At 73.4% G+C, this 54427-nt stretch carries 54 protein-coding genes and 2 pseudogenes (2 of these 56 cut by a window edge); 30 read left to right on the forward strand and 26 right to left on the reverse strand.

Features of this window, described 5'->3' with window-relative positions:
• The 5 genes in view from murJ to ACF1ED_RS06380 are tightly spaced (at most 44 nt apart) and all read left to right on the forward strand, a layout consistent with a single transcriptional unit that may run on beyond the window.
• Nucleotides 1-1641, forward strand: the 3' portion of a protein-coding gene (murJ, locus tag ACF1ED_RS06360; RefSeq protein ID WP_391757225.1) for a murein biosynthesis integral membrane protein MurJ. 168 nt of this gene lie to the left of the window's left edge; the window shows 1641 of its 1809 coding nt (coding positions 169-1809); its start codon lies beyond the left edge, outside the window; the stop codon is at nucleotides 1639-1641.
• Nucleotides 1538-2341 carry a polysaccharide deacetylase family protein gene (locus ACF1ED_RS06365; RefSeq protein ID WP_391757226.1) on the forward strand — a complete coding sequence of 268 codons (804 nt, stop codon included), beginning with the start codon at nucleotides 1538-1540 and terminating at the stop codon, nucleotides 2339-2341. The genes murJ and ACF1ED_RS06365 overlap by 104 nt, the downstream gene beginning before the upstream one ends.
• Nucleotides 2338-3483 carry a glycosyltransferase gene (locus tag ACF1ED_RS06370; RefSeq protein ID WP_391757227.1) on the forward strand — a complete coding sequence of 382 codons (1146 nt, stop codon included), beginning with the start codon at nucleotides 2338-2340 and terminating at the stop codon, nucleotides 3481-3483. The genes ACF1ED_RS06365 and ACF1ED_RS06370 overlap by 4 nt, the downstream gene beginning before the upstream one ends.
• A gap of 44 nt (nucleotides 3484-3527) precedes the next feature.
• Nucleotides 3528-4205: a lipopolysaccharide biosynthesis protein gene (locus ACF1ED_RS06375; protein WP_391757228.1), complete on the forward strand. Its 678-nt coding sequence runs from the start codon at nucleotides 3528-3530 to the stop codon at nucleotides 4203-4205.
• Complete coding sequence (locus ACF1ED_RS06380; protein WP_391757229.1) at nucleotides 4202-5350, forward strand: GNAT family N-acetyltransferase; 1149 nt, start codon at nucleotides 4202-4204, stop codon at nucleotides 5348-5350. The genes ACF1ED_RS06375 and ACF1ED_RS06380 overlap by 4 nt, the downstream gene beginning before the upstream one ends.
• 575 nt (nucleotides 5351-5925) lie before the next feature.
• On the opposite strand, the pseudogene ACF1ED_RS06385 reads toward ACF1ED_RS06380, so the two are convergent.
• A pseudogene (locus ACF1ED_RS06385) lies at nucleotides 5926-6895 on the reverse strand (glycoside hydrolase family 26 protein); the annotation flags it as partial.
• A gap of 198 nt (nucleotides 6896-7093) precedes the next feature.
• Between ACF1ED_RS06385 and ACF1ED_RS06390 the strand changes: the two are divergent.
• Both ACF1ED_RS06390 and ACF1ED_RS06395 read left to right on the forward strand, forming a co-directional pair.
• Nucleotides 7094-8401, forward strand: coding sequence for an ATP-grasp domain-containing protein (locus ACF1ED_RS06390; RefSeq protein WP_391757230.1), 1308 nt, complete (start codon nucleotides 7094-7096; stop codon nucleotides 8399-8401).
• 14 nt (nucleotides 8402-8415) lie between these two features.
• Nucleotides 8416-9705 (forward strand): FAD-dependent oxidoreductase, encoded by a 1290-nt coding sequence (locus ACF1ED_RS06395; protein ID WP_391757231.1) that lies wholly within the window; start codon nucleotides 8416-8418, stop codon nucleotides 9703-9705.
• Nucleotides 9706-9780: 75 nt separating this feature from the next.
• On the opposite strand, the gene ACF1ED_RS06400 is transcribed toward ACF1ED_RS06395, so the two are convergent.
• Both ACF1ED_RS06400 and ACF1ED_RS06405 read right to left on the reverse strand, forming a co-directional pair.
• Entirely contained in the window at nucleotides 9781-10014 is a 234-nt protein-coding gene (locus ACF1ED_RS06400) for a chaplin (RefSeq protein ID WP_391757232.1), read from the reverse strand.
• Between the two features lie 175 nt (nucleotides 10015-10189).
• A complete protein-coding gene (locus tag ACF1ED_RS06405; protein WP_391757233.1) occupies nucleotides 10190-10603 on the reverse strand; it encodes a rodlin in 414 nt (137 codons plus the stop codon).
• Between the two features lie 219 nt (nucleotides 10604-10822).
• Between ACF1ED_RS06405 and ACF1ED_RS06410 the strand changes: the two genes are divergently transcribed.
• Entirely contained in the window at nucleotides 10823-11233 is a 411-nt protein-coding gene (locus ACF1ED_RS06410) for a rodlin (RefSeq protein ID WP_391757234.1), read from the forward strand.
• A gap of 79 nt (nucleotides 11234-11312) precedes the next feature.
• On the opposite strand, the gene ACF1ED_RS06415 is transcribed toward ACF1ED_RS06410, so the two are convergent.
• Entirely contained in the window at nucleotides 11313-11540 is a 228-nt protein-coding gene (locus ACF1ED_RS06415) for a hypothetical protein (protein WP_391757235.1), read from the reverse strand.
• Between the two features lie 118 nt (nucleotides 11541-11658).
• On the opposite strand from ACF1ED_RS06415, the gene ACF1ED_RS06420 reads away from it, so the two are divergent.
• A complete protein-coding gene (locus ACF1ED_RS06420; protein ID WP_391757236.1) occupies nucleotides 11659-12693 on the forward strand; it encodes an LCP family protein in 1035 nt (344 codons plus the stop codon).
• A gap of 97 nt (nucleotides 12694-12790) precedes the next feature.
• Nucleotides 12791-13189 (forward strand): rodlin, encoded by a 399-nt coding sequence (locus tag ACF1ED_RS06425; RefSeq protein WP_391757237.1) that lies wholly within the window; start codon nucleotides 12791-12793, stop codon nucleotides 13187-13189.
• A 76-nt stretch (nucleotides 13190-13265) separates the two neighbouring features.
• On the opposite strand, the gene ACF1ED_RS06430 is transcribed toward ACF1ED_RS06425, so the two are convergent.
• Nucleotides 13266-15287 carry a thioredoxin domain-containing protein gene (locus tag ACF1ED_RS06430; protein WP_391757238.1) on the reverse strand — a complete coding sequence of 674 codons (2022 nt, stop codon included), beginning with the start codon at nucleotides 15285-15287 and terminating at the stop codon, nucleotides 13266-13268.
• A gap of 197 nt (nucleotides 15288-15484) precedes the next feature.
• On the opposite strand from ACF1ED_RS06430, the gene ACF1ED_RS06435 reads away from it, so the two are divergent.
• The gene (locus ACF1ED_RS06435; RefSeq protein WP_391757239.1) at nucleotides 15485-16051 is read left to right on the forward strand and encodes a Uma2 family endonuclease; all 567 of its coding nucleotides are present in this window, start codon (nucleotides 15485-15487) and stop codon (nucleotides 16049-16051) included.
• Between the two features lie 726 nt (nucleotides 16052-16777).
• Entirely contained in the window at nucleotides 16778-18229 is a 1452-nt protein-coding gene (locus tag ACF1ED_RS06440) for a CBS domain-containing protein (protein WP_391757240.1), read from the forward strand.
• 123 nt (nucleotides 18230-18352) lie between these two features.
• On the opposite strand, the pseudogene ACF1ED_RS06445 reads toward ACF1ED_RS06440, so the two are convergent.
• The 3 genes and pseudogenes from ACF1ED_RS06445 to mca form a co-directional block, all read right to left on the reverse strand.
• Nucleotides 18353-18508 (reverse strand): annotated as a pseudogene (locus ACF1ED_RS06445) (DUF255 domain-containing protein); the annotation flags it as partial.
• Nucleotides 18509-18562: 54 nt separating this feature from the next.
• Entirely contained in the window at nucleotides 18563-18805 is a 243-nt protein-coding gene (locus ACF1ED_RS06450) for a hypothetical protein (protein WP_391757241.1), read from the reverse strand.
• Entirely contained in the window at nucleotides 18798-19679 is an 882-nt protein-coding gene (gene mca, locus ACF1ED_RS06455; protein WP_391757242.1) for a mycothiol conjugate amidase Mca, read from the reverse strand. The genes ACF1ED_RS06450 and mca overlap by 8 nt, the downstream gene beginning before the upstream one ends.
• Nucleotides 19680-19777: 98 nt before the next feature.
• On the opposite strand from mca, the gene ACF1ED_RS06460 reads away from it, so the two are divergent.
• Together ACF1ED_RS06460 and greA are read left to right on the forward strand one after the other, a co-directional pair.
• The gene (locus ACF1ED_RS06460; protein WP_391757243.1) at nucleotides 19778-20179 is read left to right on the forward strand and encodes a DUF4307 domain-containing protein; all 402 of its coding nucleotides are present in this window, start codon (nucleotides 19778-19780) and stop codon (nucleotides 20177-20179) included.
• Between the two features lie 188 nt (nucleotides 20180-20367).
• Nucleotides 20368-20865 carry a transcription elongation factor GreA gene (gene greA / locus ACF1ED_RS06465; RefSeq protein ID WP_031013045.1) on the forward strand — a complete coding sequence of 166 codons (498 nt, stop codon included), beginning with the start codon at nucleotides 20368-20370 and terminating at the stop codon, nucleotides 20863-20865.
• Between the two features lie 67 nt (nucleotides 20866-20932).
• On the opposite strand, the gene ACF1ED_RS06470 is transcribed toward greA, so the two are convergent.
• From ACF1ED_RS06470 to ilvA, 3 genes are all read right to left on the reverse strand, one after another.
• Nucleotides 20933-21781, reverse strand: a complete 849-nt coding sequence (locus ACF1ED_RS06470; protein WP_391757244.1) for an ABC transporter permease — start codon at nucleotides 21779-21781, stop codon at nucleotides 20933-20935.
• Nucleotides 21778-22809 (reverse strand): ATP-binding cassette domain-containing protein, encoded by a 1032-nt coding sequence (locus ACF1ED_RS06475; protein ID WP_391757245.1) that lies wholly within the window; start codon nucleotides 22807-22809, stop codon nucleotides 21778-21780. Before ACF1ED_RS06475 ends, ACF1ED_RS06470 begins: the two co-directional genes overlap by 4 nt.
• Before the next feature lie 63 nt (nucleotides 22810-22872).
• The gene (gene ilvA / locus ACF1ED_RS06480; RefSeq protein ID WP_391757246.1) at nucleotides 22873-24102 is read right to left on the reverse strand and encodes a threonine ammonia-lyase; all 1230 of its coding nucleotides are present in this window, start codon (nucleotides 24100-24102) and stop codon (nucleotides 22873-22875) included.
• Nucleotides 24103-24247: 145 nt separating this feature from the next.
• On the opposite strand from ilvA, the gene ACF1ED_RS06485 reads away from it, so the two are divergent.
• Genes ACF1ED_RS06485 through ACF1ED_RS06500 form a run of 4 tightly spaced genes read left to right on the forward strand, consistent with a single transcriptional unit; the run spans nucleotide 24248 to nucleotide 25749 of the window.
• The gene (locus ACF1ED_RS06485; protein WP_391757247.1) at nucleotides 24248-24745 is read left to right on the forward strand and encodes a MarR family winged helix-turn-helix transcriptional regulator; all 498 of its coding nucleotides are present in this window, start codon (nucleotides 24248-24250) and stop codon (nucleotides 24743-24745) included.
• Nucleotides 24746-24792: 47 nt separating this feature from the next.
• Nucleotides 24793-25254: a sigma factor-like helix-turn-helix DNA-binding protein gene (locus tag ACF1ED_RS06490; RefSeq protein WP_391757248.1), complete on the forward strand. Its 462-nt coding sequence runs from the start codon at nucleotides 24793-24795 to the stop codon at nucleotides 25252-25254.
• Entirely contained in the window at nucleotides 25251-25499 is a 249-nt protein-coding gene (locus ACF1ED_RS06495; protein WP_391757249.1) for a hypothetical protein, read from the forward strand. The genes ACF1ED_RS06490 and ACF1ED_RS06495 overlap by 4 nt, the downstream gene beginning before the upstream one ends.
• A 58-nt stretch (nucleotides 25500-25557) precedes the next feature.
• Complete coding sequence (locus ACF1ED_RS06500) at nucleotides 25558-25749, forward strand: DUF1059 domain-containing protein (RefSeq protein WP_391757250.1); 192 nt, start codon at nucleotides 25558-25560, stop codon at nucleotides 25747-25749.
• Between the two features lie 52 nt (nucleotides 25750-25801).
• Here ACF1ED_RS06500 and ACF1ED_RS06505 read toward each other — a convergent pair whose 3' ends face one another.
• Nucleotides 25802-26956, reverse strand: a complete 1155-nt coding sequence (locus tag ACF1ED_RS06505) for a cystathionine gamma-synthase (RefSeq protein WP_391757251.1) — start codon at nucleotides 26954-26956, stop codon at nucleotides 25802-25804.
• Nucleotides 26957-27028: 72 nt separating this feature from the next.
• Between ACF1ED_RS06505 and ACF1ED_RS06510 the strand changes: the two genes are divergently transcribed.
• Complete coding sequence (locus tag ACF1ED_RS06510) at nucleotides 27029-28135, forward strand: hypothetical protein (protein ID WP_391757252.1); 1107 nt, start codon at nucleotides 27029-27031, stop codon at nucleotides 28133-28135.
• Between the two features lie 77 nt (nucleotides 28136-28212).
• Nucleotides 28213-28872 carry a peptide-methionine (S)-S-oxide reductase MsrA gene (gene msrA, locus ACF1ED_RS06515; RefSeq protein WP_391757253.1) on the forward strand — a complete coding sequence of 220 codons (660 nt, stop codon included), beginning with the start codon at nucleotides 28213-28215 and terminating at the stop codon, nucleotides 28870-28872.
• A gap of 76 nt (nucleotides 28873-28948) precedes the next feature.
• On the opposite strand, the gene ACF1ED_RS06520 is transcribed toward msrA, so the two are convergent.
• Both ACF1ED_RS06520 and ACF1ED_RS06525 read right to left on the reverse strand, forming a co-directional pair.
• Nucleotides 28949-30220, reverse strand: a complete 1272-nt coding sequence (locus ACF1ED_RS06520) for an Ig-like domain-containing protein (RefSeq protein ID WP_391757254.1) — start codon at nucleotides 30218-30220, stop codon at nucleotides 28949-28951.
• 213 nt (nucleotides 30221-30433) lie between these two features.
• On the reverse strand, nucleotides 30434-30796 hold the full coding sequence (locus ACF1ED_RS06525; protein WP_391757255.1) for a hypothetical protein: 363 nt from the start codon (nucleotides 30794-30796) through the stop codon (nucleotides 30434-30436).
• Between the two features lie 114 nt (nucleotides 30797-30910).
• On the opposite strand from ACF1ED_RS06525, the gene ACF1ED_RS06530 reads away from it, so the two are divergent.
• Nucleotides 30911-31189, forward strand: a complete 279-nt coding sequence (locus tag ACF1ED_RS06530; protein ID WP_391757256.1) for a hypothetical protein — start codon at nucleotides 30911-30913, stop codon at nucleotides 31187-31189.
• Between the two features lie 69 nt (nucleotides 31190-31258).
• Here the strand turns inward: ACF1ED_RS06530 and hutH are convergent, their stop codons facing one another.
• The 5 genes from hutH to ACF1ED_RS06555 form a co-directional block, all read right to left on the reverse strand.
• The gene (gene hutH, locus ACF1ED_RS06535) at nucleotides 31259-32800 is read right to left on the reverse strand and encodes a histidine ammonia-lyase (RefSeq protein ID WP_391757257.1); all 1542 of its coding nucleotides are present in this window, start codon (nucleotides 32798-32800) and stop codon (nucleotides 31259-31261) included.
• Nucleotides 32801-32889: 89 nt separating this feature from the next.
• On the reverse strand, nucleotides 32890-34023 hold the full coding sequence (locus ACF1ED_RS06540) for a diguanylate cyclase domain-containing protein (RefSeq protein ID WP_391757258.1): 1134 nt from the start codon (nucleotides 34021-34023) through the stop codon (nucleotides 32890-32892).
• Nucleotides 34024-34107: 84 nt separating this feature from the next.
• Nucleotides 34108-34896, reverse strand: a complete 789-nt coding sequence (locus tag ACF1ED_RS06545; RefSeq protein ID WP_391757259.1) for an enoyl-CoA hydratase/isomerase family protein — start codon at nucleotides 34894-34896, stop codon at nucleotides 34108-34110.
• A 52-nt stretch (nucleotides 34897-34948) separates the two neighbouring features.
• Complete coding sequence (locus ACF1ED_RS06550) at nucleotides 34949-36127, reverse strand: adenylate/guanylate cyclase domain-containing protein (RefSeq protein ID WP_391757260.1); 1179 nt, start codon at nucleotides 36125-36127, stop codon at nucleotides 34949-34951.
• Between the two features lie 117 nt (nucleotides 36128-36244).
• A complete protein-coding gene (locus ACF1ED_RS06555) occupies nucleotides 36245-37096 on the reverse strand; it encodes a biotin--[acetyl-CoA-carboxylase] ligase (RefSeq protein ID WP_391757261.1) in 852 nt (283 codons plus the stop codon).
• A 134-nt stretch (nucleotides 37097-37230) separates the two neighbouring features.
• Between ACF1ED_RS06555 and ACF1ED_RS06560 the strand changes: the two genes are divergently transcribed.
• Together ACF1ED_RS06560 and ACF1ED_RS06565 are read left to right on the forward strand one after the other, a co-directional pair.
• Nucleotides 37231-38844, forward strand: coding sequence for an acyl-CoA carboxylase subunit beta (locus ACF1ED_RS06560; RefSeq protein WP_391757262.1), 1614 nt, complete (start codon nucleotides 37231-37233; stop codon nucleotides 38842-38844).
• A gap of 20 nt (nucleotides 38845-38864) precedes the next feature.
• Nucleotides 38865-39077 (forward strand): acyl-CoA carboxylase epsilon subunit, encoded by a 213-nt coding sequence (locus ACF1ED_RS06565; RefSeq protein ID WP_391757263.1) that lies wholly within the window; start codon nucleotides 38865-38867, stop codon nucleotides 39075-39077.
• A gap of 63 nt (nucleotides 39078-39140) precedes the next feature.
• On the opposite strand, the gene ACF1ED_RS06570 is transcribed toward ACF1ED_RS06565, so the two are convergent.
• Nucleotides 39141-40532 (reverse strand): MFS transporter, encoded by a 1392-nt coding sequence (locus ACF1ED_RS06570; RefSeq protein ID WP_391757264.1) that lies wholly within the window; start codon nucleotides 40530-40532, stop codon nucleotides 39141-39143.
• 234 nt (nucleotides 40533-40766) lie between these two features.
• Here ACF1ED_RS06570 and ACF1ED_RS06575 point away from each other — a divergent pair, with 234 nt between their 5' ends.
• The 3 genes from ACF1ED_RS06575 (at nucleotide 40767) to ACF1ED_RS06585 (ending at nucleotide 42158) form a co-directional block, all read left to right on the forward strand.
• The gene (locus ACF1ED_RS06575; protein ID WP_391757527.1) at nucleotides 40767-41321 is read left to right on the forward strand and encodes a TetR/AcrR family transcriptional regulator; all 555 of its coding nucleotides are present in this window, start codon (nucleotides 40767-40769) and stop codon (nucleotides 41319-41321) included.
• Between the two features lie 71 nt (nucleotides 41322-41392).
• Entirely contained in the window at nucleotides 41393-41521 is a 129-nt protein-coding gene (gene mmpB / locus ACF1ED_RS06580) for a morphogenic membrane protein MmpB (RefSeq protein WP_391757265.1), read from the forward strand.
• Nucleotides 41522-41534: 13 nt separating this feature from the next.
• Complete coding sequence (locus ACF1ED_RS06585) at nucleotides 41535-42158, forward strand: Maf family protein (protein WP_391757266.1); 624 nt, start codon at nucleotides 41535-41537, stop codon at nucleotides 42156-42158.
• 16 nt (nucleotides 42159-42174) lie between these two features.
• Here ACF1ED_RS06585 and ACF1ED_RS06590 read toward each other — a convergent pair whose 3' ends face one another.
• Nucleotides 42175-42612, reverse strand: a complete 438-nt coding sequence (locus tag ACF1ED_RS06590; protein ID WP_391757267.1) for a hypothetical protein — start codon at nucleotides 42610-42612, stop codon at nucleotides 42175-42177.
• 375 nt (nucleotides 42613-42987) lie between these two features.
• Here ACF1ED_RS06590 and ACF1ED_RS06595 point away from each other — a divergent pair, with 375 nt between their 5' ends.
• Nucleotides 42988-44742 (forward strand): acetyl/propionyl/methylcrotonyl-CoA carboxylase subunit alpha, encoded by a 1755-nt coding sequence (locus ACF1ED_RS06595; protein WP_391757268.1) that lies wholly within the window; start codon nucleotides 42988-42990, stop codon nucleotides 44740-44742.
• A 188-nt stretch (nucleotides 44743-44930) separates the two neighbouring features.
• Here ACF1ED_RS06595 and ACF1ED_RS06600 read toward each other — a convergent pair whose 3' ends face one another.
• Together ACF1ED_RS06600 and ACF1ED_RS06605 are read right to left on the reverse strand one after the other, a co-directional pair.
• Nucleotides 44931-45860 carry a DeoR/GlpR family DNA-binding transcription regulator gene (locus ACF1ED_RS06600; RefSeq protein ID WP_242484027.1) on the reverse strand — a complete coding sequence of 310 codons (930 nt, stop codon included), beginning with the start codon at nucleotides 45858-45860 and terminating at the stop codon, nucleotides 44931-44933.
• A gap of 258 nt (nucleotides 45861-46118) precedes the next feature.
• Entirely contained in the window at nucleotides 46119-47558 is a 1440-nt protein-coding gene (locus ACF1ED_RS06605) for an NAD(P)H-quinone dehydrogenase (RefSeq protein WP_391757269.1), read from the reverse strand.
• Between the two features lie 230 nt (nucleotides 47559-47788).
• Between ACF1ED_RS06605 and ACF1ED_RS06610 the strand changes: the two genes are divergently transcribed.
• The 3 genes from ACF1ED_RS06610 to ACF1ED_RS06620 all read left to right on the forward strand — a co-directional run bounded on the left by ACF1ED_RS06610 (nucleotide 47789) and on the right by ACF1ED_RS06620 (nucleotide 51121).
• Complete coding sequence (locus tag ACF1ED_RS06610) at nucleotides 47789-48226, forward strand: gamma-glutamylcyclotransferase (RefSeq protein ID WP_043227006.1); 438 nt, start codon at nucleotides 47789-47791, stop codon at nucleotides 48224-48226.
• 174 nt (nucleotides 48227-48400) lie between these two features.
• Nucleotides 48401-49204 carry a purine-nucleoside phosphorylase gene (locus ACF1ED_RS06615; RefSeq protein ID WP_391757270.1) on the forward strand — a complete coding sequence of 268 codons (804 nt, stop codon included), beginning with the start codon at nucleotides 48401-48403 and terminating at the stop codon, nucleotides 49202-49204.
• Between the two features lie 264 nt (nucleotides 49205-49468).
• Nucleotides 49469-51121, forward strand: a complete 1653-nt coding sequence (locus tag ACF1ED_RS06620; RefSeq protein WP_391757271.1) for a phospho-sugar mutase — start codon at nucleotides 49469-49471, stop codon at nucleotides 51119-51121.
• Between the two features lie 536 nt (nucleotides 51122-51657).
• On the opposite strand, the gene ACF1ED_RS06625 is transcribed toward ACF1ED_RS06620, so the two are convergent.
• From ACF1ED_RS06625 to ACF1ED_RS06635, 3 genes are all read right to left on the reverse strand, one after another.
• Nucleotides 51658-52299: a PH domain-containing protein gene (locus tag ACF1ED_RS06625; RefSeq protein WP_391757272.1), complete on the reverse strand. Its 642-nt coding sequence runs from the start codon at nucleotides 52297-52299 to the stop codon at nucleotides 51658-51660.
• Between the two features lie 215 nt (nucleotides 52300-52514).
• Nucleotides 52515-53126 (reverse strand): class F sortase, encoded by a 612-nt coding sequence (locus ACF1ED_RS06630; protein ID WP_391757273.1) that lies wholly within the window; start codon nucleotides 53124-53126, stop codon nucleotides 52515-52517.
• A 141-nt stretch (nucleotides 53127-53267) separates the two neighbouring features.
• Nucleotides 53268-54427: the 3' portion of a hypothetical protein gene (locus ACF1ED_RS06635; RefSeq protein ID WP_391757274.1), read on the reverse strand. It continues 430 nt past the right edge of the window; 1160 of the gene's 1590 nt are visible here — the last part of the coding sequence; the start codon falls outside the window, past its right edge; its stop codon occupies nucleotides 53268-53270.

Consider the following 54427-nt stretch of genomic DNA (forward strand, 5'->3'; position numbering starts at 1 on the left):
GCCAGGGCGGCGGCGGTGACGGCGGCACTCACGGCCGTCGGGGCGGTGCTGGGGCTCGTACGGGACCAGATCCTGGCCGGGTACTTCGGCGCGGGTGCGGAGACGGACGCCTTCCTGGTGGCGTGGACGGTGCCGGAGTTCGCGTCGACGCTGCTCATCGAGGACGCGATGGCGCTGATCCTGGTGCCGGCCTTCTCGCGGGCGCTCGCCCGCCGTCCGGGGTCGCTCTCCGGGGATCCCGTACGGGATCTGGTCCGGGGGACGCTGCCCCGGCTCACCCTGACGGTCGGGGTCGTCGCGGCGGTCCTGATCGTGGCCGCCCCGGCGGTCGTCTCGCTGCTCGCGCCGGGGTTCTCCGATCCGGGGCTCGCGGTGGAGTGCACCCGGCTCACCGCGACCTGTGTGCTCACCTTCGCGCTGGTCGGCTACTGCTCGGCGGCCCTGCGGGCGCACCACGTCTTCCTGCCGCCGGCCGCGATCTACGTGGCGTACAACGTCGGCATCATCGGCACGATGGTGCTCCTGCGCGAGCCGTGGGGGGTGCGGTCGGCCGCCGCCGGCGTGGCGGTGGGCGGGGTGTTCATGGTGCTGGTGCAGGCGCCGTCGCTGCTGCGGGAGCTGCGGGCGCGGTCGGCGCGGGGGCCGGAGGCGCCGGCGCGGGTGCCGGGCGGGGACGGTCGGCTGATCGTGCTCGGGCTGATCGCGCCGGTGGTCGCCTTCTCGCTGACCCGGCAGTCGCAGACGCTGATCGAGCGGTTCCTCGCCGCGCCGCTGCCGTCCGGGGCGATCTCGCACCTGAACTACGCGCAGAAGATCGCGCAGATGCCGATGATCCTCTCGCTGATGCTGTGCACGGTGAGCTTCCCGGTGGTCGCGCGGGCGCTGGCCGCGGGTGATCCGGAGGAGGCGCGGCGGCGGGTCGAGCGGGATCTGCTGCTGGCGGCCGTGGTGGTCCTGGTGGGGGCCTCTGTGGTGATCGCCGCCGCCCCGAAGATTGTCGAACTACTTTTCCAGCGGGGCGAGTTCGACCGCACCGACACCATCGCCACGGCCGCCGTCATGCGGGTCTACGCGCTCGGGCTGCTCGGCCAGACCATGGTCGGCGCCCTCGTCCGCTGCTACTTCTCCGCCGCGCGCCCCCTCTGGTACCCGGCCGCCGCGATGGCCGCCGGGCTCGTCACCACCGCCGCCGCCGGAGTGCCGGGCGCGGCGGCCTGGGGCGCCGTCGGCCTCGCCGCCGCCAACGCGCTCGGCATCACCCTGACCGCCGTACTGCTGCTGCGCGGCGCCCACCGGCAGACCGTCCCGGTGCGGCCCGGCCGGCTCGGCGAGGGCCTGCTGCGGCTCGCCGCCGCGGCCGCGGCGGCGACCGGCGCGGGCTGGCTCTGCTCGGTGGCGATCCGCCCCCCGCTGCTCTCCCTCGCCGTCGCGGGCCTCGTCGTCGCCGGCGTCTTCCTGACCTTCATCACCTGCGCCGCCATGGCGCCGGAGATCCCTCCCCTCCCCCACCGCTCACTCCGACGCCGAAGGACCGCCCATGCCCGCCCCCACCGCGCTGCGCCGTCTGCTGCCGAAGCCGCCCCTGTGGGCGAAGCCGCCCCTGTGGGTGGCGATGTACCACTCGATCACGGACACCGCTGACGATCCGTACCGGGTGACCGTCTCCCCCGTCCGCTTCGCCCGCCAGCTCCACTGGCTCGGCGACCGGGGGCTGCGGGGGGTGTCGGTGCGGGAGCTGCTCGCCGCGACCGCCGAGGGACGCGCGAAGGGGCTCGTCGGCCTCACCTTCGACGACGGCTACGCCGACTTCCTCGACTCGGCGCTGCCGCTGCTGCGCCGGCACGGCTTCACCGCCACCGTGTACGTCCTGCCGGGCCGGCTCGGCGGCGTCAACGACTGGGACGCCGAGGGCCCGCGCAAGGGACTGCTCACCGAGGAGGGCATCGAGCGGATCGCCGGCGCCGGGATGGAGATCGGCTCGCACGGCCTGACCCACCGCCGGCTGACGGAGGCCGACGACGCCACCCTCGCCGACGAGACCCGGCGCTCCCGGGCCCTCCTGGAGGAGATCACCGGCGGCCCGGTGGACGGCTTCTGCTACCCGTACGGGGCGGTCGACCCGAGGGTGGTCCGCGCCGTGCGCAAGGCCGGGTACGGCTACGCCTGCGGCATCGATCCCGGCCCGCTGACCTGCTCGTACGCCCTGCCCCGGGTCCACATCGGCGAGGACGACACCTCGTGGCGGCTCACCGCGAAGCGGGCCCTGCACCCGCTGCGCCGCCGGCACCCCGCCGAGCTGATCCCCGCCCGGGCGGCCCCGGCGGCGGCGGTGCTGGGATGAGCGGGCCGAAGGTGCTGCACGTCATCACGGGCCTCGGCATCGGCGGCGCCGAGCAGCAGTTGCGGCTGCTGCTGCGCCACCTCCCGGTCCAGGGGCGGGTGGTGACCCTCACCAACCCGGGCCCGGTCGCGGTCGGCATCGAGGCCGACGGCACCCCGGTCACCCACCTCGGCATGACCGGGAACCGGGACCTCGGCGCGCTGCCCCGGCTCGCCCGGCTGATCCGCGAGGGCGGCTACGACCTCGTCCACACCCACCTCTACCGGGCCTGCGTCTACGGCCGGCTCGCCGCCCGGCTCGGCGGGGTCCGCCGGGTCATCGCCACCGAGCACTCGCTGGGCACCTCGCAGATCGAGGGCCGGCCGCTGTCGGTCGGCACCCGCGCGCTCTACCTGGCGTCGGAGCGGCTCGGCACCTCCACGGTCGCGGTGTCGGCGAGCGTGGCCCGCCGGCTCGCCGAGTGGGGGGTGGCGCCGGACCGGATCGAGGTCGTGCCGAACGGCATCGAGACCGGCCGCTTCGCCTTCGCCCCCCGCGCCCGCCGCCTCACCCGGGGGGTCCTCGGCATCCCCGAGGACGCCTTCGTGGTCGGCGGCGTCGGGCGGCTCGCGCCCGGGAAGCGCTTCGACCGGCTGATCCGGGCCGTGGCCGCGGTGCCGGAGGCCCGGCTCCTCCTCGTCGGCGACGGCGAGCGGCGCGAGGAACTGCGCGCGGTGGCCCGCGCGTGCGGCGCCGACGGCCGCGTGCTGTTCTTCGGCTCCTGCGAGGACCCCCCGGCGGACGGCCCCGCCGGACCGACGCTCCCCGAACTCCTCGCCGCCATGGACGTCTTCGTCTCCACCTCGCCCGACGAGGCCTTCGGGCTCGCGGTCGTCGAGGCGCTCGCCGCCGGACTGCCCGTGCTGTACGTGGCGTGCCCGGCCGTCGAGGACCTGCCGGCGGACGCGGCGCCGGGCGCCCGGCGGATCGGCGAGTCCCTGCCCGAGCTGATCGGCGCCCTGCGCGCGCTGCGGGACGCGCACGGCCCCCGGCCCGTGCGCCTGCCCGCGCCGGCCGCCGCCCGCCGCTACGACATCGCGCGCAGCGCCGACCGGCTGATGGCCCTCTACGACCAGGCCCTGCACGCCCGCCCCGCCCCGTGAACACCCCACCGAAACCCCTGCCCGTCCCAGCGAGAGAGCCCGTCATGACCACCACCCCACCCCGCGCCGTCCGCCTGCCCGCCCGACTGCGCCTCCCCGGCCGCTGGGCGGTGCTGCCCGCCGCCGTGGTCGCCGGGGCCGCCCTCGGCGGCGGCTACGGGGCCCTGAAGACCCCCGAGTACGCCGCCACCAGCCACGTCATCGTCGTGCCCGGCGAGAAGTCCGACCCGGCGGCGGCGCTCGGCTTCGCCCAGGCGTACGGACGGGTCGCCACCGACATCGCGGTGACCGGCGACGCCCAGGTGTGGGCGGGCGTCAACGCCGCCACCCTCCGCAGGAGCGTGCAGGCGGAGACCTCTCCGGACGCGCCGATGATCTCCATCACCGCCCGCGCCTCGAAGCCCGCGCAGGCGGTGTCGATCGCCGACGGGGTGGCCCGCTCGCTGGTCCTCAACTCCACGCACGTGGCGGGCAGCACGGGCGTGAAGGTCGTCCAGTTCTCCCGCGCGACCAAGCCGTCCGCCCCGGTGTCGCCGTCCGCGCCGCTCTCCGCCCTGGTCGGCGCCTGCGCGGGCGGGCTGCTCGGCGGGCTCGCGCTGCTCGTACGGCCGAAGCGGGCCGCCGGACGCGGCGAGGGCCGCCACTCCCGCCCCGGGACGGCCACCGGCGCCGCCGCCGTGCCCGCGCCCGCCGCCCACCAGCCGGAACCGGAGACGGTGTGACGCCGGGAAGAACGCTGCGGACCGAGCTCTGCCGCGACACGGAGGACTTCGGGCGGCTCGCGGCCGAGTGGACCGCGCTGTACGGGCGCTGCTCCTCGGCCACGCCGTTCCAGTCCCACTCCTGGCTGCACTCCTGGTGGCTCTCGTACGGCCGCCCCGGCGCCCTGCGGGTGGTGCTCGTACGGGACGGGGACGGCGCGCTCGTCGCGGCGGCGCCCCTGATGCGGGCGCGCGGCCCGCTGCCGGTGCTGACCCAGCTCGGCGGCGCCATCACCGACTTCACCGACGTCCTCCTCGACGACGAGCGCCCCGAGGCGGCCGCCGCGCTCGCCGGCGCCGTCGCCCGTGCGGCCCGGGGCACGGTCGTCGACCTGCGGGAGGTGCGGCCCGGCGCCGCCGCCGAACGGGTCTTCGCGCACTGGCGCGGCCCGCGCCGCCGGCTCCCCGACTCGCTCTGCCTGGAACTGCCCGCCGTCCCCATGGAGGGCCTGCTCGAACGGATCCCCTCCGGGAAGGCCCAGCGGGTCCGGGCCAAGCTGCGCAAGCTCGACGCGCTCGGCATCGACGCGCACGTGGTGACCGCCCCCGACGTGCCGGCCGCCCTCGACCGGCTGCTGACCCTCCACCGGCTCCAGTGGCGGGACCGCGGGGTCACCGCCGAGCACACCAGCGAGCGGTTCGCCCAGCACCTCGCCCGGGCGGTGCGGCCCATGGTGGAGCGCGGCGACGCGATGGTCACCGAGTTCCGGCTCGGCGGGGACGTGGTCGCCGCCGACCTCACCCTGATGTCCCCCCGCCTCGCCGGCGGATACCTCTACGGCGCCGACCCGGTGCTGCGGGAGCGCAAGGTCGACGTCGCCGCGATGCTGCTGCGGCACGGGGCCCGCGAGACCAGCGCGGGCGGCCGGGCCACGCTGAGCATGCTGCGGGGCAGCGAGCCGTACAAGCAGCACTGGCGGCCGGAGCCGGTCCGCAACCGGCGGCTGCTGCTCACCGGCCGCGGTACGGCCCCGCTGCTCTGGCTGCGCGCCGGAGCGGCCGACGCCCGGCGCTGGGCGGCCCGGCAGGCGCGGGAGCGGGCCTGGGCCGGCCGGCTCCTCGCCCGCCTCCCCGGCCGCGCGCCCGCGTCCGTGCCGGGCGGCTGACCGTCAGAACGGCCAGACGCCGTTCAGCGCCCCCTTCCAGTCCAGGCCGAGGCCGAGGCCGGGCTTCGGCTCGTCCTTCCACCCCGTCTCCTTCGGCACGCACACCGGCCCGCCGATCCAACTCTCCACCCAAGCCCCGAGCTCGACCTTCCAACAGTCGGGCTCGGGCTTGGGCTCGGGCTTCGGTTCCGGCTTCGGCTCGGGCTTCGGTTCCGGCTTGGGTTCCGGCTTGGGTTCCGGCTTGGGTTCCGGCTTCGGCTCAGGCTTCGGCTCAGGCTTGGGTTCCGGCTTCGGCTCAGGCTTGGGTTCCGGCTTGGGTTCCGGCTTGGGTTCCGGCTTGGGTTCCGGCTTCGGCTCGGGCTTCGGCTCAGGCTTCGGTTCCGGCTTCGGCTCGGGCTTCGGCTCAGGCTTCGGTTCCGGCTTGGGTTCCGGCTTGGGTTCCGGCTTGGGTTCCGGCTTCGGCTCAGGCTTCGGCTCGGGGACAGTCGGATCCACGGGGTCAACCGGATCAACCGGATCCACAGGATCAACCGGATCCACAGGGTCGACCGGATCCACCGGCACCGACGGCTCCGCCCCATAAAGCATTTCGCGGAACACGCGGGACGACTGCGGATTGTCGTCGCACTGCCAGACGCCGTGCGGGCAGTAGTCCGTGATGGTGTGGTACAGCGGTTTGTGCTGCCGGATCCATTCCAGCATGCGCCGCATGTACGTCGGATTGTCGCCGTTCCGGAAGAGCCCCCATTCGGGATAGGAGATCTGCTTTCCGTGCTCGGCGGCGAAATCGACCTGCTTCTGCAGCCCGTACGGCTCGTTCACGTGCCGGTCGAAGTCGGCGCCGGGCGGCTGGTCGTAGGAGTCCATGCCGATGATGTCGACGACGTCGTCGCCCGGGTAGCACTCGGTCCACGGCACCGCGTCCCGGCCCCGGCTCGGGTTGAAGTCGAAGCGGAACTTCCCGCCGGGCACGGACCGCATGGTCGTGACGATCCGGTTCCAGTACTTCTTCCACGCGTCCGGGTCGGGCCCGCACCGGTGGGTGTACGTGGTGCCGTTCATCTCCCAGCCGAGGACGAGGACCGCGTCCAGGGCCCCGGCCTCGACGAGGCGGCGGGCCAGCGTGCGGAAGTGGTGGTCGTAGTAGCCCGCCGCGCCGAGCTGGAGCTGGCGGCGGACCTCCTGGTCGGGGACCCCGGCCTCGTTGCGCTCCAGCATGGGGACGTTGAGGACGAACATCCGGTCGCGCTTGGCGTTGCGCCAGTCGGCCCACGCGTCGAGGAAGCCGGGCGGGCCCTCGATGTTGGACCAGAGGTCGCCGGGCAGGTACGTGTGGCCGACGCGGAGCTCACGGCCGCCGAGCCAGCGCTCCAGCTGGCCGATCCGGCTCACCCCGAGCGAACCGGAATCGAGGAAGGCCCCCATCGCCGTGGTGGCGGGGAGAGCCGGACCGGGGTCCTCGCTCGTCGGGTTCGCGGCGGCGTGGGCGGGTGCCGACAGCACGACCGAACCCGAGACGAGGAGGCCGGCGGTGATCACCCCCAGCCATGTCCGTCTTCTTCTTCTCGGTGTTCCTCCAACAGATTCCACGGCCGCTCCTTCGCGCGAACGCCATTTGACGCTCAGTCAATCCGATACTCCGAAAGTATTCCTAATGAGCCGACCGTGAACTCGGCTTCCCTCCGCTCCCTAGTCCATTAGAGGATTTCATCGCCCAGTTGGGGCACCCGAGATGAAGGGGCCATGCCCGTGCCGCCTTTCGACACCCGCGTACCCGCAGTCCTCGTGCGGCTCGACCGGAACCCCTTCCACCACGGAACCCTGGGCGCGGCCCGCTCCCTGGGCCGCGCCGGAATCCCCGTCCACGCGGTCGTCGAGGCGGGCGACAGCCCCGTCGCCCGCTCGCGGTACGTCCGCTCGGTCCGCACCCGGCCCGCCTCCGCGGCCTCCACCGAGCTGGCCGCGCTGCTGCTCCGGCTCGCCGGGGAGATCACCGACGCGCCGTCAGATCCCGTGCTCGCCGTGCCGCTGGACGACATCAGCGCCCTCGCGCTGGCCCGCCGGCGCACCGAGCTGGCGGGCAGGGTCCTGCTTCCCGAGCGGACCGAGGAGCAGCTGCTGAGGGTCGCCGACAAGGCCGCGCTCGCCGTGACCTGCGCCGAGCTGGGCCTGCCCCACCCCCGTACCGAGATCCCCACCAGCACCGACGAGGCCGCCGCCATGGCGTGGGCGCTCGGGCTGCCGGTCGTCGCCAAGTGGAGCCGTCCCTGGCTGCTGCCGACCGGGGCCGGGCTGCGCAGCACGACGGTCCTCCGCTCCCTCGCCGAGGTGCGGGAGCTGTACGGCCGCACCCCGCAGGCCGGCAGCCGGCTGCTGCTCCAGGAGCGGCTGCCGCCGGGCCGGGGCCTCGACTGGTTCTTCCACGGGTACGCGGACTCCGCGGGCCGCTGCGCCGCCGGGGCCACCGGCCGCAAGGAGCGGTCCTGGCCGGACGCGGCCGGGCTCACCGCCGTCGGCCGCTGGACGCCCAACCCGGAGGTGGACCGGATCGCCCGCGCGCTGCTCGACGCCCTCGGCCACCGGGGCGTGTGCGACCTCGACTTCCGGCTCGACCGCGCCACCGGCGCCTATCACCTGCTCGACTTCAACCCGCGCCCCGGCGCCCAGTTCCGGCTCTTCGCCGACCACCAGGGGCTCGACGTGGTGCGCGCCCTGCACCTGGACCTCACCGGCCGGCCGGTGCCGCCGCACTCCCCCGCGTACGGCCGCCGGTTCGTCGTCGAGAACTACGCGGCGCTCTCGCTGCTCTCCTCCCCGGGCCGCCGGTACGCCCCCGAGCAGGGCGCCGGCCGGCAGCCCGCCGAGCGCGCCTGGTTCGCCGCCGACGATCCGGCGCCCGCGCTCGCCATGGGCCGCGCCTGGCTCGCCCACCTGCTGCGCCGGGCCCTGGCGGCGCTCCGCCGACGGCTCGCGGCCCGCCGCCCCCGGCACCCGGCCGCCCTGCCGGGCCCGTCGGCCCGTGCCTCCTCGACCCAGCTCACCCAGCGATGAAGACGGAAGACAGGATGGCGAACGCGATGGCGAAGGCGAATCCGGTGTGCGACCTGGTGGTCGTCGGGGCCGGTCCCTACGGTCTGTCGGTGGCCGCGCACGCGGCGGCCCGCGGCCTCGGCCCGGTCACCTTCGGCCGGCCCATGGAGTCCTGGCACGCCATGCCCTCCGGCATGTTCCTGAAGTCCGAGCCGTGGGCCTCGCACCTCTCCGACCCGGCGGGGGCGTACGGGCTCGACGCCTACGCCGCCGCCCAGGGGGTGCGCGCCGAGCACGGCGTGCCGCTGCCGGTCTCCTTCTTCGCCGCCTACGGCGACTGGTTCGCCCGGCAGGCCGTCCCCGCCGTCGACGAGCGGACGGTCCTCTCGGTGGCGTCCGCCCCGGAGGGCTTCGCCGTGACCGCCGAGGACGGCGAGACGCTGCGCGCCCGCACGGTCGCCCTCGCCGTCGGGGTGCTCCCCTTCCTGGAGGTCCCCGGCCCGCTCCGGCACCTCCCCCGCCGGTACGTCACCCACTCCAGCCACCACGGCGAACTCGGCGTCCTCGCCGGGCGGGACGTCACCGTCGTCGGCGCCGGCCAGGCCGCCCTGGAGACCGCCGCGCTGCTCGCCGAGGCCGGGGCCGGGGCCGTACGGGTCGTGGCCCGGGCGGACCGGCTCCGCTGGAACACCCTGCCGCCCGCCCTCCGCCGGGGCCCGTGGGCCGCCCTGCGCGCCCCGCACACCGGGCTCGGCTGCGGCTGGACCAACAAGCTGTACGCCGACACCCCGGGTGCCTTCCGGCGGCTGCCCGCCGCCACCCGGGCCCGGCTCTTCGACTCGGCGCTCGGCCCGGCCGGCGCCTGGTGGCTGCGCGAGCGGTTCGCCGCCGTCACCGACGTCCGGCTCGGGCACCGGATCACCGCGGCGGCCGTCACCGGCGACGAGCGCCTCCGGCTGGACGTCGAGGGCCCGGACGGGGCCGCGGTCCTGGAGACCGACCACGTCGTCGCCGCCACCGGCTTCGTCCCGTCCCTCGACCGGGCCGGGGTCCTGGACCCGGCGCTGCGGTCCGCGCTGCGCACGGTCGGCCCGGCGGGCGCCCCCGAGACCGGCGCCCTCTTCGAGTCGTCCTGGCCGGGACTCTTCCTGGCCGGTCTGCTCACCGCCCCCTCGTACGGTCCGTCCATGCGCTTCGTGTTCGGCGCGGACTACACGGCGGGCCGCCTGGTGCGGGGGGTGCGGCGGCGGCTGCGCGCCGGCGGCGGTGGCGGCGCGGTGGGGCGGCCGCGCAGCGGCGAACGGGCGGCCGGGGCGCGGGCCTAGACGGCACCCGGCCCCGGGGAGCGGTGTGCTCCCCGGGGCCGGGTGCTGCCGTTTCCGCGGGCGCGGCGGCCTGGGTCAGTCGTTGACGCAGACGTTGCCGAAGGCCGGGTTGAGCGCGCCGATCACGTTGATGCTGTTGCCGCAGGCGTTGATCGGCACGTGGATCGGGATCTGGACGACGTTGCCCGAGAGGACACCCGGCGAACCGATGGCGGCACCGTACGCGTCGGCGTCGGCGAAGGCGGGGGTGGCCGCGCCCATGGCCATGATGACTCCGGCGATGACGGCGGCGGCCTTCTTGCAGTTCATTTCGTCTGGCTCCTATTCCGCGGCGGAAGATCGGCTTCCGCCACACACACGGACAACGACACCCTCCCTCGGAGGAAACCGGGAATTCCGTCCCGCGCCCGGCATTCACTCCGTTGCGCGCACGACACAGGGCCGGAGGAAGGAAATTCCTCCGGCCCTGCGGTGCGCTGGGGGTTCAGCTGTTGCCGATGCCGTTCCCGGAGAGGACCGGGATGTCCTCCAGGACGTGCGACAGCGGCTCGTCGCCCTTGGCCTGGGTGGAGTTCTCCGCGCACTGCTGGTTCTGCGGGGAGGACAGGACGTTGACGTCCTGGACCGCGACCGGCACGAGGACGCCGACGACCGAGCCGACGTTGCCCTTGACCGGGGCGCCCAGGCAGAGCTTGTTCAGCGAGCCCTGGACCGCCGAGAACTGCGGGCTCATGTCGCCCTTGGTCTTCGAGTTGCCGAACGACTGGTGGGCGCCGTTCCCGGAGAGGGAGGTCGTGCCGCCGTCGTTGGCGATGGCCATCGCGGGAGCGGCGGCCGCGGCGGCGACGCCGACGGCCGAAGCGGTGACGGCCGCGGCAGTCATCATCTTCTTGATCACGGTGATTCCGTTTCTCTTCCCACCAATCGACGTGATTGATGCGACGGGATCAACTGCGGGTGGAGGTGGAGGTTCCGGCGCTTCACCCGATCGACTGGAGACCGCCGCGAGCGCTGCCGCGCGCGCTCCGCCATCGGGGTGACAGGGCGGAACCCGGGGCTCCGCGGCGAGTTGACCAGGGGGCTCCCTGCACGGAGCCGGTTCTAGAAGGGAACTACCGTGATCAAGAAGGTCATGGCCACCGCGGCCGCCGCCGCCTCGATCGTCGGCGCCTCCGCCGCCGCGGCCACCCCCGCCCTCGCCATCGCCGACGACGGCGGCACCACCTCCAAGAGCGGCAACTTCGCCCACCAGGAGTACGGCAACTCCGCCACCTACGGGAACATGAGCCCGCAGTTCGCGCTCGTCCAGGGTTCCCTGAACAAGCCCTGCGTCGGCCTGCCGGCGAAGCTCAACGCCGGTTCGCTCGTGGGCCTGATCCCGATCAGCGTCCAGGACGTCAACGTCCTGTCCTCCCCGCAGAACCAGCAGTGCGTCGAGAACTCCACCCAGGCGAAGGGCGACGAGCCGCTGTCGCACCTGCTGGAGGACATCCCGGTGCTGTCGGGCAACGGCGTGGCCAACGGCTGACGTTCCGCCTCCCCGGCGACACGTCCACGCGTCGAGGGGCCGCCCCGCCGGGGCGGTCCCTTCGCGCGTACGGACCGGGTCAGCGCGGCCAGACGGGGGTGGACATCAGCCGCTCCCACTCCCGGTCCGGCACGCCCGGCACCGCCCGCCCCGCCTGCGCCCACTGGGTCACCAGGGCGGAATAGACGGGGAATTGCCGGGTGGAACCGATCGGGTCGGCAGTCGGCGGCTCGCTCACATACCGGCTCTTCGGAATGAAGGCCATCCGTTCCCATTTCCCGGGATTACCGGAATCCGGCGGCGCCATCCTCGCTCCTTCCGCTGCTATTCCCGCATCATTACACAAGCCTCGCAACGGAGTGATTCAAGCGCTCGATGTCGCGTCGCGTACCTGTGTGCGAGCGGGGTCGAAATAGCGTGCGGGCATGAGATTCCCGCGTCCGTGGCGGCTGCTGATCGCTCCGGCGGCGCTTCTCGCGCTCGCCCCCGGAGCCCTCGCCTCCGCCTTCGGCGGACCCACCGAACTCCCCTCCCCGGAACGGGGACTGAACCTGCTCGTCGTCGGCGTCGACTCCCGGGCGGGAATCACCGCCGAGGAGAAGGAACGTTTCCGGCTCGGCGGCCGGGGCTGCGACTGCACGGACGTGATCATGCTGGTGCACGTCTCCGCCGGGAACGACCGGGTCAGCGTGGTCTCGCTGCCCCGCGACTCGCTCGCCGAACTCCCCGGACCGCACACCGACCGGAGGACCGGCAAGGTCCACGAGACCCACTTCGCGAAGGTCAACGCCGCTCACGCGGAGGGCGGTTCGGCGCTGGCCGTCGAGACCGTGGAGGCGCTGACCGGGCTCGACGTGCACCGCTACCTGGAGATCGACTTCCGGCGGTTCATGGACTCCGTCGACCGGGTCGACGGCGGCGTCCCCGTCTGCACGGCGAAACCGCTGAAGGACTCGGCGACCGGGCTCGACCTGGCGGTCGGCACCACCCGGCTGGGCGGCGGCGGGGGACTCCAGTACGTGCGCTCCCGGAAGGCCGACGGGGAGATGGACTTCGGCCGCATCCGCAAACAGCAGAAGTTCCTCGTCAACATGCTGGACCGGATCCGCTCCGGCGGGATCCTCGAGGACCCCGCGCGGCTGCGCGCGCTCGCCTCGACCCTGCGCGGCACCGCAGCCGTCGAGCACGGCGTCTCGACCGCCGAACTGCTCACGCTCGCCGGCCGGCTGAAGGCGCTCGGCCCCGCGCGCACCGAACTCGCGACCGTGCCCGTGCGGGGCTTCAACCCGCCCGTCGAGGGGGCCGGATCCACCGTCGGCTGGGACGAGGAGGGGGCGGCGGAGGTCTTCGCGCGGCTGCGCGAGGACCGGCCGCTGCCGCCCGGCGACGCCGTCGCGCCCAGCGAGCTCTCCGTCGCCGACTACGAGCCCGCCCGCGGTTCTTCGCTCATCTGCCCGTAGGCCGTCCGGTGGACATGGCGGAACCTCCGCCCCTCCGGCCAGTTGATCAGCACGGCTCGACACTCAGCACGAGCCAGTCATCCGAAAGGCCAGAACCATGAAGAAGCTCCTCGCGACCGCTGCGGTGGCTGCCTCGGTCGTCGGCGTGACGGCCGGACCGGCCCTCGCGATCGCCGACGACGGTGGCACCACGTCGCTCTCCGGCAACGGCGCGCACCAGGAGTTCGGCAACTCCGCCACCTACGGCAACATGAGCCCGCAGTTCGCGCTCGTCCAGGGTTCCCTGAACAAGCCCTGCATCGGTCTGCCGGCCAAGGTCAACGCCGGTTCGCTGGTCGGCGCCATCCCGATCGCGGTCCAGGACATCAACGTCCTGTCCTCCCCGCAGAACCAGCAGTGCGTCGAGAACTCCACCCAGGCCAAGGGTGACGAGCCGCTGTCGCACATCCTCAGCGACATCCCCGTGCTGTCCGGCAACGGCGCCGGCAACAGCTGAGCCGCCCCGCTCGGCCACGGCGCGGCCCCGTCGCCCCTCTCCGGAGGGACGGCGGGGCCGTGCCCTTGTCCGGGCCTCAGCGGAGCAGCCGGGCCAGGGCGTCCGGGTCGGTGACGGGTGCGTCGCAGGTGAAGTGACGGCAGACGTACGCGGCGGCCGACCCGGCGACCAGGGGGCGGTCCCGCAGCAGCGGGAACTCCTCGCCGTCGGGGGCTCCGGCGGCGAGGACCGCGCCCGGGGTGGTCGCCCTCAGGGCCGTGCGGCGCAGCTCCTGGAAGCCGGGGTCGGCGGCGGTGCCGACGACGACGATCTCGCGGGGACCGTCGAGCAGGGCCTCGGCGACGGCGAGGCCCCAGCCGATGAAGCGGGGGGCGCGCGGGCCGAGGGCCCTGACCACGCCGAGGGCACCCTCCGCGGCGGTCCGGTGGGCCTCCGAGCCGGTGTGGGCCGCGTACGAGAGCAGGGCTCCGGCGGCGGCGGTCCAGCCGGACGGGGTGGCGTTGTCGGTGGGGTCCTGGGGGCGCCGGATGAGGGCCTCGGCGTCGTGGGCCGTGTCGTACAGCGCGCCGCCCTCGCCGGTGAAGCGGTCGAGGACGTGGTCCAGGAGGAGGCCGGCGAAGTCCAGCCAGGCGCCCTCGCCGGTGACGGCGGCGAGGGCGAGGAAGCCTTCGGCGGTGTCGGCGTAGTCCTCCAGGACGCCCGCGTTGGCGCCGGCCCGGCCGTCCTTCGAGGTGCGGGTGAGCCGGCCGCCGTCGTCGAGGTGGAGGCGGACCAGCAGGTCGGCGGCCTCGGTGGCGCGCTCGACCAGGTCGGGGCGGTCGAAGAGGGCGCCGGTCTCGGCGAGGGCGGCGATCGCGAGGCCGTTCCAGGCGGCGACGACCTTGTCGTCGCGGCCGGGGCGCTCGCGCCGCTCGCGGGCCGCGTGCAGCCGGGTGCGGATGGAGGCGATCCGGCCGGCGTCGGCCGGGCCCGCCTCCTGGGGGAGCTGGAGGACCGAGGCGCCGTGCTCGAAGGTGCCGTCCTCGGTGACGCCGTAGTGGGCGGCGGCGAGGGCGGCGTCCTCCGCGCCGAGGACCTCCGCCAGCTGGGCGGGGGTCCAGGCGTAGTAGGCGCCCTCCACGTGCTTGCCCGTCCCGTCGTCGCTGTCCGCGTCGAGCGCGGAGGCGAAGCCGCCCTCGGGGGTGCGGAGCTCGCGGACCATGAAGTCGGCGGTCTCCAGGGCGACCCGACGGGCGAGGTCGCTGCCGGTGGCCTTCCACAGGTGGGCGTAGACGCGGCAGAGCAGGGCGTTGTCGTACAGCATCTTCTCGAAGTGCGGGACGACCCAGGCGCGGTCGACGGCGTAGCGGGCGAAGCCGCCGCCGAGCTGGTCGTAGATGCCGCCGCGGGCCATCGCCTCGCAGGTGTCGGCGGCCATCTGGAGGGCGCCCTCGGAGCCCGTGCGGGCGTGGTGGCGGAGCAGGAACTCCAGGGCCATGGACGGCGGGAACTTGGGGGCGCCGCCGAAGCCGCCGCGGGTGGCGTCGTACTCGCGGGTGAGGCCGAGGAGGGCGGCGGCCAGCTCCTCCTCGCCGGGCAGGCCGTCGCCGGCGACGGCGAGGGAGCGGCCGGCGAGGTCCTTCACGATCCGTTCGGCGACCTCGGCGACCTCGCCGCGGCGGTCGGTCCAGGCGGCGCGGACGCCGTCGAGGACCTCGAGGAAGGACGGCATGCCGTGGCGGGGCTCCGGCGGGAAGTAGGTGCCGAAGTAGAAGGGGGCCGCGTCGGGGGTGAGGAAGACGGTCATCGGCCAGCCGCCGTGGCCGGTGGCGGCCTGGACGGCCTCCATGTAGACGGCGTCGACGTCGGGCCGCTCCTCGCGGTCGACCTTGACGGCGACGAAGTGCTCGTTGAGCAGCGCGGCGGTGGCCTCGTCCTCGAAGGACTCGTGGGCCATCACGTGACACCAGTGGCACGCCGAGTAGCCGACCGACAACAGAACGGGTACATCGCGCCGTTTCGCTTCCTCGAACGCCTCGGGTCCCCACGGCCACCAGTCGACCGGATTGTCGGCGTGCTGAAGCAGATAAGGCGAGGTCATACCAGCCAACCGGTTCATACGACCCAGCCTCTCACAGCGCCTGGCGCGGCCGGTGAAACCCTGACGAGCCCGCCCCGCTCGGCCGAATCACGCTTCTGCGCCATCACGTGGTGGGCGCCGCCGTCCCCCTCCAGGCCGGGCAGCCCGGCGCCTCGGAACAGCAGGCTGGGCGCAGCAGCGCCGGACCTGCCGAGGCTCCTCGAAGGAGGTACACCATGACCGCCGAGATGGCGGCGCCCGCGTGGATGCACTCGCAGATCAGCGCGGAGCAGTACAACTCCTGGTCCGAGGAGCAGTGCGCCGGCATCGAGATCGTGGACGGGATGGTCGTCGTGAGCCCGAGCGCCTCCAAGCGGCCCAACCGGCTGGCTCGACTCCTGGCCAACGCCCTGGACGCCGCCGCGGGCCCGGACTGGAACGCCGACACGGACTTCGACGTCCGCCTGCAGGACGTTCCCCTCACCAACCGCCGTCCGGACGTCATCGTCTACCGGGCGGAGACCATCGACCTCACGCCCACTCGCCCCGAGCACGTGCTCCTGGTGGTCGAGGTCGTGTCGCCCGGTTCGGAAACCACGGACCGGATCGTGAAGGTCGACCAGTACGCCAAGGCCGGCATCCCCTTCTACTGGCGCGTCGAGCAGGCCGCCACCGGCGTTCCGATCGTCTACACCTACGTCCTCGACCCCGCCACCAAGGCTTACCGGGACGGTGAGATGTTCACCGGCACGGTGAAAGCCACCACGCCTTTCTCCGTCACGGTTGATCTTGGGGTCATGTAGGGGGCACCGAGAGGTCGTTACCACCGATGCTTGACCGTTAGCACACGCATCGTGATTCTTCGCAGTCCGATCGAGGCGTCTTCCATCTCCGGACCTGGCAAACCTCCCACCACGCCAACTCGTCAGGTAGGCGATGGTTCACGCGTGGGCGGTGTCAGCAGTGCGGCCAGCTGATCCCTTGCCCGCCGCCCCTGATCGCACGCCAACGTTCAACGGGAACCCGGCCCACAGCGGCATGAATCCAGCCTCCGTAAAGGGCCTCGTCAACGATCTTCTCAAACGTGTGCCAATCGGCTTGGTGCCCGCAGGAGGCGCAGCGGTTGGGGTTGAACCCTCGCCCGCGCTGCCACGCCGGCCTGTCAGCCAACTGCTCGCGGAGGCCTGGCTCGCTGCCCGGCTCCGCCAGGATGTCGCGGGCCGTCTCAACCGCTTCGGGAAAGTCCGTGGTGGTGAACTCGTCGCCCCGCCCAGGCGACCTAAAGGCCGCGGGGTCCCTCTGCTACCGGTCGACGAAATCGTCCACAGCCTGGAAAGGGTACGGGGACCTGGCATGCGCGAGTCGGCGGGCACGCCCCGCCCCCACGCACCGGCCCGCACTACAGAACGAGACCCGGCCCAACTGTCCCTGACCACCCCTGACAAGACGATCCCGGAAATCCGCACCGGTGCCGGCCACTGCTCTGCGATGATCAGGGCGTTCCGAGGCAGGCCGACCGGGGGAAACCAATGGCTGAGTGCACAGTAGATGACAGCACGGACGAGCCTCTGGGCCGAGCCTCCTATCTGTTCGAGGGACGGCGGGTACTGGTTTCCGACCTCGTCCGCGCCGGCCTTCTGAGCACGGGGACGCGCCTCACCTTCCGGCAGCGGCGGTCCGGGCAGGAGCACCTTGCTCAGGTGACCTCGGACGGCAGGATCGAGTTGAGTGACGGCCAGCGGTTCAAATCTCCTTCGGCGGCAGCCTCCGCCGCCACAGGGCGCGGCCCCTACGACGGGTGGACCTCCTGGGCACTGGACGACGGCACCCTGCTGGACGCTGTGAGGCAGAAGCTCCTGGACACGGCGGCGGAGCTGCCGCCTTCCGGTGATGGCTCCAAGGACGGTTCCGCCGCCCGGCACGCGCGGTTGAAGGACGCCCGGAGGCAAGCGGACGCCGACACACCGGTCACCGTCACCGTCAGGGATCTGCTGGGCTGGTGGGGGGCATCCCGCCGCGGATACCTGGTCACCGAGCAGGTGTCCGCCGAACTCGCCAACCACGGCCTGACCACTGTGCCGGACTTCGCAGCCGTAGGGATCGACGACCGAGTCACCTTGACCGGCCCGTCCGGGGATACCGAGGACGAGGAGGAGAAGACGGCCGATCAGGGGCCGACGGCGGAACAGGAAGAGCCCGGAGAGGCCAGCACACCCGGGCCTGCCACCACCTCCAGCGACGAGGAGGACAAGGGGGAACCGATCCAAGGCCAGACGGTCGGCAACCTACCCTCAGCGCTCAAGGGAGTGGTGTCGGTGTCCTCGTCGGCGAGCTTCGAGGAAGTGTTCACCAAGATGCGCCTCAACGGGTACTCGCAACTGCCGGTGCTGAACGGACCTCGGAATCTGCGGGGTGCCGTCACATGGGAATCCATCGCGCGAGCGCGCTACGCGGACCCCGAGGCCCCCTTCTCCGAGGCCATCGTCGCCGCCCACGCGGTCAGCTATGCCGAGCACCTGATCGACGTCCTGCCCGACCTGGAACGGTTCGGCTTCCTCCTGGTCAAGGACCAGACGAATCAGATCGCCGGCATCATCACCGTGGCCGACGTGGCCGCGGAATACGGCGCCACGGCCCGGCCGTTCCTGCTCATCGGGGACCTCGACCGACAACTGCGCCGGGTCATCTCGGAGAGTCTGGACCTGACGGAGGTGATCTCCCTCTGCGATCCGGACGGGCGCCGGAAGCTCTCTGCCTTCGATCAGCTGTCCTACGGCGACTACCAGCAGATCTTGGGCAATCAGGAGCAGTGGGACAAGCTGGGCTGGCCGCTGGACCGCAAGTCCTTTATCGCACGCCTCGATGAACTGCGTGAGATCCGCAACGAGCTGATGCATTTCAACGACAAGGACAAGGCCGGCGACTCGGCGATACCGATGCTCCGCAACATGATCGAACTTCTGCGCGAGCACGGCGGCTGAGGCAAGGCGGTTGCCCGACCTCGTCCGGGTGGCCGCAGCGACCGGTCGAAGCTCTGCGGGGGCCGCGTGATCATCAGAGAGGTGCGAGCACCGCCGACTACTGGGTTCGTGAGTTCACTAGCGCCAGTGACGCGAGCTGTAGCCGACGCCGAGCAGGACCGGGGCGTCGTGGCGGCGGGCCTCCTCGAAGGCCTCGGGCGGCCAGGGGCACCAGTCGACCGGGTTGTCGGCGTGCTGGAGGAGGTACGGGGAGGTCTCATGGGCCAGTCGGTTCGCCATGGGCCCGTCCTGCCGCAGCCGGCCCGTACCGCGCGGGTACGGGCCGACGTGCCGCTACTTCGAGGCGGCGGGGGCCTTCTCCCCGGGCGCGGCGGGCTCGGCCGGGTCCGGGGCCTCCTCGAAGGAGATGCTGTTCATGTGGCGGTTCATCGACTTCATCAGCGCCCAGACCGCGAGGGCCAGGACCGCGAAGACGACGAACCCGAGGACGCCGGGGGTCACCTTGTTCTTGTCGAGCTCTTCGGCGGCGAAGGGGACCAGCTGCGTCAGTGCGAGGTGTGCGCTCATGTCAGGCATTGTCGCGGATGCCCGCGAAGAGATCTTCCTCGGGGAGGGAGGTGGGCACCAGCGACTTGCTGAGCTCGTACTCCTCGGTCGGCCAGACCTCCTTCTGGATCTCCATCGGGACGCGGAACCAGCCGCCCTCGGGGTCGATCTGGGTGGCGTGGGCGATCAGCGCGCGGTCGCGGGTCTCGAAGAAGTCGGCGCAGGGGACGAAGGTGGTGAGCGTCCGCTCCTTGCGCTCGAACTCCGCCCAGCGCTCCAGCCACTCGCCGTACGGGGACTCCAGGCCCCGGTCGAGGAGGGCCTGGTGGAGGGCCTCGGTGCGGGGGCGGTTGAAGCCCTGGTTGTAGTAGAGCTTCTGCGGCTCGAAGACCGGGCCGTACTCGGCCTCGGGGAACTTCTCGGCGTCGGCCGCGCCGTCGAAGGCCACCATCGTGATCTTGTGGGTCATGATGTGGTCGGGGTGCGGGTAGCCGCCGTTCTCGTCGTAGGTCGTGATGACCTGGGGACGGAAGGCGCGGATCTTGCGGACCAGCTCGCCGGCCGCGTGGTCCACGTCCTGCAGGGCGAAGCAGCCCTCGGGGAGCGGGGGCAGCGGGTCGCCCTCGGGCAGGCCGGAGTCGACGAAGCCCAGCCACTCCTGCTCGACGCCCAGGATCTCCCGGGCCTCGTCCATCTCCTTGCGGCGGACCTCGTGGATGTTCTCCTCGATGTAGGGGTCGCCCTGGAGCTTGGGGTTCAGGACCGAGCCGCGCTCGCCACCCGTGCACGTCACCACCAGGACGTCCACCCCCTCGGACACGTACTTGGCCATGGTCGCCGCGCCCTTGCTCGACTCGTCGTCGGGGTGGGCGTGAACGGCCATCAGTCGCAGCTGCTCAGTCAAGACTCGATCCTCAGTGATTCGACGCGGAGGGGGGTCTCTATAGTGACGGAATCGGGGGGACGAAAATTCCGTGGCCCCCGCCCCGAGAGGACCGAACCATGAGCGCCGTGGACGAGCAGCTGCCCGAGGGGCGCTACGGGCGCTCGGCGGACGAGCGGGCCGACCGGAAGCTGAGGGTCGCCGGAGCGGTGCTCGGGACGCTCTTCCTGGCCCTGATCGGCTGGTTCGGCTGGTACTACGTGGTCGACAACAAGATCAGCGCCGAGTTGATCAAGTTCGACGTGGTGAGCGACTCCGAGGTGCAGGTGCACCTGGAGGTCCGCAAGGACGAGGGCTTCGAGGGCGTGTGCACGCTCCGGTCCCAGTCCGAGGACGGGGCCGAGGTGGCCCGCAAGGACGTCGTGGTCGACGAGCCGGGCGCCCGGGTCGACCGCGTGTACTCCCTCCGGACGACCGCCCGCGCCACCAGCGCCGAGCTGCTGGGGTGTACGGCGCGGTAGCGGTGGGTAGGGGAGGGGGAGCGAGTTCCGGCGGGTCGCCCCGGTGACCTGGACCGACGCCATCCCGATGGTTTATGTCCTCCCGCTTTCCGCCACTCATTGTTAGGCTCGTGCTTTCGCCCACCCGGGAGCGACCGTTTTCCGGGTAGGGCGTTGATTTGTATTCCCAGTACCTACGAGGAGCACCTGTGACCCAGACCAGCGACAACGTCACCTGGCTCACCCAGGAGGCGTACAACAAGCTCAAGGACGAGCTTGAGTACCTGTCTGGTCCCGCGCGTACCGAGATCGCCGCGAAGATCGCCGCCGCGCGCGAGGAGGGCGACCTGCGCGAGAACGGCGGGTACCACGCGGCCAAGGAGGAGCAGGGCAAGCAGGAGCTCCGGGTCCGCCAGCTGACCCAGCTGCTGCAGAACGCCAAGGTCGGCGAGGCGCCGGCGGACGACGGCGTCGTCGAGCCGGGCATGGTCGTGACGATCGCCTTCGACGGGGACGAGTCCGACACGATGACCTTCCTGCTCGCCTCCCGCGAGTACGCGAGCGGTGACATCGAGACCTACTCCCCGCAGTCGCCGCTCGGCATCGGCGTGAACGGCAAGAAGGCCGGCGACGACGCCGAGTACGAGCTGCCGAACGGCAAGAAGGCCATGGTGAAGATCCTCAGCGCGAAGCCGTACACCGGCTGAGGCCCCGCCTTTCCGTACGACCGAAGGGCCGGTCCCCCGTGGGGCCGGCCCTTCGGCGTGCGCGCGCTCAGCCGGAGGCGGAGCGGTACTTGCGGACGGACAGGGTGCGGAAGACGGCGATGATCAGCAGCGACCAGAGGAGCGAGGCCCAGACCGGGTGCCGCATGGGCCAGGCGTCGGACTGGACGACGCCGGGGTTGCCGAAGAGCTCGCGGCAGGCCTGGACGGTGGCGCTGAAGGGGTTCCACTCGGCGATGGGGCGGATCCAGTCGGCCATCTGGCTCGGGTCGACGAAGGCGTTGGAGACGAAGGTGACCGGGAAGAGCCAGATCAGGCCGCCGGAGGTGGCCGCCTCCGGGGTGCGGACGGAGAGGCCGATGAGGGCTCCGATCCACGAGAAGGCGTAGCCGAGGAGGAGCAGGAGGGCGAAGGCGCCGAGGGCCTTGGGGACGCCCTCGTGGATGCGCCAGCCGACGAGGAGGCCGACGATCGCGAGGACCACGACGGTGAGCGCGGTCTGGACGAGGTCGGCGAGGGTGCGGCCGGTGAGGACGGCGCCGCGGGCCATCGGCAGCGAGCGGAAGCGGTCGACGAGGCCCTTGCTCATGTCGTCGGCGATGCCGGCGCCCGCTCCGGCGGTGGCGAAGGTGACGGTCTGGGCGAAGATGCCGGCCATCAGGAAGTTGCGGTAGACGGCGGGGTCGGTGTTCCCGCCGACGCTCATGGAGCCGCCGAAGACGAAGCTGAACAGGATCACGAACATGACGGGCTGGATGAGGCCGAAGATGACCATCTCCGGGATCCGGGTCATGCGGATCAGGTTCCGCTTCGTGACGACGAGCGAGTCCGCGATCGACCGGGCGATGCCGCCGCGTCCGGCGGGGACGTGCGGGGCGGTGTCGGTGAGGGTGCTCACGCGGCCGGCTCCTTCCGGTGTTCGCGGCCCTTGCCGGGCGGGCGGGCGGTGCCGTTCTCCTCGTCCTGTCCGAGCGCGGCGGCGTGGCCGGTGAGGGAGATGAAGACGTCGTCGAGGGTGGGGCGGCGCAGGCCGATGTCGTCGATCTCGACGCCGATCGCGTCGAGGTCGCGGATGACCTCGGCGAGCAGCTTGGCGCCGCCGGTGACGGGGACGGTGAGCTTGCGGGTGTGGTCCTCGACGGAGACGTCGTCGTGGTCGCGGTCGCCGGGGCCGTAGCGGGCGAGGACGCCGCGGGCGGGGGCGATGGCGTCGCGCTCGTGGACGACGACCTCGACGCGCTCGCCGCCGGTGCGGGCCTTGAGCTGGTCGGAGGTGCCGCGGGCGATGACCTTGCCGCGGTCGACGACGGCGATGTCGTGGGCGAGGTGGTCGGCCTCCTCCAGGTACTGGGTGGTGAGGAGGAGGGTGGTGCCGCCGGAGACGAGTTCCTTGATGACGTCCCACAGGGCCTGGCGGTTGCGGGGGTCGAGGCCGGTGGTGGGCTCGTCCATGAACATCACGGGCGGGGCGACGACCAGGGCGGCGGCGAGGTCGAGGCGGCGGCGCATGCCGCCGGAGTAGGTCCTGGCGGGGCGGTCGGCGGCGTCGGCGAGGTGGAAGCGCTCCAGGAGCTCGCCGGCCCGCTCCTTCGCGGCCCGGGCCCTCATCTGGTACAGCTGTCCGACCATCTGGAGGTTCTCGCGGCCGGTGAGGTACTCGTCGACGGCGGCGAACTGGCCGGAGAGGCCGATGGAGCGGCGGACCTCGTTCGGGTGCTTCAGCACGTCGACGCCGGCGACCGTCGCGGTACCGCTGTCGGGGCGGAGCAGGGTGGTGAGCACCCGTACGGTGGTCGTCTTCCCCGCTCCGTTGGGGCCGAGCAGGCCGAGGACGGTGCCCTCGGGCACGTCGAGGTCCACCCCGTCCAAGGCGGTGACGTCGCCGAAGGTCTTCACCAGTCCCTCGGCGTGGATCGCGCCTGGCATGTCCACACTCCCGGATCATTTCGGGCATTTCTATCGATCCTAGGACAGCGTGGCGGGGCCCGCTCAGGCCAGGACCGTGTAGCCCGCCTCCCGCAGCGACGCCTCGACCTCCCGGCAGTGCTCCGGCCCCTTCGTCTCCAGGTGCAGCTCCACCTCCACCTCCGTGAGGCCGAGCAGCGGGTCGGTCCGCACGTGACTGATGTCCACCACGTTCGCGTCGGCCACGGTCAGCACCGCCAGCAGCGTCGCCAGCGCGCCCGGCCGGTCCGCCACCCGCAGCCGCAGGCCCAGATAGCGGCCCGCCGCCGCCATGCCGTGCCGCAGGATCCGCTGGAGCAGCAGCGGGTCCACGTTCCCGCCCGACAGGACGGCCACGACCGGCCCGCGGAAGGACCCCGGGTCGCTCAGCAGCGCCGCCACCGGGCTCGCCCCGGCCGGCTCCACCACCAGCTTGGCCCGCTCCAGGCAGAGCAGCACCGCCGAGGAGAGCGCGTCCTCCGAGACCGTGCGCACCTCGTCCACGTACTCCTGGACCAGCCCGAAGGGCACGTCACCGGGCCGGCCCACCTTGATCCCGTCGGCCATCGTCACCGGCGACCCGACCACCACCGGATGCCCGGCGGCCAGCGAGGGCGGATAGGCCGCCGCGCCCTCCGCCTGCACGCCGACGATCCGCACGTCCGGGCGGACCGACTTCACCGCGAGACCGATCCCGGCCGCCAGGCCGCCGCCGCCGACCCCGACGACGATCGTGCGGACCTCCGGGCACTGCTCCAGGATCTCCAGGCCGACCGTGCCCTGTCCGACGATCACGTCCGGGTGGTCGAAGGGGTGGATGAAGACCGCGCCGGTCTCCCGCGCGTACTCCTGCGCGGCGGCCAGCGTCTCGTCCACCACATGGCCCTGCAAGCGCACCTCCGCGCCGTAGTCGCGGGTCGCCGCGACCTTCGGCAGCGGGGCGCCGACCGGCATGAAGACCGTCGCGCGCACCCCGAGGAGCTGTGAGGCGAGCGCCACACCCTGCGCGTGGTTCCCCGCCGAGGCGGCGACCACCCCGGCCGCCTTCTCCTCCGGCCGGAGCCCGGCGATCCGCACGTAGGCGCCGCGCAGCTTGAACGAACCGGTCCGCTGGAGGTTCTCGCACTTGAGCAGGACCGGCGCCCCCACCAGCGAGGACAGATGGCGGCTGCCCTCCAGTGCGGTCGTCCGGGCCACCCCCGACAGCATCTTCTGCGCTCCGCGCACGTCGTCGAGCATCAGCCGGTGCAAGGGGTGTGGCGTACCGAAGGTCATGACCCCAAGTCTCGCAGCTCACCGGGGTCGCGGCCGCGCGGACCGCGGCCCCGTGACGGGTTTGCGCACGGCCGGTACGGAGCCCGTCCCGTCCGCGTACTCTGTCCCCCACACCGACCACCCCCGCACGAGAGAGCCCCCAGCCATGCCCACATCTCAGGACATGACGACCGAGCTCGACCCCGGTCTCCTCGATGCCCTCCAGCACCAGGTGGCCGTCTTCGCCCGCCGGGCCGAGCAGACCCGCCTCGGCGGCACCGGTCAGCTCCGCAACTCCATGGACCGGGCCGCCTACCTCCTCCTCAACCGCCTCGACCAGGAAGGCCCGATGGGCGTCAAGGCGCTCGCGGCGGGCATGGGGATCGACTCCTCGACCGTCACCCGCCAGGTCGCCCCGCTCGTCGACTCCGGGCTCGTCAAGCGCACCTCGCACCCCGAGGACGGCCGCGCCGTCGTCCTCCAGCTCTCCCCGCGCGGCCTGGAGCGCCTGGAGGAGGTCCGCTCCTCGCGCCGCACGCTGATGGCCGAGGTCACCGACGGCTGGACGCAGGACGAGCGCGCCTCCTTCTGCTCCCTGCTCACCCGCTTCAACGCGGCGCTCTCCGCCCGCCAGGCCGGCGGCGGCGCCCCGACGCAGGGGTGACGCAAGGGGGTTGACCCCGCTTCGCCCCTGCCCGCTAGATGTGGGGTGTGGGCACCCGGCGGAGCAGGTCCGAACACGCCGCCCGCGCCGAGGAGTTCGACTCCTTCGTGGCGGGCGCCGCGGCGCGGCTGCTGCACGTCGCCACCCTGCTCACCGCCGAGACCCGGGCCCGCAACCCGTACGCCCGCGCCCTGCTGACCGCCTCCCTCGCCCACGCGTACGCGGTCCGCGACCGGGGCCGCGACGAGGATCCGTACGCGCTCACCCGGGACGACCTCGCGCTGCGCTTCGCGCGGACCGCCCGGCGGCACCGCGCCGGCCACGGCGGGACCCTCGCCGCCCTCGCCCCGCGGGAACGGCTGGTGCTCGTGCTGTGCCTGTACGAGGGCGTGCCCGAGGAGCAGACGGCCGCGCTGCTCGGTCTGCCCGAGGCGCGGATCCGGGCGGTGTACGCGCGGGCGGTGGCCCGGATCCGGGAGCACGGCCCCGGCGGGAGGGCGGCCGCGTGAGGTACGGCGACAAGGAGGCGGCCGTCCGGCGGCTGCTCGACACGCCCCACCCGCCGGTCCCCCGGGACCTCGCGGCGCGGGCGGCGGCCCGGGGCGGCCGGGCGCGGCGGCGGGAGCGGGCGCTGCGGAGGGCCGGCGGGGCGCTGGCCGCGGTCGCCGTGCTCGGCCTCACGGTCTGGGCGGCGCAGGCCCGGCCCTGGGAGCCGCCGCCGGCCGCGACGACGCCGCCGTTCGCCGGGCCGTGAGGTCGGTCCTAGCCTGGAAGGAGGGGTCGGGGTCGGATCAGCGACGCAGGAGGCCCACATGACCAGGAAAGCCGCCGACTGCCGGGACGCGCCGAGCGTGTCGGGCTGCACCCTCTACATCTCGGGCGAGGAGGAGGAGGTCGTGCGCGCCGCGACCGAGCACGCGGTCTCCGTCCACGAGCACACGGACACCCCGGAGCTGCGGGAGGAGATCCGGGCGTCCCTGAAGGACGCGCTGCCCGGTTCCTGAGCACGCGCGGGGCCCGGGCGCGGGACCGCCGCGCCCGGGCCCCGCGCACGGATCAGCCCAGCGCCTCGCGCAGGTCCGCGATGAGGTCGTCGACGTTCTCGATGCCGACCGAGAGGCGGACCAGGTCGGCCGGGACCTCCAGGGCCGAACCGGCGACGCTGGCGTGCGTCATCCGGCCCGGGTGCTCGATCAGCGACTCGACGCCGCCCAGGGACTCGCCCAGGGTGAAGAGCTTCGCGCGGTCGCAGACGCCGACCGCCGCCTCCTCGCCGCCCTCGACGCGGAAGGAGATCATGCCGCCGAAGGACCGCATCTGCTTGGCCGCGACCTCGTGGCCGGGGTGCTCGGCGAGACCGGGGTAGAGCACCTGGGTGACCTTCGGGTGCCGGGTCAGGAAGTCGGCGACCTTCGTCGCGTTCTCGCTGTGGCGGTCCATGCGGACGGCCAGGGTCTTGATGCCGCGCAGCACGATCCACGAGTCGAAGGGGCCGGCCACCGCGCCCATCGCGTTCTGGTGGTAGGCCAGCTCATCGCCCAGCTCCGCGTCGGCCGCGACCAGGGCGCCGCCGACGACGTCCGAGTGACCGCCCATGTACTTGGTGAGGGAGTGCACGACGACGTCGGCGCCGAGCGCCAGCGGCTGCTGGAGGTACGGCGAGGCGAAGGTGTTGTCGACGACCAGCTTCACCCCGGCCTGCCGGGCCACGCCCGCGACGGCCTCGATGTCGGTGATGCCCAGCAGCGGGTTCGATGGCGTCTCGACCCAGATCAGCTTGGTGCGGTCGTTGACGGCGGCCCGGACGGAGTCGACGTCCGAGGTGTTCGCCACGGAGAAGTCGACGCCCCAGCGCTGCACGACCTTGGCGAAGAGCCGGAAGGTGCCGCCGTACGCGTCGTTCGGGATGACCACGTGGTCGCCCGGCGCGAGGAGCGTGCGCAGCAGGCAGTCCTCGGCGGCCAGGCCGGAGGCGAAGGCGAGACCGCGCCGGCCGCCCTCCAGGGCGGCGAGGTTCTCCTCCAGGGCGGTCCGGGTCGGGTTGGCGCTGCGGCTGTACTCGTAGCCGCCGCGGAGCCCGCCCACGCCGTCCTGCTTGTAGGTGGACACCTGGTAGATGGGCGGGACGACCGCGCCGGTCAGCGGGTCGGCGGTGTTGCCCGCGTGGATGGCGCGGGTCTCGAAGTTCTGGTGGCTGTGCTGGTCGCTCATGGTCAGGAGCGTAGTGCCGGGGCACCCCCACCGCCGCGATTCGTCCACGACGGCGTCCTGGACAATGGACACATGGAGATTCTCTGGTTCCTGATCGCCCTGGGCCTGCTCTTCGGCGTCCTCGGCCCCTATCTGCTGCGCCGCCGCGGCGGCGGCATCCGGCAGGTCGCGCCCGGCACGCCGGACGCCGCCGACCCGGACGCGTACGGATTCGTCCGTCAGGAGGAGCTGGACGTGCGGCTTCCCGGGCCGGACCACGATCTCCTCGACGTCCTCGACGTCGTCCAGGCCACCCAGGACTGGCGTGCCGCCGCGCAGCTGCTGGCCGGCACGGACAAGGAGGGCGAGGTCCGCTGGCAGCGCGTCCAGGCGTTCGCGGGCGCGGCCTCCCTGGAGCTCGCGGAGAAGCCGGGCGTCGGCGGGGCCTGGCTGCGCGCCTGGCGCTCGGACGCGCCGAAGGACGCGGGCGCGGCGGCCGTGCACGCGGAGTTCCTGGTGCAGCAGGCGTGGCGCTCCTCGGCGGCCGGCTCCGACGACTTCCGGATCATCCTGGAGGAGGCCCGGAAGGTCGCCGAGGAGGCCGCGCTGCTCGCGCCCGGCGACCCCGTCCCGTACCTCACGCAGCTCGCGGTGGCGCGCGGACTCGGCTACAGCCACGAGCAGTTCGACCAGGTGTGGGCCAAGGTCATCGACCGGGCTCCGCAGCACATGGGCGCGCACCTGGCGGCGCTGCACTACTGGTGCGAGAAGTGGCACGGCTCGCGCGAGGAGGCCGACCACTTCGCGACGACGGCCGCCGCGCGGGCGCCGCGCGGCTCGCTGCTGGCCGCGCTGCCGCTCTTCGCGGTCTTCGAGCACGTGCCGGACGTGGTGCTGGTGCAGGACTTCTACCGCACGGCGGTGGTGAGCAGGGCGATGGAGGGCGCGCTGTACGCGGTGCACTCGGCCCGCCCCGACGACCCGATGCTCGCGCACGTGCGGCACCTGCTCGTGTACTTCCTGGTGCGCGGCGAGCGCTGGGCCGAGGCGATGCACCAGCTGGTGCACGTGGACGGCCACGTGGGCGCGGTGCCGTGGACGCTGAGCGGCGACCCGGCGGCGGAGTACACCCTGCACCGGAACCTGGCGGTGGCCGGGTACGAGGCGAACGGCGGGAGCCCGGTGACGCTGCGGCGGTGACGGGCCCGCGACCAGGGGGAACAGGGGTGCGCGCGCCGGTGTTGTGAGGACTGCCGAACATCGAGGAGAGATGCCGCATGTTCCTGTCCCGCACCCCCGTCCTGCCCACCCCGGAGCAGGCCCTGCGCGGCCGCCCGGAGCCGGAGTTCTCCCTGCCCGAGCGCCACACGGTGCTCGGCAACCCGCTGTCCGGCCCGTACCCGGAGGGCCTGGAGGTCGCCGACTTCGGCCTCGGCTGTTTCTGGGGCGCCGAGCGGAAGTTCTGGCGGACCGACGGCGTCTGGACGACGCTCGTCGGCTACCAGGGCGGCCACACGCCGAACCCCGCGTACGAGGAGGTCTGCTCGGGCCTCACCGGGCACACCGAGGTCGTCCGGGTCGTCTTCGACCCGGCGCTGGTCCCGTACGAGACGCTCCTGAAGGTCTTCTGGGAGTCCCACGACCCGACGCAGGGCTTCCGCCAGGGCAATGACGTGGGCACCCAGTACCGCTCCGCCGTCTACACCCACTCCCCCGCCCAGGCCGAGGCCGCCGAGGCCTCCCGGGCCGCCTACCAGAAGGTCCTGACGGCCTCCGGCTACGGCGGGATCACCACGACCGTCCTGCCCGCCGGGGACCGGCCGTTCTACCCGGCGGAGGCCTACCACCAGCAGTACCTGGACAAGAACCCGGCGGGTTACTGCGGCATCGGCGGCACGGGCGTCTCCTGCCCGGTCGGCGTGGCGAAGGCCGAGTAGCGCGGCGAGCGCGGCAGCGGGCGCGGAAAGGGCCCCCTCCGGAGCGGAGGGGGCCCTTTGCCGTGGGGACGGGGGATCAGGCCTGGGAGCCGGCCTTCCAGGCCGACCAGTCCATGTTCCAGCCGTTGAGGCCGTTGTCCGGGGCGATCGTCTTGTCCTTGGAGTTCTTGACGACGACGACGTCACCGATCATCGACTGGTCGTAGAACCAGGCGGCCATCTGCTTGGGGTCGCCGGCGCCCTTGACGTCGGCGAGGCCCACGCAGCCGTGGCTGGTGTTCACGGAGCCGAAGATGGAGCGGGAGCCCCAGTAGTTGCCGTGGATGAAGGTGCCGGAGGTGGACAGGCGCATGGCGTGCGGCACGTCCTTGATGTCGTACTCGCCCTTGCCGTCGGAGTCGGTGAAGCCGACGGTGGCGCCGTTCATCCGGGTCTCCTTGAACTTCTCGGAGATCACCATCTGGCCGTTGTAGGTGGTGTTGTCCGGGGAGCCGGCGGAGATCGGGATGGTCCGGATGACCTTGCCGTCGCGCACGACGGTCATGGTCTTCTTCTCGACGTCGACGGTGGAGACCTGGCTGCGGCCGACCTTGAAGGTGACGGTCTTCTGCTGGACGCCGAAGACGCCGTCGGCGCCCTCGACGCCGTCGAGGTCGAGCTTGAGGGTGACCGTCGAGCCGGCCTTCCAGTAGTCGTCCGGGCGGAAGTCGAGGCGCGTCGAGTTGAACCAGTGGCCGACGACCTCCTGGCCGGAGCTGGAGGAGACGGTGATGCCGCCCTGGACGGCCTTCTTGTCGGTGATCGCCTTGTTGAAGTTGATCGAGACCGGCATGCCCACGCCGACGGTCGAGCCGTCCTCGGGGGTGAAGTTGCCGATGAAGCTGTTCTCCTTCGACACGGTGGTGAAGGAGGAGTTCTCGTGCGCCTCCAGGCCCTCCGCGTCGACGGCGGTGGCGGCGATCTTGTAGACCGTGGCGCGCTCCAGCTGGCCGGCCGGCTTCCAGGAGAGGCCGTCCGCCGCTATCTCGCCCTTGACCTCGGTGCCCTCGGCGGAGGTCATGGTGACCTCGGTGAGCTTGCCCTCGGCGACGGAGACCTTGGCGGCGTTGTTGATGGAGGCGTTCTGCGAGCCGTTCTCCGGCGCGATGGTGATCTGCGCCTTGGAGGTCTTCTGCTCGGCGGCCTCGTCGACCTGGGCCTGTGAGGTGGCGGTGGCCGAGCCGGACGCGGCCGGGCCGGACGCGTCGTCGTCGTTGCACGCCGAGAGCACGAGTACGCCGCTGAGCACCGCCGCCGCGGCTGCCAGGCTCCTGCGGCGCTTGCCGACCGTCATCACACGCTTCTCCATCGTCGCCGATTCCCTGTCAATCCATCAGAACACCCATGAGACCCCCTCCGGTTCCGGATGGCGGGGGTTTGTGGGGAAGACCACTGAACACCACTGACCGACACGCAGGGACGGAGCGTCCGGTTCCCGCCGGCCCGGGACCCGGGCGCGAAACGGCCCCGGGACGCCGTCCCGGGGCCCGCGGACAGGGCGGCCCGCGCCCTGCCTCACCGGTCAGGCATGCTCGTCGTCTTCCTCGTCCCCATCTTCCCCGTCGAGGTCCCACTCCATGGCGTCGGGGTCGTACTCGATCTCCTCGCTGCTCCAGGCGGCCTGGACGAGCTCGACGCCGGGCAGGTCGCGGACCAGGTCGAAGGGCTCCACGAGGTAGGCGAGGGCCTCGGAGGGGTCCTCCTGGACGGCGGCGCGGGCGTGCTCGCGCTCCTCGGCCGGCATGAACTCGTCGGAGTCGATCCGCCCCTCCGCGGCGGCGGTCAGTTCGGCCGGGCCGTCGATCTCCAGGACGATGTCGACGCGGAGGCGGACGTGGCGGGTGGTGGTCTCGGTCCCGGTGGCGGGGGTTTCGGAGGTGCTCATGGCTGGGAGCGTAGGGTCTGGCCGCCCTCGGCTTTCCCACGACCCGCTGGGTTCACTAGCATCGGCCCACCGCGGGTTTCCCGCGGGGCTTTCGTGAGGGAGAACGAGATCCGCGTGTCCGCCGCCCGACGCCCGCTGCTGACCGCCACCGCGGCGGGGACCCTGTTGTGCGCCCTGTGGTTCGTCCCGTCGGCGAACGCCTTCGACGGTACGGCGACCGGGGCGGCGGTGACGAGCGGGAGCACCGGCCCGGCCGGCCCCGGGAGCGGGGACCGGCTGGCCGAGACCGGGGGGCCCGACACGACCGCGTACGTGCTGGGCGGGACCGGTTTCCTCGGGGTGGGCGCGGGGTTCGTGGCGCTGGCGATGCGGCGGCACGGGCGCGCGTCCTGACCGCTGCGCGGGCGAGGGCACGGAGGAGGGCCGCCCCGTGGGGCGGCCCTTGCGCGCGTACGGTTCCGGTCAGGCCAGCGGGCCGGTGACCGGCTCGACGGCGGCGACCAGGCGGCCCTCGCGGACGAAGGCGTCGGCGGCGGCCAGGTCGGGCGCGAGGAAGCGGTCCGGGCCGGGGCCCTCGACGCCGGCGGCGCGCAGGGCGTCGATGGCGGCCCGCGAGGCGGGGGCGGGGGTGAGGCCCTCGCGCAGCTCGATGCCCCGGGTGGCCGCGTACAGCTCGACGGCGATGATCCGGGCGAGGTTGCCGACGGCGGTGCGCAGCTTGCGGGCGGCGGACCAGCCCATGGAGACGTGGTCCTCCTGCATGGCCGAGGAGGGGATGGAGTCGGCGGAGGCCGGGACGGCGAGCCGCTTCATCTCGCTGACCAGGGCGGCCTGGGTGTACTGGGCGATCATGAGGCCCGAGTCCACGCCGGCGTCGTCGGCGAGGAAGGGCGGCAGGCCGTGGCTGCGGTTCTTGTCGAGGAGCCGGTCGGTGCGGCGCTCGGCGATGGAGCCGAGGTCGGCGGCGGCGATGGCGAGGAAGTCGAGGACGTACGCGACGGGGGCGCCGTGGAAGTTGCCGTTGGAGCGGACCTCGCCGTTGCCCAGGACGACCGGGTTGTCGACGGCGGCGGCGAGCTCGCGCTCGGCGACGAGCAGGGCGTGGGCCATGGTGTCGCGGCCGGCGCCGGCGACCTGCGGGGCGCAGCGGATCGAGTAGGCGTCCTGGACGCGGGGGGCTTCGCCGGCCTGGAAGTGGCCGGTGAGGCCGGAGCCCTTGAGGACGGCCAGCATGTTGGCGGCGGAGGCGGCCTGGCCGGGGTGGGGGCGGATGGCGTGCAGCTCGGGTTCGAGGACCTTCTCGGTGCCGAGGAGGGCTTCGAGGGAGAGCGCGGCGGTGACGTCGGCCGACTTGTAGAGGGTGTCGAGGTCGGCGAGGGCCATGATCAGCATGCCGAGCATGCCGTCGGTGCCGTTGAGGAGGGCGAGGCCCTCCTTCTCGCGCAGGACGACGGGCTCGATGCCGGCGGCGGCGAGCAGCTCGCCGGCGGGCTTCACGGTGCCGTCGGGGCCCTCGGCGTCGCCTTCGCCCATGAGCGCGAGGGCGCAGTGGGAGAGCGGGGCGAGGTCGCCGGAGCAGCCGAGGGAGCCGTACTCGTGGACGACCGGGGTGATGCCGGCGTTGAGGACGTCGGCCATGGTCCGCGCGACCTCGGGGCGGACGCCGGTGTGGCCGGAGGCGACGGTCTTGAGCCGCAGGAACATCAGGGCGCGGACGACCTCGCGCTCGACGCGCGGGCCCATGCCGGCGGCGTGCGAGCGGACGATGTTCCGCTGGAGCTGCGTGCGCAGCTCGTGGTCGATGTGCCGGGTGGCGAGCGCGCCGAACCCGGTGGAGACGCCGTAGACGGGCTCGGGCTTGGCGGCGAGGGCGTCGACGACGGCGCGGGAGGCGGCGAGCGCCTCGACGGCGCCGGCCGACAGCTCGACGCGGGCGCCGTGACGGGCGACGGCGATGACGTCCTGCGGGGTCGTGCCGGACGTGCCGAGAACGACTGTCTGCATATCCATATTCAGCACCCTACGGACTGAAGACCAACCTGTCACTAGGCAATGTGTCACTGGCCCCCACCGGCACGGCCCCTTACGGCCCCTTACCGCTCCGGGGGCGGCTCCACCGCCGGGGCGTCGCGGAAGCGGCGGCGGTCGCGGGCCCCGGACGGGGCGTCGGCGAGGCGGATGACGGTGCCGTCGCGGCCTGCCACCACGGGTTTCGCGGAGCGGGCGGCCTTGGCCTGGTACTGGGCCGCGTCGGCGAGGCGGAAGAGGCGGCGGGCCGACTTCAGGGGGCCGATGGGGTCGCCAGTGGAGGCGACGCCGCAGGCGACGCCCTCGCCGAGCTCCAGCTCCGCCGCGCGGACGCACAGCTCCTCCGCCACGGCGACGACCTCGTCCGCCGTCGGCCCGACGGCCAGCAGGCAGAACTCGTCGCCGCCGAGGCGGGCGGCGAGGGCGCCGGGCAGCCGGGCGCCGCAGCGGGAGAGGACCGAGCCGAAGCGTTCGAGGAGGCGGTCGCCGACGGCGTGGCCGTGGGTGTCGTTGACGCGCTTGAGGCCGTTGAGGTCGCAGACGACGAGGCTGACGACCGAGCCGTCGGCGCGGTAGCGCTCGATGGCCTCGTCGAGGCGGGAGTCGACCGCGCGTCGGTTGGCGAGGCCGGTGAGGGGGTCGGTGAAGGCGAGCTTGCGGACCTCCTCCAGCCGTTCGGCCTGGGCGATGCCGGCCGCGACGACCGCCGCGAGGACGTTCGCGAAGTCGGCGTCCGCGGAGGTGAAAGGTTTCGCCCCCTCGGGGCGGGCCACGTACAGCTCGCCCCAGGCCCGGCCGTGCAGCACGATCGGGGCGACCACGCAGCAGCGCCGGCCGCGCCGCCGCAGGCCCTCCACCCGGCCGGTGACCCGGGACGCGTCCGCCGTCTCGATCCAGGCGTGCGGACCGGCGCCGGTCGCCCACCGCTCGTGGAGGAACTCGGTGATCTCGGGGAACTGGTGCACCGGATACGTCTCCGCGTCCGGGAACTCCTCCTCGCCGGCCGCCCGGTCGCCGGCGTTCACCAGGACCCGCAGCCGCCCGTGGTCCCGCTCCCAGACCGACAGGGCGCCGAAGCCGCCGCCCAGCCCGGCGCACGCCCCGAGCGCCGCGGCCCGCCAGAACTCGCGCGGGGTGTGCGCCGCCGCCATCCCCTGCGCCAGCGCCACCACGGCCCGCAGCCGCACGTCCTCTCCCATTCCTCCAGCTTAGGGAGGTTTGATCCGTTTTCCTCTCCGAGACGTCACGGAAAGTTACATTTCATAGAAAACGGGACGATCCGGTCACTCTCCGGGCCAGGCGGGCTTCCGCTTCTCGTTGAAGGCCGCCACGCCCTCGGCGCGGTCGCCCGAGAAGGCCACCGAGCGCCAGGCCGCGTCCTCGACCTCCAGACCGGCCCGCAGGTCCAGGCCCTGGCCCAGCCGCATCGCCTTCTTCGCGGCGCGCAGCCCGACCGGCGAGTTCGCGGCGATCCGCCCGGCCAGCTCCAGGGCGGCCGTGCGGGCGTCCTCCGCGACCACGTCCACCAGGCCCAGCTCCCGGGCCTCGGCGGCCTCCACCCGGCGCGCCGTGAAGACCAGCTCGGCGGCGCGCGCGGCGCCCACCCGGCGCGGCAGCAGCTGCGTGCCGCCGCCGCCCGGGATGACGCCGACGGAGACCTCGGGCAGGCCGACGACGGTCGTGGCGTCGGCGACGATCAGGTCGCAGGCGAGCGCCAGCTCGTAGCCGCCGCCGAGGGCGAAGCCGTGCACGGCCGCCACGGTCGGCATCGGCAGCTCCAGGACGCCGGTGTAGGCCGCGCGGGCGGTGGGCCGCTGGCGGACCAGCTCGGCGTCGGTGAAGGAGTTGCGCTCCTTGAGGTCGGCGCCGACGCAGAAGGCCCGGTCGTTCGAGGAGGCCAGGACGGTGACCCGGACCTCCCGGTCGGCGGCGAGCGCGGCGCAGGCCTCGCCGATGGAGCGGGCCATCTCGGAGGAGACCGCGTTCATCGCCTTGGGCCGGTCGAGGACGAACTCGGCGACGTGCCCCTCCTTGCGGACCAGCACGTACTCGCCAAAACGCTGCTCGGACATCTCCCAGACCCTCCCGGTTAACGACGGTTCACATGGTTCACCGGGAGGGATCTTAGGTGGGACGGCGGTTCAGGAGCCAGGGCTCCACGACGCCGAGCCCGCGGACCGACCGCTGCCACATCGGCTGGAGGGCGAAGCGGTACGTCTCCGGGGTCCGGCCCTCCTTCTCGGCGCGGGCGGCCTCCTCCGCCGCCGCGGCCTCGGAGACGGGGACCTCGCCGGTGCGGGTCAGCTCCTCGGCGAAGGCGCTGTCCACCAGGACGGCGTCCTTCGGGGCTATCGAGGTGAGCCGGCTGGCGAGGTTCACGGTGGTGCCGAAGACGTCGCCCATCCGGGTCGTCACGGTGCCGAAGGCGATGCCGACCCGCAGCGCCGGCATGGTCTCGTCCTGGCTGAGGGTCTCGATCAGCCGGAGCGCGATCTCGGCGGCGATGCCGGCGTCGTCCGCCGCGTACAGCACCTCGTCGCCGAGGGTCTTGATCAGCCGGCCGCCGTGCGCGGCGACCAGGTCGGCGCAGGTGGTCTCGAAGGCCTCGACCAGCTCGCCGAGCTCCTCCTCCTCCAGACGGCGGGTGAGGCGGGTGAAGCCGACGAGGTCGGCGAAGCCGACGGCGAGCCGACGGTCGACCATCTCCTCGTCGTCGGCGGCCTGCACGACCCGGCCGGTGGCGGCGGCGAGCTGCCGCCGCCACACGTAGATCAGGAACTCCTCCAGCTCGGGCAGGAGCAGCTCGACCAGGGGGTAGGTGACCTCGGTGCGGGTCATGCCGGGCTCGGGCGGCTCGGTCAGGCCCTCCAGGAAGGAATCGATCTGCCATTCGGCCAGTCGGGCGGTGGTCTGCCCGGTGGAGCGGGCCACCTGCACCGCCATCGGCTCGCTGAGCAGCCCCGCCTCGACGAGGCCGGCGAGGCGCCGCAGGGCGAGCACGTCGGCCTCGGTGAGCGCCTTGGCCTGTCCGATGTCGGCGAAGCCCATGGCCCGCCAGAAGCGGGAGGCCAGCTCCATGGAGACGCCCGCCGTGCGGGCGGCCTGGAACGGGGTGTAGCGGCGGTCGGCGCCGAGGATGAGCTGTTCGAGGCGGATGGCGAGCGGGTCGTCGGTCGGCTCGACCGTGTGGTCGACGGCGTGGTGGGGGGTGGGGTACGCCGAGGTCTCGGCGGCTTCGGCCGCCCCGGACGGCTCGGGCGGCTCGGACCGGCCTTCGTCCGCGTTCGCGTCGTCGACGGTCACCGGCCGCCTCCTGCCCGTTCCCTGCCGCTGCCCACTGTCCTGCCGATCTGTTCGCCTGGATCGCGCTCCACGATACGACAGGTGTGGGCTGGCTCACGCCGGAACGGTCCGGGGTGCTCAGCCGGTCGCGCGCAGGTGGACGATGTCGCCCGCGCCGACCGCCTCCGTCCCGCCGCCCTCGGTGGCCACCACCAGGCGTCCGTCGCCGTCCAGGGAGACCGCCTCGCCCTCCAGCATCCGCTCGCCCGGCAGGTCGGCGCGGACCCGGCGGCCGAGGGTGGCGCAGCCGGCCGCGTAGGCCGCCAGGACGCCGGAGGCCTCGGGGTCGCCGTCGGCCCGGACCCAGGCGCCGTACCAGTCGGCGAGGGAGCGCAGGACGGCCCGCAGCAGGGTGTCGCGGTCGGTGGAGACGGCGCCGGCCAGCAGGAGGGAGCCGGCCCCGGGGACGGGCAGCTCGTCGGCGCGCAGCGAGACGTTGACGCCGAGTCCGACGACGACGCCGTCCTCGCCGGCCCGCTCGGCGAGGATCCCGCCGGCCTTCCGCTCCTCGCCGTCCACGGTGACCAGGAGGTCGTTGGGCCACTTGAGGGAGACGTCGGTGCCGGCCGCCTTCACCAGGCCGGTGGCGGCGGCCACCCCGGTGAGCAGCGGCAGCCAGCCGAGCCGGTGCGCGGGCACGTCGGGCTTGAGCAGGACGGAGAGGAAGAGGCCGGAGCGCGCGGGGGCGCTCCAGGTGCGGTCGAGCCGGCCGCGCCCCGAGGTCTGCTCCTCGGCGACGAGCACGGCCCCTTCGGGCAGTTCGGCCGCCCGGGCGGCCAGGTCGGAGTTGGTCGACCCGGTGCTCGTCACCACGTCGAGCGAGCTCCACAGCCCGTCCGGGAGGAGGAGGGCCTGACGCAGCACACGGGCGTTGAGCGGGGGTCGTTCGAGGTCGGACCACGGTCCGCCGGAGGCGTTGGGGGACGTCATGCAAGCCAGAGTAGGTGTGGCAAAGACCGCAGTGCCGAACCGTATCGGCGTCGATACGCTACGGGTCAGTAGGCCAGCAGTAGCCCATTCGCAGTCAACGAACCCCCCGTGACCAGGCAGGGAGCCGCATCCCGATGTCCGAGCCGGCAGAGCAGTACGAGATCGACATTCACACGACCGCGGGCAAGATCGCGGACCTCAGGCGCCGTATCGACGAGGCCACGCACGCCGGCTCTGAGCGCGCGGTGGAGAAGCAGCACGCGAAGGGGAAGCTGACCGCGCGCGAGCGGATCGCCCTGCTGCTCGACGAGGGCTCCTTCGTGGAGCTGGACGAGCTGGCGCGCCACCGCTCGACCAACTTCGGCCTGGAGAAGAACCGGCCGTACGGCGACGGCGTCGTCACCGGCTACGGCACGGTGGACGGGCGTCCGGTGGCCGTGTTCTCGCAGGACTTCACGGTCTTCGGCGGGGCGCTCGGCGAGACGTACGGCCAGAAGATCATCAAGGTGATGGACTTCGCGCTGAAGACCGGCTGCCCGGTCGTCGGCATCAACGACTCCGGCGGCGCCCGCATCCAGGAGGGCGTGAGCGCGCTCGGGATGTACGGCGAGATCTTCCGCCGCAACACCCACGCGTCGGGCGTGATCCCGCAGATCTCGCTGGTCGTGGGCCCGTGCGCGGGCGGCGCGGTGTACTCCCCCGCGATCACGGACTTCACCGTGATGGTGGACCAGACCTCGCACATGTTCATCACGGGTCCGGACGTCATCAAGACGGTGACCGGCGAGGACGTGGGCTTCGAGGAGCTGGGCGGCGCCCGGACGCACAACTCGACGTCGGGCGTGGCGCACCACATGGCGGGTGACGAGAAGGACGCCATCGAGTACGTGAAGCAGCTGCTCTCGTACCTGCCGTCGAACAACCTCTCGGAGGCGCCGGCCTTCCCGGAGACGGCGCAGACCGAGGTGTCGGGCGAGGACCTGGAGCTCGACGCGCTGATCCCGGACTCGGCGAACCAGCCGTACGACATGCACAAGGTGATCGAGCACGTCGTGGACGACGGCGAGTTCCTGGAGACCCAGGCGCTCTTCGCGCCGAACATCCTGACCGGCTTCGGCCGGGTGGAGGGCTTCCCGGTCGGCATCGTCGCCAACCAGCCGATGCAGTTCGCCGGCTGCCTGGACATCGACGCCTCCGAGAAGGCCGCGCGCTTCGTCCGCACCTGCGACGCCTTCAACGTCCCGGTGCTGACCTTCGTGGACGTGCCGGGCTTCCTGCCGGGCGTGGACCAGGAGTACGGCGGCATCATCCGGCGTGGCGCGAAGCTGATCTACGCGTACGCCGAGGCGACCGTCCCGCTGATCACGGTCATCACCCGCAAGGCCTTCGGCGGCGCCTACGACGTCATGGGCTCCAAGCACCTGGGCGCCGACCTGAACCTGGCGTGGCCGACGGCGCAGATCGCCGTCATGGGCGCGCAGGGCGCCGTCAACATCCTGCACCGGCGCACGATCGCCGAGGCGGAGGCGAACGGCGGGACCGCCGAAGAGGTCGAGGCGGTGCGGGCGCGGCTGATCCAGGAGTACGAGGACACCCTGCTCAACCCGTACATCGCGGCCGAGCGCGGTTACGTCGACGGGGTGATCCTGCCGTCGGAGACCCGGGTACAGGTCGTGAAGGGTCTGCGTCAGCTGCGCACCAAGCGGGAATCCCTGCCTCCGAAGAAGCACGGCAACATCCCGCTCTAACCCTCGGGAGGGACAGCACGATGATCAAGGTCGTACGAGGCAACCCGACGCCCGAGGAGCTGGCCGCCGCACTGGCGGTGGTCCAGGCCCGGGCCGCGGCCATGGCGGCGGCGTCCGCCGCGGGCGGCGGCCCGGCGGTACCGGAGGGCTGGTCGGATCCGTCGCGGATCGCGCGTTCGGTGCGTCCGCGGCCGGGCCCGCGGGCCTGGGCGCGGTCCTACTGGCCGGTCTGACCGGTGTGACGTGAGCGAAGGCCGGACCCCGTGTGCGGGGGGTCCGGCCTTCGTCGTGCGCACTCAGCGCCGCCGCAGGAGGAGCGCCGGGACCAGGACGGCCACCAGGACGAGGGCGGCGTTGACGACGACGGCGCGGGCGATGCCGCCGGGGAGCGTGGCGGCCGTGACGACGACGGCGCTCATCACCGGGGTGCCGAGGGTGATGCCGACCTGCTGGGTCATGGTGGCGATGCCGGTGGCCATGCCCTGCTCGCTGTCGGGCAGGCCGGAGGTGGCGGTGACCATGAAGCCGACGATGGCGAGCATGTTGCCGACGCCGCCGGCGAAGGTGGCCGCGAGCAGCAGTCCGTACGTGCTCCGCTCGTCGCCGATGCCGAGGAGGGCGAGGGTGGCGGCGGCCTGGAGGGCCCCGCCGGCGAGCAGCGCGGTCCGGGGCGAGAAGCGGCCGAGGAAGCGGGGGGCGAGCAGGCCGCCGAGGACGGTGCCGGCGCCGAGGACGCCGAAGGAGAGGCCGGCGGCGAGCGGGGAGAAGCCGAGGACGTCCTGGAGGTGCAGGGTCATCAGGAAGACCAGAGAGGTCTCGGTGGCGAAGGCGGCGAGCCCGGCGAGGTTGCCCCAGACGACGGTGCGGCGGCGCAGGACCCGGAGGGGGACGAGGGGGGCGGCGGAGCGGCGCTCGACGAAGGGGAAGGCGGTGAGCAGGGCGGCGGCCGCGGCGAGGGGGAGGAGGGTGCCGGGGGCGGTCCAGCCGTGCTCGCCGGCGGCGGTGAGGCCGAGGACGAGGGCGAGCAGGCCGCCGGTGACGGTGACCGCGCCGGGCACGTCGAGGCGGGGCCGTTCGGCGGGGCGGCTCTCCTTCAGGACGGCGGGGGCGACGAGGAGGACGGCGAGCGCGACCGGCACGTTGACGAAGAAGGCCCAGCGCCAGGAGAGCAGGTCGGTGAGGACGCCGCCGAGGACGGCTCCGGTGGTGAACCCGGCGGACATCAGGGCGCCGTTGAGGCCGAGGGCCTTGTCGCGGAGCGGGCCCTCGGGGAAGGCGGAGGTGAGCAGGGAGAGTCCGGCGGGGGTGACGGCGGCGGTGGCGAGGCCCTGGGCGACGCGGGCGGCCATGAGGAGTTCGGGGGTGGTGGCGAGGCCGCCGGCGAGGGAGGCGGCGCCGAGGACGGCCATGCCCGCGAGGAAGACGCGGCGGCGGCCGAGGAGGTCGGCGAGGCGCCCGAAGAGGAGGGTGAAGCCGGCGGCGGAGAGGGCGAAGGCGGTGGCGATCCACTGGAGGCCGCCGAGGGAGAAGCCGAGTCCTTCGCCGATGACCGGCAGGGCGACGTTCAGGATCGAGAAGTCGACGGCCAGCATGAACTGGGCGACGAGGAGGACGACGAGGACGAGCCGCATCCGTCCGTCCATGCGGACGCCCGCGGCCGGGGCGGGGCGTGCTTCGAGCGCGACCATGACGGGACCCCTTAATGGGAGACTGGTTCCGTTAAGATGAGCGAGACGCTAGCAGACTGCGATGCCTTAACGGAACAGGAGACCCATTTGAACGAGAGCAGCGGGACCCACGGGGACAGTGGCGCGAGCGAGAACGGCGGCGCGGGCGGGAGCAGGGGGACGCCCGAGGGCGGCGCAACCCCGGACCCCTCGGCCGCGCCCGGCAGCCGGCGGCCCGGAGGCCGTACCGCGAAGGTGCGCCGGGCGGTCCTCGACGCCACCCAGGAGGCCCTCGCCACCGGCGGCTTCCCCACCCTGAACATGGATCAGATCGCGGCCGCCGCCGGCGTCGGCAAGACCACCGTCTACCGCCGCTGGGGCTCCCCCGTCGGCCTGGTCACGGACCTCCTGCACGACATGGCCGAGCAGTCCCAGCGCGCCGCCGACACCGGCAGCCTCGCCGGCGACCTGCGGGCCAACGCCGCCCTCGTGCGGGAGACCCTCACCGACCCGCGGATGGGCGCCGTCTTCCGGGCCGTCCTCGCCGCCGCCGCCTGCGACGCGGAGTGCGCCCGGGCCCTGAGCGGCTTCTACCGCACCCGGCTCGACGAATGGGCGCCGGTCGCGCGGCGGGCGGTGGCCCGCGGCGAACTGCCCCCCGGCACCGACCCGGTGGAGCTGCTGCGGGCCGTCTCCGCGCCGCTCTACTACCGCTTCTCCGTCACGCACGAGGAGCTGGCGCCCGCCGACGCCGAGCGGGCCGTCACGGCCGCCCTGGCCGCCGCCGCGGCGGGCGCGTACGCCTCCTGAGCGGGTTTCCGGGAGCGCTTGAGTATCCGTACTCAGGCGCCCCGGCCGCCCCGCACCGCACCATCGGGAACATGCTGTGGTCCGACCCCGAGAACAAGCCGCCGAAGTTCCTGCGCGAGACGCAGGAGATGCTGCGCCGGTCGGGCGTGCTCCTGGCGCTGGCCATGGTCGTCCTGATGCTCGTGATGGGCTCGCGCTGAGTACGCTGCCCCCATGACTGCTGATCACCCGGGCGGCACGCCCCGCCGCCTCGTCCTCGCCTCCGCCTCCCCGGCCCGGCTCGGCCTGCTCCGCCAGGCCGGCCTCGCGCCCGAGGTGATCGTCAGCGGGGTGGACGAGGACAAGGTCCACGCCCCGACCCCGGCCGAGCTGGCGCTGTCACTGGCGGAGGCCAAGGCGGCGCACGTGGCGGCCCGCCCCGAGGCGAGCGGCGCGCTGGTGATCGGCTGCGACTCGGTCCTGGAGCTGGACGGGAAGGCGCTGGGCAAGCCCGCCGACGCCGCCGAGGCCACCGCCCGCTGGCAGCAGATGCGGGGCCGCGTCGGCATCCTCCAGACCGGTCACTGCGTGTACGACACGGCGGCCAAGCGGTACGAGTCGGCGACGGCCTCGACGGTGGTGCGCTTCGGCGAGCCGACGGACGCGGAGATCGCGGCGTACGTGGCGAGCGGCGAACCGCTGCACGTGGCGGGCGCCTTCACGCTGGACGGCCGGTCCGCGCCGTTCATCGAGGGCATCGACGGCGACCCGGGCAACGTGATCGGCCTGTCGCTGCCGCTGCTGCGCCGGCTCCTCGCCAAGCTCGGCGTGGGCATCACCGAGCTCTGGACCCCCTGACCCGGCCGAGTCCGCGTCAGGCCCCGGCGGGCTCCGGCGCCTTGGCGGGCGCCGGGGCCGCGGGCTCCTTCCCGTACGCCACCAGGGTGAGCACGACGAGGGCGACGACGGTCATGAGGACGGCGAAGGCGGTCCAGCCGACCAGGGCGGCGGCGACCGCGCCGAGGAGGCCGTGGACGACCGCGCAGCCGATCAGCAGGCCCCGGCCGAGGCGGCCGGGGCGGCGGTCGCGGACGCCCGCGACGAGGGCGGCGAGGGCGCAGAGGAGGAGGGCGGCGCCGGAGGCGATGCCCAGGGCCCAGGTGCCGGTGACCATGTGGCCGGGGTCGAGTCCGTCGAGGGACATCGACTGGACCTCGACGAACTTCGCCATCACCGCGTTGAGTCCCACGACGGCGGGAGCCTCCACCAGGAGCACGGCGGCCGTGACGAACGCGATCGGTCTGCGGGCCACCTCGGCCACCCCCTGGATCCGGCTGTTACCGACAGTACGGTCGACAGCGCGAAGGCTACTGGCCGGTAAACGTCCGGACAAGGGTTCGCGCGCCACGGCCGAAGGGCGATGTTCCGGCAAAGAATCATTGCGCCATTCGTAGGGACTCCACAAAGAAACCCGAATGGCGACTGGCTCCACGAACAGAGACCTGCGCCACACCTCGGAGCTACTGTGCCGTAAAGGAACCCTGCGTACCGTGGTGCGACAAGGGATTTCCCGACCCGAGCGAGCCTCGATCGACACTCCGTGTGGGCAAGCTCACCATTGGGGAACGGGTCGAGGGGCCGTGTCGGCAGTCCCTAAACTCAGCTTGATTTCAAGGAGGGAGCCATCGTGCGCAAGGTGCTCATCGCCAACCGTGGCGAAATCGCTGTTCGTGTCGCCCGTGCCTGCCGGGATGCCGGGATCGCCAGCGTAGCCGTCTACGCGGACCCGGACCGGGACGCTCTGCACGTCCGCGCGGCCGACGAGGCGTTCGCCCTGGGCGGTGACACCCCGGCCACCAGCTACCTGGACATGGCCAAGGTGCTCCAGGCCGCGAAGGACGCCGACGCGGACGCGATCCACCCCGGCTACGGCTTCCTCTCCGAGAACGCGGAGTTCGCCCAGGCCGTGATCGACGCCGGTCTCACCTGGATCGGCCCGCCGCCGCAGGCGATCCGCGACCTCGGCGACAAGGTGGCCGCCCGTCACATCGCCCAGCGCGCCGGCGCCCCGCTCGTCGCGGGCACCCCGGACCCGGTCTCGGGCGCGGACGAGGTCGTCGCCTTCGCCGAGGAGCACGGCCTGCCGATCGCCATCAAGGCGGCCTTCGGCGGCGGCGGCCGCGGCCTCAAGGTCGCCCGCACCCTCGAAGAGGTGCCGGAGCTCTACGACTCCGCCGTCCGCGAGGCCGTCGCCGCCTTCGGCCGCGGCGAGTGCTTCGTCGAGCGCTACCTGGACAAGCCGCGCCACGTCGAGACCCAGTGCCTCGCCGACCAGCACGGCAACGTGGTCGTCGTCTCGACCCGTGACTGCTCGCTCCAGCGCCGTCACCAGAAGCTCGTCGAGGAGGCGCCCGCGCCGTTCCTGACGGACGAGCAGAACGCCAAGCTGTACGCGGCGTCGAAGGCGATCCTGAAGGAGGCCGGCTACGTCGGCGCCGGCACGGTCGAGTTCCTCGTCGGCATGGACGGCACGATCTCCTTCCTGGAGGTCAACACCCGCCTCCAGGTCGAGCACCCGGTCACCGAGGAGGTCACCGGCATCGACCTGGTCCGCGAGATGTTCCGGATCGCCGACGGCGAGGAGCTCGGTTACGGCGACCCGGCCATGCGCGGTCACTCCTTCGAGTTCCGCATCAACGGCGAGGACCCGGGGCGCAACTTCCTCCCGGCCCCCGGCACGGTCACCCTCTTCCAGCCGCCGACCGGTCCGGGCGTCCGCCTGGACGCGGGCGTCGAGTCCGGCTCGGTCATCGGCCCGGCCTGGGACTCGCTGCTCGCGAAGCTGATCGTCACGGGCGCCACCCGTGAGCAGGCGCTCCAGCGCGCCGCCCGCGCGCTCGCCGAGTTCAAGGTCGAGGGCATGGCCACGGCCATCCCGTTCCACCAGGCCGTCGTGGTCGACCCCGACTTCACCGCCGACCCGTTCCGCGTCCACACCCGGTGGATCGAGACGGAGTTCGTCAACGAGATCAAGCCCTTCGCCCCGGCGGGTGCCGACGCGGACGAGGACGAGGCCGGCCGCGAGACCATCGTGGTCGAGGTCGGCGGCAAGCGCCTGGAGGTCTCCCTCCCGTCGAGCCTGGGCATGACCCTGGCGCGCACGGGTCTGGCCGCCGGCGCCAAGCCGAAGCGCCGTGCCGCGAAGAAGTCCGGCCCGACCGCCTCGGGCGACACCCTCGCCTCGCCCATGCAGGGCACGATCGTGAAGGTCGCGGTCGAGGAGGGCCAGGAGGTCAAGGAGGGCGATCTGATCGTCGTCCTGGAGGCCATGAAGATGGAGCAGCCCCTCAACGCCCACAAGTCCGGCACCGTCACCGGTCTGAGCGCCGAGGTCGGCGCGTCGGTCACGTCCGGCGCCGGCATCTGCGAGATCAAGGCCTGACGGCCTGACCGCTCGCGTGGAAGGGCCCGCAGGCAGCCGCCTGGGGGCCCTTCGCCGTATCCGGCGGAAGGGGCGGCGGCTCACTGCGTCGGGGTCGTGCGGGGCGGAGCAGGGGCCGTACGGGGCCGGCACCGGGGCCGTGCGCGTCGTACGGGTCGGAGCCGGGTCGTACGGGTCGGGGCGCGGGCTCAGCGGCGGCGGAGGTCCGCCACGCGGGCCGTGCGCTCCAGGGGTTCGGCGCCGAGGCCACCGGGGCCGGGGCCGCGGAACTGTCCGCCGGGCATCCTGCCGCCGCGCTGCACGGGCAGCGGCATGTCACGGCGGCCCCGGACGCCCGGGGGCAGCTGCTCGGCGGCGGGGGCGCCGCCCTGCCCGGTGCCGGCCACGGCGATCTGCACGCCCTGGTCGGCGAGGGCCTGGAGCTCGGTGGCGGCCCGCTCGTCGTGCGGCGGGGGCTCGTCGGTGACCAGGCGGGTGATCACGTCCGTCGGCACCGTCTGGAACATGGTGTCGGTGCCGAGCTTGGTGTGGTCGGCGAGGACCACGACCTCGGCGGCCGCCTGCACCAGTGCCCGGTCGACGCTCGCGGAGAGCATGTTGGACGTGGAGAGGCCGCGCTCGGCGGTGAGTCCGCTGCCGGAGAGGAAGGCGCGGGAGACGCGCAGCCCCTGGAGCGACTGCTCGGCACCGCTGCCCACCAGGGCGTAGTTGGAGCCGCGCAGGGTGCCGCCGGTCATGACGACCTCCACCCGGTTGGCGTGCGCCAGGGCCTGGGCGACGAGCAGGGAGTTGGTGACCACGGTGAGGCCGGGCACCCGGGCGAGCCGGCGGGCCAGCTCCTGGGTGGTGGTCCCGGCGCCGACGACGATGGCCTCGCCCTCTTCGACGAGGCTCGCGGCGACGTCCGCGATGGCCGTCTTCTCCGCGGTCGCGAGATGGGATTTCTGCGGGAAGCCGGATTCTCGCGTGAATCCGCCTGGCAACACCGCACCGCCGTGCCGGCGGTCGAGGAGTCCTTCTGCCTCCAGGGCCCGTACGTCACGGCGCACGGTCACTTCGGAGGTCTGGACGACGCGGGCGAGCTCGCGGAGCGACACGGCCCCATTGGCTCGCACCATTTCGAGGATCAACTGGCGACGTTCTGCAGCGAACACGAAACTGACAGTAACGTGCGGCGCGGATGCTTTTCAGCACTATGGGCCGGATTGTGGAAGATGCACACGGGCGGGGCTCCCAAGTGGTATAGGAAGCCCCGCCCTTGATCCGTGCCGCGCCTGGACTATGCCCCGTCTTGCCGGGGGTTGTCCGAGTCGGCGAACCGTTCCCGCAGGCGGGGGCGGTGATCGCCGCTCCGGGCACCCCCGCCCTGCGAGGGGTCAGCCCTCGCCCGAGGTCTTTCGGGTGTGCAACTGCCGTGCCACTTCCGCGATCGAGCCCGACAGGGAGGGGTACACGGTGAAAGCATTTGCGATCTGTTCGACCGTCAGATTGTTGTCGACCGCGATCGAGATCGGGTGGATCAGCTCGCTCGCCCGGGGGGCGACGACACAGCCGCCGACCACGATGCCGGTGCCGGGGCGGCAGAAGATCTTGACGAAGCCGTCCCGGATGCCCTGCATCTTCGCGCGGGGGTTGCGCAGCAGCGGCAGCTTGACGACCCGGGCGTCGATCTTGCCCGCGTCCACGTCCGCCTGGGTGTAGCCGACGGTCGCGATCTCGGGGTCGGTGAAGACGTTCGAGGAGACCGTCTTGAGGTTGAGCGGGGCCACCGCGTCGCCGAGGAAGTGGTACATCGCGATCCGGCCCTGCATGGCGGCGACCGAGGCGAGCGCGAAGACGCCGGTGACGTCGCCGGCCGCGTAGACGCCCGGGGCGGAGGTGCGGGAGACCTTGTCGGTCCAGATGTGACCGGAGTCCTTGAGCCTGACCCCGGCCTCCTCCAGGCCCATCCCGGCGCTGTTCGGGATCGCGCCGACGGCCATCAGGCAGTGGGTGCCGGAGATGACCCGGCCGTCCGAGAGGGTGACCTCGACCCGGTCGCCGACCCGCTTGGCGGACTCGGCGCGGGAGCGGGCCATGACGTTCATGCCGCGGCGCCGGAAGACGTCCTCCAGGACGGCGGCCGCGTCCGGGTCCTCGCCCGGCAGCACGCGGTCGCGGCTGGACACCAGGGTGACGCGGGAGCCGAGGGCCTGGTAGGCGCCGGCGAACTCGGCGCCGGTCACACCGGAGCCGACCACGATGAGCTCCTCCGGGAGCTCCTTGAGGTCGTAGACCTGCGTCCAGTTCAGGATCCGCTCGCCGTCCGGCTGGGCGTCGGCCAGCTCGCGCGGGTGGCCGCCGGTCGCGATCAGCACGGCGTCGGCGGTCAGCGTCTCCTCGGTGCCGTCGGCCGCCGTCACGATCACCTGACGGGAGCCGTCGACGGCCTGCCGGCCGGAGAGCCGGCCCCGGCCGCGCAGCACCCGGGCGCCCGCCCGGGTGACGGAGGCGGTGATGTCGTGCGACTGGGCGAGCGCGAGCCGCTTCACCCGTCGGTTGACCTTGCCGAGGTCCACGCCGACGACGCGGGCGGCCTGCTCCACGTGCGGGGTGTCGTCCGCGACGATGATGCCCAGCTCCTCGTAGGAGGAGTCGAAGGTGGTCATCACCTCGGCGGTGGCGATCAGGGTCTTGGAGGGGACGCAGTCGGTCAGGACGGACGCGCCGCCGAGGCCGTCGCAGTCGACGACGGTCACCTCCGCGCCGAGCTGGGCGCCCACCAGGGCAGCCTCGTATCCGCCGGGTCCGCCGCCGATGATCACGATCCGGGTCACTGGGATCTACGCCTCGCGCTCTCGTTCTGCCGGGGGTGTGCGGCCCCCGCTGGGCTGCAGTGCGTACGCCATTGTCCCGCACGCTTCAAGTGCGTACCCCATTGTCCCGTACGGGGCGGACTCCCTCGCGCCGGGGCCGGAAAAACCCCGCCGGGCGCGGCGGAAGCCCCCGTGCGGCCGCCACCTCGGGGTTCGCCGGACACCCCCGTCCCTCCCGTACCCTCGGTCCCATGTCGCTCTACGCCGCGTACGCCGGCAACCTCGATCCGCGGCTCATGACCCGCCGCGCCCCGCACTCCCCGTTGCGCGGCACCGGCTGGCTGAACGGCTGGCGGCTCACCTTCGGCGGGGAGCAGATGGGCTGGGAGGGGGCGCTCGCCACCCTCGTGGAGGCCCCGCGCCAGCAGGTCTTCGTGGCGCTGTACGACATCGCCCCGATGGACGAGGACTCCATGGACCGCTGGGAGGGCGTCGGGCTGGACATCTACCGGCGGATGCGGGTCCGGGTGCACACCCTCGACGGCGAGGAGCCGGCCTGGGTCTACGTGCTCAACGCGTACGAGGGCGGGCTGCCGTCCGCGCGCTACCTCGGGGAGGTCGCGGACGCGGCGGAGTCGGCGGGGGCCCCGCACGACTACGTGATGGAGATCCGCAAGCGGCCCTGCTGAGGCCCTGCCCCGCCCGCGCGCCGGAGCGCCTTCGTGGGAAACGACAAGACAACGATCGCATGTCCGTCCGCGCCGTCATCTACGCGCGTAGGAATTATCCGGCTAGGCTTCTTCGCGAATGAATTCCGTCCGGGGCCACCTCCCTCGGACCCCCTCCCCGAGGCGAGAGAGCCAGTGAACGCTACTGCCACCCCGTACGAGGCCGCCGAGGCCGCAGCCGCGCGACTGCGCGAGCTGACCGGAGTCGAGAACCACGACGTCGCCCTGGTCATGGGCTCGGGCTGGGCCCCGGCCGTGGACGCCCTGGGCGCCCCCGAGGCCGAGTTCCCCGTCACCGAGCTCCCGGGCTTCCCGCCGCCGGCCGTCGAGGGCCACGGCGGCAAGATCCGCTCGTACAAGATCGGCGAGAAGCGCGTCCTGGTCTTCCTCGGCCGCACCCACTTCTACGAGGGCCGCGGCGTCGCCTCCGTCGCGCACGGCGTCCGCACCGCCGTCGCCGCCGGCGTGAAGACCGTCGTCCTCACCAACGGCTGCGGCGGCCTGCGCGAGGGCATGCGCCCCGGCCAGCCGGTCCTCATCAGCGACCACATCAACCTGACGGCCGCCTCGCCGATCGTCGGCGCGAACTTCGTCGACCTCACCGACCTGTACTCGCCGCGGCTGCGGGCGCTGTGCAAGGAGGTCGACGAGACGCTGGAGGAGGGCGTGTACGTCCAGTTCCCCGGCCCCCACTACGAGACCCCCGCCGAGATCAACATGGTCCGCGTCCTGGGCGGCGACCTCGTCGGCATGTCCACCGTCCTGGAGGCCATCGCCGCGCGCGAGGCCGGCGCGGAGGTCCTCGGCATCTCCCTCGTCACCAACCTGGCGGCGGGCCTGTCGGGCGAGCCGCTGAACCACGAGGAGGTGCTCCAGGCGGGGCGCGACTCGGCGGCGCGGATGGGTGAACTGCTGACGCGGGTCCTCGACCGGATCTGAGCCCTCCCGGCGGGGCGGCGCGGGCCGGGGCCGCCGCGCGGGGCCTCTCCCCCGCCCCGCCCCTTCCCGGAACCAGGGGCTCCGCCCCCGGACCCCCGCGCCTCGAACGCCGGCGGGGCTGACCTCGGCCCGTCCGGGGCCCGGGCGCTCGTCCCCGGTTTCGGGAAGGGGCGGGGTGGGGGAAGGCTCCGCGCAGCGGCGTCCCCGCGCCCCACCCGCCCGCACCTTCCCCTCCCCCTTCCCGCACACGAAAGGCGCATCACCGTGACGCAGGACGAACTCCTCGCCCGGGCCCAGGCCTGGCTCGCCGAGGACCCCGACAGCGAGACGCGCGACGAACTCGCCGCGCTGATCGAGAACGGCGACACCGACGAGCTGACCGTCCGCTTCGCCGGGACGCTGCAGTTCGGCACCGCCGGGCTCCGCGGGGAGCTGGGCGCCGGGCCCATGCGGATGAACCGGGCCGTGGTGATCCGGGCCGCCGCCGGCCTCGCCGCGTACCTCAAGGCGCAGGGGCAGGCCGGCGGGCTGGTCGTCATCGGGTACGACGCCCGCTACAAGTCCGAGGACTTCGCCCGGGACACCGCCGCCGTGATGACGGGCGCCGGGCTGCGCGCCGCGCTGCTGCCGCGCCCGCTGCCGACGCCGGTCCTCGCGTACGCCATAAGGCACCTGGGCGCGGTCGCCGGCGTCGAGGTGACGGCGAGCCACAACCCGCCGCGCGACAACGGCTACAAGGTGTACCTGGGCGACGGCTCGCAGATCGTGCCCCCGGCCGACGCCGGGATCGCGGCCGAGATCGACGCCGTGCGGGCGCTGGCGGACGTGCCGCGTCCGGACAGCGGCTGGGAGGTGCTCGGCGAGGAGGTCCTGGAGGCGTACCTGGCCCGCACCGACGCCGTCCTGACCCCCGGCTCGCCGCGGGGCGCGCGGACCGTCTACACCGCGATGCACGGCGTCGGGAAGGACGTCCTGACGGCGGCCTTCGCCCGGCACGGCTTCCCGCCGCCGGCGCTGGTCGCCGCGCAGGCGGAGCCCGACCCGGCGTTCCCGACCGTCGCCTTCCCGAACCCCGAGGAGCCGGGGGCCATGGACCTCGCCTTCGAGGCGGCCCGGGCCGTCGACCCCGACCTGGTCATCGCCAACGACCCGGACGCCGACCGCTGCGCCGTGGCCGTGCCGGACGCGTCCGTCGAGGGCGGCTGGCGGATGCTCCGCGGCGACGAGGTCGGCGCGCTGCTCGCCGCGCACCTGGTGCACAAGGGCGCGCGGGGCGTCTTCGCGGAGTCGATCGTGTCGTCCTCGCTGCTCGGCCGGATCGCCGAGGCGGCCGGGGTCGGGTACGAGGAGACGCTGACCGGCTTCAAGTGGATCGCCCGCGTCGAGGGGCTGCGGTACGGCTACGAGGAGGCGCTCGGCTACTGCGTGGACCCGGAGGGCGTCCGCGACAAGGACGGCATCACGGCGGCGCTGCTCGTCGCCGAGCTGGCCTCGGAGCTCAAGGAGCGGGACCGGACGCTGACGGACCTGCTCGACGACCTGGCGGTCGCGCACGGGCTGCACGCCACGGACCAGCTGTCGGTGCGGGTGGAGGACCTGGGCGTCATCGCGGACGCGATGGCCGCCCTGCGCGGGACCCCGCCGACGCGGCTCGCGGGCCTGGCCGTCGTCTCGGCGGAGGACCTGACCGAGGGCACGGAGTCGCTGCCGCCGACGGACGGCCTGCGCTACCGCCTGGACGGCGACTTCAAGGCCCGGGTGATCGTCCGCCCGTCGGGCACGGAGCCCAAGCTGAAGTGCTACCTGGAGGTCGTGGTCCCGGTCTCCGACGCGAGCGGCCTGGCGGCGGCCCGGGCGACCGGCGCCGAGGTGCTCGGCGCGCTGAAGAAGGACCTGGCGGCGGCCGCGGGGCTGTGACCGGGGAGTTAGGCGGAAGGGCCGGTACGGGTTTCCGTACCGGCCCTTCCACGTACGGGTGCTCCATACCGGCCCTCGCGCGTACGGGCGTTCCGTACCGGTCCTTCCGCGTGCCGCCAAGGCTTGTCGGTCTCCGCTGGGCGGCCTCGGCCGCCAGCGGGACACGGAAGCGGTCGATAGGCGGAGCGGCAGGCGGAGCGGCGCTCGTACGCCCTCCCGGAGAGGGCCGCCGTCAGCCCGTCGGCGTCGCGCGGCAGGCAGACCCGGCCGTTGCCGCCCTCGGTGTGCCGCACCCCGCCCCCAGGGACGCGTGCTCCGCGCGGAGCGCCGCGAACGCGGCCCGGCAGGCGGCGTGGCCGGCGAAGCACTGTCCCGGCCGCGCGACCAGCCGCCGGCCGTACCGCCCGTCGGATCTCACGTCGGCCAGACAGCGCGTCCCGGACACACCGGTGCCCTTGGTCATTGCCCCCGCCCCCACGGTCTCGGTACGGGCGGTCCATCGAAGCCGCCGGGGTGGAGGAGGGTGCGGCCCGGCCTCAGCCGGTCGCGGCGAGCACCACGAAGAGGACCAGTCCGACGGCGGCCGGGGCGATGATCTCGTACGCCCAGCGGATCTGCGGCGCGCCCTGCGCCTCCGCCCGGCCCTGGTACCGCTCGGCCATCTCCCGCAGGTCGGCGACGTTCTGGTCGCTGGGGGCGACGCGCGAGGCGTCCCGGACGTCGGCGGTGACGGAGGTGCGCCCGTGGGGGTCGTCCTGGGAGGCGCGGGCGGCCCGGCGGGCGGCCCGCTTGCGCTGCCGCAGCGAGACGGGCACGGCCCACAGCTGGTACTTGGCGCCCTCCTGCGTGAAGACCTCGCTGGAGTAGCCGGCCCGGATGTCGGCGACGGCGGCCCAGGGCAGCAGGATCGAGCGGAAGGGGTTGCGGATCCGGAGCCGGTCCTCGTTCGCGTACACGGCGGGCCGGACGGTGAAGGCGAGGATCAGCGGCACGACGAGCAGGAGTCCCGCCATCGCCAGCCAGGGCGTCCGGCCCTCGCCGCGCAGCATCGCGTCACCGGCGAAGACGAGCGACAGGGCGAGCAGGAAGACGCCTCCCACGATGCCGGGGGTGGAGCGGTAGACCCGGTCGGCGAAGGTCGGCTCGGGGTTCGGGTCGGAGGGCGCGGGGCTCGTCATGCCGCCGATTCTGCCTCAGGAGGGGACCCGGGGCTCGGGCGCCCCGCTCACCACGGAGGCGGGGCCGGGGCGGGGCGGCGGGTGACGGCGGGGCGGCGGGGCCGGGGCGCGGCGGGGGGCGGCGGCGGGGCAGCGGGTGGCGGCACAGCGGCGGGTGACGGCGGGGCGGCGGCGGGCCGGTAGGGCGGTGACGGGCCGGCGGCGGCTCCGGGTGCTCAGGCCCGCCGGGCGGCGACCAGGTCCGCGTACAGGATGATGTTGTCCGGCCGGTGCCCGTCGACGAGCTCGCCGCCGCAGGTGATCACGCGCAGTTCGGGACGGCGGGTGTCGCCGTAGACCTTCTCCGTCGGGAAGGCGTCCTTGTCGACCTGCTGGAGCTCGCGGACGCGGAAGACCGCCGCGGTGCCGTCCGCGCGGGTCACGGTGACCTCGTCGCCGACCCGGACCTTCGAGACGTCCTTCAGCACGGCGGGGCCGCGCGCGGTGTCGAAGTGCCCGATGAGGACGGCGGGGCCGGTCTCGCCGGGGGTGACGCCCTTGCCGTACCAGCCGATCCGGTCGGCCTGGGCGACCGGGGGCACCTCGACGGTCCCGTCGGCGTTCAGCCCGAGGTCCAGGACGCCCCGGGCGTCCACCGCGGCGGCGGGCAGCCGGACCCGCACCGGCAGCGAGCGGGCGAGCGGCTTCACGGCGGGGGCGGCGGGCACCGGGGCGGCCGACTCCGCGATCCGGGCGGGCGGGGTGGCGGCGGTGCTCCCGCCCTCCGCGGAGCAGCCGGCGAGGGCGGCCACGAGGAGGACGGCGGCGGTGAGGGTACGGCGGCGCATGGGACGGCTCCGGGTGGGACGGGTGCGGCCGGCCGTCGTGGGGTGCCGACGGCCGGCCTGGACGGTTCCGGGCTCCGGGCTCCGGGCTCGGGTCAGGGGCGAGGAGCGGGGCGCGCGGGTCGTGCGCGCGGGGTGTACGGGTCAGCCCCGGGCCGCGGCGGCACGGCGGCGCAGCACGGTGAAGCCGAGCCCGGCGGCGGCCAGCGAGGCGGCGCCCGCGCCGATCGCGACGAGCGCGGCGGAGCCCTCCTCGGCGGCGGGCTCGGCGGCGGGCTCGGCGCCGGCCGCGACCCCGCCGCGCGGGACGACGGAGGTCTGGCCGCCCTGCGCCTGGGCGCCGGTGCCGGTCGAGGTGCCGGTCGAGGTACCGGTCTGGAGGTGGGCGGGCTCGCAGTTCCGCGGCAGGCGCGGGAAGGCGTGGGTGCCGCCCTCGGCGTCGCCGCCCTCCGTCTTGGCGTAGAGCGCCGGGGTGGCGGTGTTCGCGCCGTCGATCCGCAGGACGACGCCGGAGCCCTTGGAGACCTCGGGGTGGTGGCGGTCGAGGGTCTCGAAGACCGCCTCGCCGTCGGCGGTGCGGAAGGTCGCCTTCGGGCCGTTCAGGCCCATGACCAGCTTGGCCGAGGTGCCGGCGCCGATGGAGACGATCCGGCCGAAGGTGCAGTCGTCCAGCTTGAAGAAGTCGCCGGGCTTGAGCTGCTCGCCGTTCTCCGCGTCGATTCGCACGGGGGCGGACTGCCGGGCGGCGCCGGGGACGAAGGCGGAGAAGCTGCCGGGCGACTCCAGGACGACGACGGCCTTGCCGAAGAAGTAGACCTTGCGGTCCCCGGCGGTCAGGTAGACGAAGCCGCCGCCCTTGCCGGTGGCCGGGTCGATCAGCCGCAGGCCGTAGTGGCCGTCCTTCTCGCCGACCTCCACGACCGTGCCGTCCGCGAGGCGGTAGCGGCCGGGCTCGGCGGCGGCGGTGTTGCCGATCCAGTTGTGGAGGGTGCCGTCCGGGTTGAGGACGAGGTACTCGCCGTTGTCCTGGCCGGCGACGGAGCGGGTGACGGCGTGGAGCTCGCCGACCTTCCGGTCGCCGCGGAAGAGCTCGGCGAACCAGTTCTGCTCCTGGAGCTTGTAGATCTTGGCGATGGTGCCGCTGACCAGCTTCTCGGTGCGGACCAGCGTGGCGTGCTCGGGGCCGGCCTCGACCGCGGTCACCTCGCCCTCGGCGTCGAGGGTCACCGCGTAGCCGGAGAAGATCCCGGTGTCGGCGGAGCCGTGGCCGCCGCCGGCCTTCAGCTCGCCGAGCACCGTGGTGC

The organism is Streptomyces sp. NPDC014656, from assembly GCF_043084305.1.
In the GTDB taxonomy this organism is placed as follows: Bacteria; Actinomycetota; Actinomycetes; order Streptomycetales; family Streptomycetaceae; genus Streptomyces.

Bases quoted from the DNA above. Each gene is read 5' to 3' on its own strand.
- ACF1ED_RS06630 (WP_391757273.1), bottom strand. From the start codon at position 53,126: ATGCGCCGCCGTACCCTCACCGCCGCCGTCCTCCTCGTGGCCGCCCTC.
- ACF1ED_RS06375 (WP_391757228.1), top strand. From the start codon at position 3,528: ATGACCACCACCCCACCCCGCGCCGTCCGCCTGCCCGCCCGACTGCGC.
- ACF1ED_RS06370 (WP_391757227.1), top strand. From the start codon at position 2,338: ATGAGCGGGCCGAAGGTGCTGCACGTCATCACGGGCCTCGGCATCGGC.
- ACF1ED_RS06425 (WP_391757237.1), top strand. From the start codon at position 12,791: ATGAAGAAGCTCCTCGCGACCGCTGCGGTGGCTGCCTCGGTCGTCGGC.
- hutH (WP_391757257.1), bottom strand. From the start codon at position 32,800: ATGCAGACAGTCGTTCTCGGCACGTCCGGCACGACCCCGCAGGACGTC.
- ACF1ED_RS06365 (WP_391757226.1), top strand. From the start codon at position 1,538: ATGCCCGCCCCCACCGCGCTGCGCCGTCTGCTGCCGAAGCCGCCCCTG.
- ACF1ED_RS06610 (WP_043227006.1), top strand. From the start codon at position 47,789: ATGTCGCTCTACGCCGCGTACGCCGGCAACCTCGATCCGCGGCTCATG.
- ACF1ED_RS06565 (WP_391757263.1), top strand. From the start codon at position 38,865: ATGATCAAGGTCGTACGAGGCAACCCGACGCCCGAGGAGCTGGCCGCC.
- ACF1ED_RS06525 (WP_391757255.1), bottom strand. From the start codon at position 30,796: ATGAGCACCTCCGAAACCCCCGCCACCGGGACCGAGACCACCACCCGC.
- ACF1ED_RS06435 (WP_391757239.1), top strand. From the start codon at position 15,485: ATGACCGCCGAGATGGCGGCGCCCGCGTGGATGCACTCGCAGATCAGC.
- ACF1ED_RS06475 (WP_391757245.1), bottom strand. From the start codon at position 22,809: ATGCCAGGCGCGATCCACGCCGAGGGACTGGTGAAGACCTTCGGCGAC.
- ilvA (WP_391757246.1), bottom strand. From the start codon at position 24,102: ATGACCTTCGGTACGCCACACCCCTTGCACCGGCTGATGCTCGACGAC.
- ACF1ED_RS06585 (WP_391757266.1), top strand. From the start codon at position 41,535: ATGACTGCTGATCACCCGGGCGGCACGCCCCGCCGCCTCGTCCTCGCC.
- ACF1ED_RS06500 (WP_391757250.1), top strand. From the start codon at position 25,558: ATGACCAGGAAAGCCGCCGACTGCCGGGACGCGCCGAGCGTGTCGGGC.
- ACF1ED_RS06400 (WP_391757232.1), bottom strand. From the start codon at position 10,014: ATGAACTGCAAGAAGGCCGCCGCCGTCATCGCCGGAGTCATCATGGCC.
- ACF1ED_RS06390 (WP_391757230.1), top strand. From the start codon at position 7,094: ATGCCCGTGCCGCCTTTCGACACCCGCGTACCCGCAGTCCTCGTGCGG.
- ACF1ED_RS06600 (WP_242484027.1), bottom strand. From the start codon at position 45,860: ATGGTGCGAGCCAATGGGGCCGTGTCGCTCCGCGAGCTCGCCCGCGTC.
- ACF1ED_RS06545 (WP_391757259.1), bottom strand. From the start codon at position 34,896: ATGTCCGAGCAGCGTTTTGGCGAGTACGTGCTGGTCCGCAAGGAGGGG.
- ACF1ED_RS06555 (WP_391757261.1), bottom strand. From the start codon at position 37,096: ATGACGTCCCCCAACGCCTCCGGCGGACCGTGGTCCGACCTCGAACGA.
- ACF1ED_RS06570 (WP_391757264.1), bottom strand. From the start codon at position 40,532: ATGGTCGCGCTCGAAGCACGCCCCGCCCCGGCCGCGGGCGTCCGCATG.
- ACF1ED_RS06485 (WP_391757247.1), top strand. From the start codon at position 24,248: ATGCCCACATCTCAGGACATGACGACCGAGCTCGACCCCGGTCTCCTC.
- ACF1ED_RS06450 (WP_391757241.1), bottom strand. From the start codon at position 18,805: ATGCCTGACATGAGCGCACACCTCGCACTGACGCAGCTGGTCCCCTTC.
- ACF1ED_RS06440 (WP_391757240.1), top strand. From the start codon at position 16,778: ATGGCTGAGTGCACAGTAGATGACAGCACGGACGAGCCTCTGGGCCGA.
- ACF1ED_RS06510 (WP_391757252.1), top strand. From the start codon at position 27,029: ATGGAGATTCTCTGGTTCCTGATCGCCCTGGGCCTGCTCTTCGGCGTC.
- msrA (WP_391757253.1), top strand. From the start codon at position 28,213: ATGTTCCTGTCCCGCACCCCCGTCCTGCCCACCCCGGAGCAGGCCCTG.
- ACF1ED_RS06625 (WP_391757272.1), bottom strand. From the start codon at position 52,299: ATGACGAGCCCCGCGCCCTCCGACCCGAACCCCGAGCCGACCTTCGCC.
- ACF1ED_RS06430 (WP_391757238.1), bottom strand. From the start codon at position 15,287: ATGAACCGGTTGGCTGGTATGACCTCGCCTTATCTGCTTCAGCACGCC.
- ACF1ED_RS06420 (WP_391757236.1), top strand. From the start codon at position 11,659: ATGAGATTCCCGCGTCCGTGGCGGCTGCTGATCGCTCCGGCGGCGCTT.
- ACF1ED_RS06415 (WP_391757235.1), bottom strand. From the start codon at position 11,540: ATGGCGCCGCCGGATTCCGGTAATCCCGGGAAATGGGAACGGATGGCC.
- ACF1ED_RS06505 (WP_391757251.1), bottom strand. From the start codon at position 26,956: ATGAGCGACCAGCACAGCCACCAGAACTTCGAGACCCGCGCCATCCAC.
- ACF1ED_RS06520 (WP_391757254.1), bottom strand. From the start codon at position 30,220: ATGGAGAAGCGTGTGATGACGGTCGGCAAGCGCCGCAGGAGCCTGGCA.
- ACF1ED_RS06560 (WP_391757262.1), top strand. From the start codon at position 37,231: ATGTCCGAGCCGGCAGAGCAGTACGAGATCGACATTCACACGACCGCG.
- ACF1ED_RS06460 (WP_391757243.1), top strand. From the start codon at position 19,778: ATGAGCGCCGTGGACGAGCAGCTGCCCGAGGGGCGCTACGGGCGCTCG.
- mmpB (WP_391757265.1), top strand. From the start codon at position 41,393: ATGCTGTGGTCCGACCCCGAGAACAAGCCGCCGAAGTTCCTGCGCGAG.
- ACF1ED_RS06395 (WP_391757231.1), top strand. From the start codon at position 8,416: ATGGCGAACGCGATGGCGAAGGCGAATCCGGTGTGCGACCTGGTGGTC.
- ACF1ED_RS06540 (WP_391757258.1), bottom strand. From the start codon at position 34,023: ATGGGAGAGGACGTGCGGCTGCGGGCCGTGGTGGCGCTGGCGCAGGGG.